The organism is Paenibacillus sp. V4I3, assembly GCF_030817215.1.
Classification (GTDB): Bacteria; Bacillota; Bacilli; order Paenibacillales; family NBRC-103111; genus Paenibacillus_E.
Window position 1 is genome coordinate 1577843 of the sequence record NZ_JAUSZA010000001.1, and the last position, 57671, is coordinate 1635513.

Sequence of the window (57671 nt, forward strand, 5' to 3'; positions counted from 1 at the left end):
AAGTTCGGCGAGGAAAACGTCCATCACAAGCTAGTGGATGGTGTGATTCCGCAAAAAATCGACGCTGATAAATTCCGGAAGGAAGTTGGCTACGCTGCTGAGTATGCGATTGTAACTGATTTCAGCCTGAAAGCCGAGTGGTTCCCGACCATGGCTGCTCAGGATGCGCTCTCCCAGGAGTATGCCAAATTGAAGACACAGTCGCTAGGTGTGGCACTCAAAAACAAATATCGCAGAGACATAGCCTTTAGCCCGGATATTCCGGAAGTAAGCCAACTGATCGCCACGTTCCATCCGATTGCTACGCAAATCGAGGTGAAAGCCGTAACTGGAGGCGGTGCATTAACCCCAGAGGCTGCAATGGATGAGGCGCGTAAAGAGTGGAAACGTCTTGGTGGAGATAATGTGGAGAAGCTTGCACAAGAGTGGTATGAGAAGAATAAAGAGTTCTTGAAATAATCAGTGCACGCCAATTGGGAGGGATTGTTCCAGCATGAGCGTAAATGAGACTATTCTTGATCATAAAGCACATTTGATAAAGGCAATCAAAGCCAAAGAAAGCGAGTATGATTCTCAGATCAGTATGCTTCGTCGGCCTTTTCATAGCCCGGGGTATCATACTACGTTAACGGCGAAGGATCACCCGACGACTCATCCGACTTATCAATCGCTGCTCTATGCGGTTGGCTTGCTAAATACGGAAATGAAGGAATATGAACAGAGGGCCTATGATATCATTAGCCGCCTGTTATCTTTGCAGGATCGGAATCCGCTAAGTGATACCTATGGGATATGGCCTTGGTTTTATGAAGAGCCGCTTACACAGATGGCTCCTCCTGATTGGAACTGGGCGGACTTTTGCGGCAAGGAGCTGCTGCTTACAGTACTTCGTCACGGTCATAAGCTGCCTGAAGCGCTGAAAGATCAGATCGGAGAATCGGTAAGCTTTGCATGCGACGCGATCATCAAACGGAATGTAGGGCCGCACTATACGAATATTGCGATTATGGGGGCATTTGTGACCTTGATCGCCGGTGAGCTGTATGAACGGAAGGATTATGCTGATTATGGGCTGGAAAGGCTAGAGAAGCTGCAGCAATATACAGCAAGTCTAGGGACCTTCCAAGAATTCAACAGTCCTACTTATTCTGTCATTGCCATTGTGGAGCTGTCGAAAATCCGCGAGTATTCCCTCAATTCTCGTGCGAAAGACATAACCGCCGAATTGTTAGACATGGTCTGGCGAATGGTGGTGGAGCATTATCATCCGGTCTCCCAGCAATGGGCTGGTCCGCACAGCCGCAGCTACAGTACCTTACTGACGAATAAGGCCAAATCCTTCCTGCAAGTCGCTACCGATAACAAGCTGGTTTTCTTTGCCTCTGACGATTTGGATTATGATGCAGAGTGGTTTGGCAGCGGAATCAAATGTCCGAAACAATACATTGAGCAGTTTACCCGAGTAGAGGTACGTGATCTTAGGCAGCCTTATTATCGCAATGAAGAGACCGGATTCGTGAAGTGGGCGGAGACTTACATAACACCACAGTATGCGATCGGAGTGTTTAGGAAAGAGATCATGTGGAATCAAACAAGAGGAATGGTTGCATATTTCGATAATAACGGGCAGCCGACCTATCTGCAAATGCGCTGTTTACATGATGGGTACGATTATTGCTCGGCTGTTCTAAGTGTTGCAGCGAGCCGAAACCAACTGCTGTTAGGCGTAAACTTTCTGACGAACGGCGGGGATACACATCCGATTTTGGATCGTATCCAAGGTCGTATAAAGGCAACTGATTTCCGGATTCGAATGGAATTTGGCGGTTGCTTGAAGCGTATGAGCATTGAGCAGGAAGGCGCTGTGGCGCAAGTGCAGATTAATGGACTGCCACTGCACTTCGAAAGCTTATATGCTGCCTTTGAGGGTACTGGAGAGAACCAACTGCGCTGCGGCGACAAAAGCGTATCCTCCGTTAACTGGGAATGGAGCAAACAGGGAGACACTTATGGACTAGATCTGGTTATTTACACAGGTGAGCGGCAAACAATAGACTTCCAAGCTATGGACAAAGCTGCGTTAATATTCTCGTTAGCTATAGGTGACTCGGTGAAGGAATTGCCTTTGATTGTCATTGAAGAAGAAGCGGAGCAAGTGACAGCAAGGCAGGCTGACAATCGTGCGGACGGCTCGCAGCAACAGCTGTCGATTTCCTTGAAGCCGAATGACAAGCATCCGAACTAAGGAAGCAAAAAAAGGAGCTCGCCAATTAAATGGCGGTCTCCTTCCTTTTTTCAATCATTTCTGAGAGCAGCATTAGCACTAGCCCCTGTCCATAAAGCGTTGGATAACATGGAATTGTATTATAAGCTTCAATCGTCGGCATAACAGGTGTTCCGCCCGACACGCCGGTTACTTCCCCGCTAGGCAGAACTTTTGATAGAATAGATTCAGCTGCGCGATAGGCTGCCTCTTTGCTGGAAGGGTCCAGCAAACCGCGTTTTACGGCTAGTAGAATACCGCATGCGATACCGGCGCTGCCTGAAGTCTCCGGATAGTAATCAGGTTGATCCATGACGGTGGCCCATAGACCATCTGCTTGTTGATATCGGATGAGCCCTTGCATCATAGCACGGTAGCGCTCTAAAGTTTCTTCGGGTACCTGGGCGAGGCCCTCGAGTTCTTGCAGGATCATTGGCGTTGCGACTGCGATCCATGCGTTAGCTCTCGTCCAGCGCGCAGCGGACATATGATCCTGCGCTATGCAATTCCAACCGTGGAACAGCACTCCTGATCTATCGTCCTGAAGCAGTCTCAAGTGGAGGTCAAGCTGGTTGACAGCTTCCTGAGCATAGGCAGCTTCACCGGTAAGGCGGGCAAGACGCGCTAGGAATAGTACAGCCATGAAGATCGTATCCGCCCATACCTGCTCAGGGAAGCTGGCATTTTCGGTGACGGTATGCTCAAACGCGCCTTCTCTTGTACGGGGAGCTTCAGTTAGCATCCACTTCCCGATGCGTTCAGCAGTTTCCAGAAAGACGGGGTCCTTCGTGTTACTATAAAGTGCAGGGAATATGGCGAAGGGTGCCATGGAGTTGATTACCATCAGTTTCTCAGATTTATGCATGTTTTGGCGTGCCCATCTAGTCAGATGATTCAAGATCTCCGCTTTTTTCGTGCTTTCATAATAGGCTAGTACCGATATGACGCCGACGCCGGGCACCCAGTCCCAATGGTGAATATCCAAGCCCCAATTTCCCGAATGATCAGATAGCATGTAACCATAAATTTGGCTCGCGGTTTGTTCTAGATGAGCAGATGTAAGTGTAGTTGGCATTGTGGTATTCCTCCTTGAAAGAGTAGTGGCATACGTTCACTATACTATGCAGGATGACCGTGAGGCTTGGCGTATGCTCTTATTGACTTGGGGTATTGTCTACGAAATAGAACAGAAGGAAGTGAAAAGCTGTGAGCGGGGTGAAATCGGAAAACTTAGAACGGGTGGAGCAGCCTGATGCCATTGGAGCGGCAATCGACGAGTGGACGAATCTGACACTCTCTGCCTTTCCCGTTCATTGTTTGTATCGAACGACGAGCTTGTACCAGCGCAGCTTCCATTCGCACAGCGGATTCGAATTGTATTTATGTATACAAGGCAGCGGTAAATACATTGCTGGTGAACGGATTTATGAGTTGGGACCGGGAAGCTTCACGGTCGTGAGGCCCATGGCCATGCATAGATCCCGCCCGGATATGGAGGTTCCTTTTCAGCGATATGTCCTTGCGGTGGAGAAAAGCTATATGGATGGGCTATACGATCAAGATGGGCAAATAGCCGCTTGGATCGAACAGTGGCTTCCGGGGATAGGCAGCGATTCCCTTCATGTTCAATTAAATGCCCGCCAATTGCTGGGCTTGCAGGAAACGCTTAGCCAACTGGAGCGGGAAATCAGGGAACAACAGCCGGGATATCCCCTTGCTGTGAAAGGGCTCCTGCTGCATATGTTCACACAGCTAGGCCGTTATCAGACGGATATAGGCATTGTTCAGCCGGGAACGGGAGAACGGAAGAAGGTCGTCGAAAACATACTGAGCTATATGATGGAGAATTACCAAGAATCCTTGCGTATAGAGGATTTGTGCGGACAGTTTCACCTTTCGCGATCGTATCTTTGTAGAATTTTCAAACAGGATACAGGGGTCTCCGTCAATGAGTTTCTAATTGCCTATCGCATCAACAAAGCGAAGGAGTACTTACAGGGGAGCGATCTGCCCATTACGGAGGTTGCAGCTTCTGTAGGGTTTCAGGATATTTCTCACTTTTGCCATACGTTCAAGCGGTTGACGGAGTTGACACCAAGCGGTTATCGGAACCTGTACCATTCCATTTAATTCGTACATCAACAGGCATGCTGGGCAAGAGAGTTCTCTTGTCTCAGCATGCTTTTTCATTCTAAGAAGTGACCTACAGACGGATCAAGTTACATCTTTTAAGACGTTTTTATAGGATCCGTTGAATTGCACTCATACAGCGTTGGATCGAAAGAAATGCGACGTCCGACAAAAACTGTCTATTGCGATTTTAACTGCATTTGATAAGGTTAGTTCATCATTCCCCTTCAGGGCAACTGTGTTAATGGTACAATAGGAACAAAACAATGCGACCGAGCGGAGGTCCACCATGAGAACCAGCATATCCGGAAAAGCCATGATGATATATGGTATCGTATTCCTCTTCATCATCGCCCTGACCTTCTGGTTGTCCTATACAGGCACTGTGGGCAGGCTGCAGAAGGACTTGCAGGATGCTAATCTTGCACTATTGAAACAGGTTGATTCCAAGATCGAGGCTGCCTTTCGCCAGACGGAGAAGGATCTGCTCTCCATGGCTGAAGGGTTGGAATTTGTTTATTTTATGAATAACAGCTACAGTGATGACGGTCATAGATATAGCATTTACTATACATTGACAAACAGGTTGAGGGAATTTATTTCAAATAATCCAAATTATTCATCCGTCTTTGCGTATTCACATATCAGTGGAGACTTAATGACAGAGGAAACCTATTTAAAGCAAGCTTCGTCAGAGTTCAATTGGTTGGCCCAGTACCTAGATATGCCTGAATATTTTAAGTGGCTATCGACTCAGAAGGTGTGGGATGGCCATGAGACCCAAGATGTGATTACCTTGGTCCGCAGCTATCCTAGTCTCAGCAGTCCAGGCTTCAGGAAGGGTCTAATGGCTATTAGCATCAAAGAGGCTCAGTTGTTTCAGATGATTAAAGCGATCTACGAGGATGGCCACGCTGGTCAATTTTTCATTCTGGATGCGGAAGGAAATGTCGTCACACATGACGATAAGAACCAGCTTTACCGCAATATGAAGTCGCTGCCATATATACAGACGATATTAAGGGATCCGAACAGCGGATCCCTCAACGTGAAGCTGGACGGGATTCAGGAGTCTGTCTTTTACCGGACGAGCGGATACACAGGCTGGAAATTTGTCAGCATAATGCCGGAGTCCACCGTATTTGAGCCGATCAAGGTCACTCGCAACCTGCTGCTCACTTTTGCCGTCGTGATGTTCTTTTTGGCATTGGCTGCATTATTTTATGTGAACCGCTGGACCTTTAAGCCGCTTGATCGTTTGGCAGGTAAGCTGTCCGGCGTGAACAAGCGTAGAGGGCAGGGCGCAGAGAGTATAGGACTCAGAAACCTGGAGCATATATTCGATGAAATGGTTACGGACCGCGAGCAATTGGAGCAGCATGTCAGGGATTCTAAGCCTATGCTCAAGTGGAAGATCATGATGGATGTATTGAATGGCAACCGTTCCGATTTCCATGCGATGTATCACCATTTGGAATTTTTGGGGATTCACATGTATTCGGAGCGCTTTATCGTTTGTACGGCAGAGATTGGCAAGGAAGATGAACAGCTTGCTCCGCGGGACGAAACGTTGTACACCTATATGTTCTGCAATGTCGCGGAGGAGCTGATTCGAACCGAGCATGCAGGCTTGGCCATCGATCTGGGGGGCGGCCGGGCTGCTGTTCTTCTCAGCTTCGCAGAAGGCGATGCGGAGCAAAATCATTTGAGAACATTAGTCATTCTTGAACTGATACTTGATATCATGAACAGGCAGTTTGGCTTAACGGTAACGGTCGGAGTCGGCAAATGCCGCATGGAGATGAAGGACATACCAAGCTCCTTCGATGAATCGCAGAAGGCGCTTCATTATAAGATGATCTTCGGCAAGCATTCTGTCATATCAGTAGACGACTTGCAGCCGCCGGACCGACAGGACTATTATAAGCTCAGCCGGATGATCGATCCGGTGATGGAAGCCATGAGGCAAACAGATCGCGTCAAGATGCTCACGTACTTATCGGATACATTCCGTGAAGCGGTTGAGAGCAATCTTCCTCCGGAGCTGATTAGGCAGCTGTGCTACGACCTTATGATGAAATCCTTGCAAACCGTCAAAGCCATTGGGATTGAGCCGGAAATATCGATGGGTCCCCTAAGCAGCTTTTATGACCGGATCGGAAAATGTGAGAACTGGAAGGATGCGGAGCGGCTAGTCGGAGAGACTCTCGAGGGCTTGGCTTCACAAATTGAGGAAAAGCGCAATCAACGTGGGAAAAATGAGACGATCGAGCGAATGCTGGACTATATCCGAGAGCATTATCAGGAGTATGATCTGTCCTTAGACCGGTTGGCCGAAATGTTTCATCTCACTCCGCCTTACATCAGCAGACTGTTTAAGGATCATACGGAAAGCAATTTTATCGATTACATGATCGAAATTCGCATTAAAGCGGCAATGGAGCTTTTGAAAGATAAGTCCATTAAAGTTAATGACGTTTCGGGAGCGGTCGGATACGCAAATACGAGAAGCTTCCTGCGCACCTTCAAAAAATATACAGGCTTAACGCCAACGGAGTATCGGGAACACATGTCGAAGCCTATTCCGTCGTAAGTCGCAAATAACGGGTATCACCTGCCGTCTGGCTGAGATACCCGTTTGCTTATGCGCGTTTAGAACGTCTTAGCACAACAATTAATGCTAGGATGAGAAAGATAAGTGGTAATGCCGCGGCGCTCATACCTTGACCTGATCGGACATGAGTTAGCATAGCGCCAGCCATTATAATTACAATACTGCCAGCGGAGTAGAACGCGATGAGCGGCTTCCAGAAGCCGATAATTAGCCCGATACCAGCCAATAATTCAATAGTTCCAACGACATACATGGCATTTAGACCATACCCATAGGTTACTGTAAAAGCTCCCACCTGCATAGGATTTGCGGATAATTTCATAAAGCCAAACATTAAAAAGGATAATGCCAGCAAGCCTTGGATGATGCGAGTCGTCCATTTCATTGTAATAGTTCCTCTCTAAGTAACTACTATTATTTTATCATGTACCTGTTAAAAAGAGACTGAAAGATAGCTGAGCGAGCCAACTTCATAGCTGCGATGAATCACTTGAACGGGGCGTTCCGGGTCGCCGCTGCCCATTGTAATAAAGAGCGGAATGAAATGCTCTGGTCTTGGCACAGCCATACGAGCATTCGGGGCTAAAGCAGCGTAGTCGAACAGCGCCTCCAGGTTCTGCGTTTGTATGTTCTGGATGAGCCATTCGTCGAAATCAACTGCCCAAGCGTCTGGCTCTTTGGCATCCCAATTGAGAGCTCGCAAGTTATGCACAGTAGCACCGCTTCCGATAATCAGAATATCCTCCTGATCGAGGCCGCGCAGTGCTTCGCCAATGCGATACTGCTCCGCAGGCGGCAAGTAAGGGTTGACGGACACTTGAATGACGGGACATTCTGGTGTTGGAAACATTCGCAATAGCGGAACCCAAGAGCCGTGGTCAAGCCCGCGCTGTGAATCCAAATTCACAGGGATGCCTTTCGACGTGAAACGGCCAGCGATCATTTGAGCCAGCTCCACATCCCCTTTGGCAGGATATTTGATTTGAAACAGTTCATCCGGGAAGCCGCGAAAATCGTAGATGGTGTCATATACGTCATTGGTGGACGAAATGGTGAGTACCTCTGTTTCCCAATGAGCCGTAAAAATGACAATAGCTTTCGGAGAAAGTTTCTTGCCATAGTCGAGAAGGAATTGCGTGCAAGCTGTATCTTGAATAGCCATCATGGGGGATCCGTGTCCTACAAATATGGGTGAAATCACGATAAAAACACTCCTCTATAAATTACTTTTCTTTTTTTATTACTTAAATTCACTTAGTTACTTTATGTAACTGATACTACGTTAAAATGTTAGTTTCGTCAAGTAACTAAATTACTTTTTGTAACCTTGTATATCCGTGTCAACTTACTCTATAATAAATAAACATATAGAGGTGATAAATATGGAACGCAACCTATTGTGTCCTCGTTTCGAAAAAGCTGTAGAAATCCTCAGCAAGCGCTGGACATCGCTTATCGTTTTTCAATTACTATCAGGCCCGCAGCGGTTCATAAATATCGATCAGGCACTTCCAAATTTGAGCGGCAAGGTGTTGTCGGAGCGACTGAAGGAGCTTGAGCATGAAGGTATCGTTAAGAGGGTAGTATTCCCAGAAAGTCCCGTCCGTATCGAATATTCACTTTCGGACAAGGGACTGGCATTGGCGCCGATTTTCGGTGAGATTGCGATATGGTCACAAGAGTGGCTGCCTGTTCAGGAGTAGCTAGTGTAAGTAAAAAAGGTCATCTAACCTGTGGAAATCTGCAGGGTAGATGATCTTTCTGTTGAAGAAAAAAGCCGGCAGTTCAATGAACCGACGGCTAGTCGTATTTTGTTATTCATGTTTCGTGGGATCGACCAATTCCAAAGCGGATAAAGCATTTCCGCCTTCCTCATCGTCCGATTCAACGAACCGTTTGAGCACATTTAACTTGTTTTCCCAATAGCGTTCATAATAGGAAAGCCAACGCTTCAACTCCATAAGCGGTTCCGCCTCCAGCCTGTATCGGGTCTCGCGGCCGACTTTGCGTTCTTTCACCAGCCCGGCATCAGCCAAAATGCGAAGATGCTTGGATACCGCGGTGCGGCTCATCGGGAAATGGCCGGAGATAACCGTAACGGGCATCTCTTGTTCACCGAGCAGCTTCAACACCTGACGGCGGGTCGGATCGGCGATCGCTTGAAAGACGTCATGCTTCTGCGAGGGGGCAGCCATCTTATGCCTCGACGTAAGCAGCGAGCGCCTTCGCCAGGCCTCCCCAGCCCATTGACATCGTCTCGCGAACAACCGTGTGAGGTTGACCGAATTCCGTAACTTTATCCGCATCCCAGCCGGAGTGGATGAGAGTGAATTCCGTTTTGCCTTCTAAATCAGTCAATTCGAAAGTCAGCGACCAATCCTTGCCCCATTCGAAAGTCATACGGTTCGGCGGGTCGAGCTCGGTTACTTTACAAGGGGATTTGCCAAAGGGTCCTGCTTCCAAGTGAAATTCATAGCCAATCTCTGGCTTGAAATCATTGGGCATGAGCCAAGCTGCGATGCCATCAGATGTCGCTACGGCATTCCAAACCTTTTGAATCGGTGCGTTAAAAACAAGTGTTTGTTTGATATCCGGCAATGTGCCTTGAGTCTGGTTTTCCATAAATAAGAAGCCTCCAATGATTCATTTTTTAGGATTTGGTTTTTACTTTACTCTTATGTCGCAAACGCAGGGCCGACCATTTATCGTCCACCGCAACATTGCTTACAAGACGATAGTCTGTTTTCTCATTCATTAACTTCCAGAGAATGTCTCGGTTAATGTCGGTTTTCACCTTCGAGCTTTGCTTCGGATAGGTTATCCAGAACACAGCCTCATCGTTCAAATAGGCAATCGCTTTAGGCGCCCATTCAGCCACCTCGGCGGCATTGTTTACAAAAAGCTGAACGAAATCATAGGTCCCATTCGGCTCCTCATTATCCTCAATGCCAAGCTTGTAGCCTTCAGGTGCCTGAAGAACGAGAGCTCGTCCTTGCTTGTAGCGCAGCTTCTTCAACAATTCGTCCTGCATCGTAAGTCATTCCTTCCTGTATGTCCTTTTCGTATTGTGTCCAAAAGATTAGGTTTTCCAAAGGCATTACAATACGAAACCAAATGGTTACACAAAGGATTATACGAAACCTTTTGGTTTCATGTCAAGGGGGGTTGTTGGGTAACAATTCTGCCGTGAAGTTTCTGTTCTCTTTTTCAACAATTCTGAAATCATGGTATAGTTATGAAAAACATAGAGTGGAACAAAGGAGAACGAGATGATACGTTTTGCTGTTATTGGAACCAACTGGATTACGGAAGAATTCATTCATGCTGCCCGCGAGACGGGGGAGTTCGACTTAACTGCCGTATACTCGCGTACGGAGGAGAAAGCTGCGGAATTCGCTCAGAAATTCGAGGTTTCTCATATCTATACAAGCCTAGAAACGTTTGCGCAAAGTAAGGAATTCGATGCAGTTTATATTGCGAGTCCGAACTCGCTTCATGCTGAATACGCGATACTCTGTATGAATCATGGCAAGCATGTTATCTGCGAAAAGCCCGCGGCATCCAATACCGCCGAGCTCTCAGCGATGATTCAAGCTGCACAAACGAATAAAGTGGTGTTCATGGAAGCTCTCAAGTCCACGCTGCTTCCTAATTTCAAGGCGATACAAGACAATTTACATAAGTTGGGGAAAATTCGCCGTTATTTTGCGAGCTATTGCCAATATTCCTCGAGGTATGATGCTTATAAGCAGGGAACCGTACTGAATGCGTTCAATCCCATTTTTTCTAATGGCTCGATTATGGATCTAGGCGTCTATTGTATTTATCCGTTGGCGGTGCTTTTTGGTACTCCTGAACGTGTACAAGCAAGCGGAGTACTGCTGGAGTCTGGTGTAGATGGCGAGGGCAGCCTGCTGCTGAGTTACAAGGACATGGATGCGGTTATTATGCACTCCAAAATTTCGAGCTCCTATCTACCAGCAGAAATTCAGGGTGAGCATGCGACAATGGTCATCGATAAAATCAACACGCCAGAAAAAGTTGAAATCCGTTACCGAGATGGTTCTGTGGAAAACCTGACGCGGGAGCAAGCTGTAAGAACGATGCGTTATGAAGCGGAAGAATTTATTCGGCTTATCAAAAGCGGAACATTGGAGTCAAAGACAAACTCACATGCGAATTCCAGCATTGCCATGGCCATTATGGATGAGGCTAGAAAGCAGATGGGGCTTGTTTTTCCCGCTGACCGTAAAGCGGGTCAGTCCGAATAGGTAAGGGCTTTGAACTTTGCTTGCAAATGAATCAAAGCGTGCCGTCACATCATTCCGCCAAGAAAAATATCGGTTCGCCGTCCTTTTGGGCAAGAGTGGCTATCAAGGTTGAGTAAGTTCGATACTGGCAAGTGAAGTGGTACTTTCTATATCTAAAAAAGGTTGTCTCATAAGTAGCTAAGCTACAATGGGACAACCCTTTTTCGTTCTAATCCAGAGACCCGGAAGGGCGGCCACTGCCTGTGATGTTGGGCCTGCTTGCCGCTGTTAATGTACGTGCGGAACGCTTTCGAATCAAATGATACATAATGCCCGCGAGGAGCCAAACGCCACCCATCCATAGGGCATCTTTGTCGAGCAGAGACAGTAGATAGCCAATGAACCCGGCTCCGATCAACGGAAGAATGAGATAGAGGAACGTTTGCTTTGGCGACCGCTGCTTGTCTTTGATGTATTTTTGAGCAATAACTGAGATGTTTACAAAGAAGAAGGCCGTTAATGCCCCGAAATTTACGAATTTCACAGCATTGTCTAGCGATATAACAAGAGCGAGCAAAGAGACGACGCTGACGATCACGATGTTGGTGACGGGTGTGTTGAACTTAGGGTGAAGGGAACCGAACACCCGTTTAGGGAGAACCGAATCACGCCCCATCACAAAGAGGAGACGAGAAACGCTAGTTACTGATGATAAGCCTTGGGTGAAAATGGCGAGTATAAGCACGGTGATGAACACAGAGCTAAGTGCTGCTCCGCCGACGAGCTTAACGATCTCGAAACCAGCCGAATCTATGTTGACGAAGGTTAGCTGTGGATAAACCAATTGTGTCAGGAAAGACGGCACCAAGTATAGAATGCTGGCTGCAATGATGATAATCATGATGGCCCGAGGGATCGTTTTCTCGGAGTTTTTGGTTTCTTCCGACATAGTCGTGACCGTGTCAAAGCCAAGAAATGAGAAGCAGATCATCGATGCTCCCGCAAGAATGGTGGAGAACGGTACTTCGGTTTGCAGGAATGGCTGCAGCGGATGAACGTCTCCGGTGATATTCCGGAAAAGGAAAAGACAGAAGACCGCGATAAAAAGGATCTGAATCCAGACGAACAGCTTGCTGATATTTGCAGAAAACTTAATGCCAATAATATTTACGATGCCGAGGACGATATTGAGTCCAATGATCCAGACATACGCTGGAATGGACGGGAATTGTGCGTGAAGATAGATGCCGAAGGTAAGGCAGGCAATAATGGGGGAGAAGAAATAGTCAAGGAGCAGTGCCCAGCCGACCAGGAAACCTAAGTAGGGATGGATGCTTTTCTTCGTATAGGTGTAAGCGGAGCCTGAAGTGGGAAAAGATTTGGACATAACACCATAGCTGTACGCGGTGAAAAAGATGGCAACGAAAGCAAGCAGATAAGCTTGCGTCAGCATGCCATGTGCATTCTCATAAGCAATGCCATAGATGGAGAAATAAATCATAGGCGTCATCCATGCCAGTCCCATGTAAACGACTTGGGATAGATTTAAAGATTTGCGCAGTGTGACTTCTGATTTCATGATGTTGACACTCCCTTATCCTTGTTTTCCGGTGATCATACGGAGCGTATATGCAAAAAAGCCAAGGAGATATCTATGAAACAGATATCCTCCCGGGCTTTTATCCCTCCGTGAACACAGGGTTAGCTGTGCGTTTTCTCTTGGTCCAGACTGAGCTGCTTGCACTCACGGAACCCTAGAAAACCATTTATGTGATGAATCATTACTTACCTATTAGCGGAAATGACGATTTACTTAATCATGTTAGATATCAGCCTGATGTGTAAGTTAATATAACACAAAGGTAAGCTCGTGAGAAGTGTTTTAGATAAAATAAGGATTTAATCTAGAAGTTATTGACACATATCATTAACGATGTTATGTTTAGTAACACAAAAGAATACGTTTGTTTACTAGGGTTCCGCCGGTTATGACCGGGCTGGTCCGAGAGTAAACCGCTCTTGTATAAGGGCGCCACGGAAGGATAAAAACCTGGGAGATATCACCAAGACATTTGAGTCTTGTGGATGTCTCCCTTTTTGTTTAACGACATAGCAAAGGAGATTGGTAGCATGGATAACATTTGGAGCAAGACGATAGGACCAGGCGGCAAATGGTCGGGAGCGATTGGTAGAGGGAAGTTGATTCGTTTTACGGCGCTGGAGGCCGGCGCGAATGTGTCTATACAAGTGTTCCACGCGAAGGATCTTACGGAGCGCTACAATATGCCGGATACGCTGAAAGCCCAACATACAGCTCATTTGACGCGTGGAAACATACTGATGAGTGACAATGGCCGAGCGTTAGTGAGCATCGTGGAGGACAGTATTGGTTGGCATGATCCGCTTAGCGGATACACAAGTCGTACGGCTACCGATGCCAAGTACGGAACGACGAATTTCCAAGAGCAGCGGAATGAGTGGCTGAGGAGCGGTCAAGAAAACTTTGCGGTAGAGCTGGTGCGTAATGGCCTTAGCATGCGCGATATGATGCCGGTTGTGAATTTATTTTCCAAAGTGTTTTGTGATGACAATGGGGATATGCATTTTAGTGCTGCTCATTGTCCTGCGGGAGCCACGGTTACGCTGCGTACGGAATTAGATTGCTTGCTCGTCTTATCGAACACACCAAACCCGCTTGACCCAAGATCAACGTATCCATCAGTGCCTGTCAAAATTGAGGTGCTAGCTGCTGCTCCATTGGGTGAAGATGATTATTGCTTGAATTATCGCCCGGAAAATCGCCGAGCTTTTGAAAATACATGGGAATATCACACGCTGTTAGGAGGAATTTAAATGGCTGTTTTTAATCGAGTGGAAAGCCCTCGCCTAGTCGAGGATGCCATCTATAGCGAAGTTATTCAAGCGGGAGACGGTTGGATGCGCGTTTTGAAGCCAGGGCAAGTGCTGCGCATTGTCGATCTGGAAGGGAATCAGGCGGCTGACACGCTGTTTTATGATGCTGAGAATCCGGAAGATCATTATAGCGCAGTGGCGACGATTGCAGGTCAAAGCAATATTTATCTCAGCACAGGCTCTGTCCTCCGGGCGGAATCCGGTAAGGAATTGCTCCAAATCGTAGCCGACACCTGCGGGCGCCATGATACGGTCGGGGGTTCGTGCTCAGCTCAAAGCAACACGGTGCGCTACTCGCACGATAAGCTGTCCATGCATAACTGTCGGGATACGTTTATGCTCCAGCTTGCTCAGCACGAAAGTGGAGCGTATACGAAGCGGGATTTGGCACCCAACATTAACTTCTTTATGAATGTACCCGTAACACCAGATGGTGGATTGAAGTTCGATGATGGTGTCTCCGCTCCTGGCTGTTATGTGGAAGTTCAATCGATAGGCAACTCGATGGTGCTTATCAGCAACTGTCCGCAGCTTAATAATCCTTGTAATGCCTATAATCCGACACCGATACAGGTTCTTATTTGGGAGAAGTAAGTTCCTTTGTTTAAGAGGAGATAGATGGTCTACGAAATTCGAAGGGGTGTGGATACGATGTTTACAAAAGTACTGATTGCTAATCGTGGCGCTATCGCTGTACGCATTGAGCGTACTTTACGCAAGCTCGGGGTTGCGTCCGTTGCTGTATATACGGGGGCAGATCAAGATAGTTTACATGTGGATGGGGCAGATGAAGCTGTTCTGATCGGTGAAGGACCGGCGAAGGAAAGTTATTTGAATACAGAGTTGATTTTGAAAACAGCGCTTGAAACCGGTGTGCAGGCGATTCATCCCGGTTACGGCTTTCTGAGCGAAAATGCAGATTTCGCACGTGCTTGCCGAGAGAATGGCATTGTGTTTATCGGCCCTACACCTGAGCAAATGGAAATGTTCGGACTCAAGCATTCTGCGCGGGAAATCGCTGAAAGAGCCGGCGTGCCGATGCTGCCAGGAACCCCGCTGATTACAGAGCTGAATGAGGCATTAGTTGAAGCTGCACGTATTGGTTACCCTGTTATTCTCAAAAGCACAGCAGGTGGCGGCGGCATTGGGATGCGTGTCTGCGCAGATGAGGCAACGCTAAGAGCTGCTTATGATGGCGTCCGCCATTTGGCAGAGACGAATTTCAAAAACGGCGGCATGTTTCTTGAAAAATATATAGCGAGAGCGCGTCACGTTGAGGTGCAAATTTTCGGTAATGACTTCGGTGAAGTCGTTACGCTGGGGGAGCGCGATTGTTCCATTCAACGTCGTAACCAGAAGGTCATTGAAGAAAGCCCGGCTCCGAATCTGTCGGATGAAGTGCGTGAGGCGATGTTCGCCTCGGCGAAGCGTCTTGCTGCTGAAGTGGGCTATCGCAGTGCGGGGACGGTCGAATATCTTTACGATCCGGAAACGTGTGAGTTTTACTTCCTTGAGGTCAACACCAGACTACAGGTTGAGCATGGTGTGACGGAGGAAGTGCTGGGTATTGACCTCGTTGAGTGGATGTTGCTTGAAGCGGCGAATGAACTGAAGGATATTCAATCACTTATCCGTAAGTCGGTAGGGCACAGCATTCAAGCTCGCATCTATGCGGAGGACTGCCTCCAGCAGTTCCGTCCGAGTGCAGGACAGCTGGATCGTGCTGTTTTTTCGGATAAAGCAAGAAATGAGACGTGGGTTCGGGACGGGTTGACAGTGACGACGCTTTACGATCCGATGCTGGCTAAAATCATTGTCCACGGTATAGACCGTTTGGACGCCATTCGTAAGCTAATCGAAGCGTTGGCGGAAACGCGCATGTACGGAATTACAACGAATCTGCAGTATTTGCAGGCTCTTCTGCAAGAGAAAGATTGCGTAGACGGGAACGTCTTCACGCAATTGCTGAATACGTTTGAGCCTGTGGAACTGGCTCTGGAAGTGGTTGATGGCGGGATCCAAACCACCGTTCAGGACTTCCCCGGTCGCATCCGCCACTGGGATGTGGGCGTACCTCCTTGCGGACCGATGGATCCGCTATCGTTCCGTATCGGTAACAAGCTGCTTGGCAACGATGACTCTGCCAGCGGATTGGAAATGACGCTGCGCGGAGGTTCTTATAAGTTCCGCAGCGACATGTGGTTCTGCGTCACTGGCGCAGATATGCAAGCTGAGTTGGACGGAACGGCTATTGTAATGTATAAGCCGGTGTTTGCGGCTCGTGGTCAAGTGTTGAGCTTCGGCGAGGCAAAGGAAGGTATGCGTACTTATCTTCTTATCGGTGGCGGATTGGATATACCGAAAATTCTTGGCAGCTCCTCCACGTTTACGCTTGGCGGCTTTGGTGGTCATGGCGGTCGAGCGCTGCGTACGGGTGATGTACTGGGTGTGAATGAAGGCGGAAGTCCGGTTCAAGAGGAGGTAGAGCTTGCTTTGGAGCATCGTCCTGTGATGACGCGAGTGTGGACGATCGGTGTGATCCCTGGACCTCATTGTACAGGTGAGTTTTTGCACGCAAAATACTTGGATCAATTGACGGAAACGAGCTGGGAAGTTCATTTTAACTCCTCAAGGACGGGTGTTCGTTTGAAAGGACCTGCTCCGCTATGGACGCGTGAAGATGGCGGGGAAGCGGGGCTTCATCCATCTAATATTCACGATAATGCATATGCGGTCGGCACGCTTGATTTGACAGGGGATATGCCTATTCTTCTTGGACCTGATGGCCCGAGCCTTGGCGGTTTCGTATGTCCGGTGACGACGGCTTCGGCTGAGTTTTGGAAGCTGGGCCAGCTTCATCCGGGTGATACAATTCGCTTCCACTTGCTCACACTTCCAGAAGCAGAGGCATTGCGCGATCTGCAGGAAAGTAATTTGCGCGCGATTGGTGAGGGGGATTTCGGACGGCTGGTGCTTGTGCAGCTACCTGTTGTTAATGAAGAGATTACGCCGGAATATCCGCGTCTTTTCCATGAAGCAGCTAATCGCAGATTTCCAATTACGATCCGCTGCTGCGGCGATCAGAATTTACTTGTTGAGTATGGTGAGCTTGAACTGGATTTGCTGCTGCGATTCCAAGTGCAGGCTTTGATGCAAGCCATTGTGAAAAGCGGCTCAATTCCGGTGCTGGATTTAACGCCAGGGATTCGTTCTTTGCAAATTCATATCGACCCTTCCCAAATCACGGTAAGTGAAGCGTGTATGAAAATTGTTGAGATTGATGCAGCGCTGCCTCCATTGGAAGAGTTCCGCGTACCATCTCGAATTGTTCGATTACCGCTATCTTGGGATGACCCGGCGACGCAGCTGGCGATTCAGCGATATCAACAAGGGGTGCGTCCAGATGCGCCTTGGTGTCCGAGTAACCTGGAATTCATTCAACGCATGAATGGATTAGATACAATTGATGATGTTAAAAAGATTGTTTATGACGCTAATTATTTGGTGCTCGGATTAGGTGACGTGTATTTGGGGGCTCCTGTAGCCACGCCTGTCGACCCGCGTCATCGCCTAGTCACAACGAAATATAATCCAGCACGAACATGGACACCGGAAAATGCCGTTGGTATCGGCGGAGCTTACATGTGTGTGTATGGGATGGAAGGTCCAGGCGGTTATCAATTCGTAGGGCGTACTATTCAAATGTGGAATCGCCTGCGCTCAACGGAAAGCTTCAAGGCGGGTAAACCGTGGTTGTTAAGGTTCTTTGATCAAATCCAATTCTACGAGGTCAGCGCTGAGGAATTGCTTCAACTGCGTGAAGACTTCCCGAGAGGCAGATATGAAGCGGATATTCAAGAAACGACATTTGATTTAGGTGAATATTTGCAATTCCTAAGCTCCATCGAAGAGAGTACGGAAACTTTCCGTAAGCAGCAGCAAATTGCTTTTAAAGAAGAGCGGGAGAGCTGGAAGGCGAAGGGATTGGCTGAGTACGTATCCGAACAGGAGACTGTCAATGAAGGGCCAGAGGATGAGCTGCCGGCAGGGACTGTTGCTGTTCGCGGTATTATGCCGGGAAGTGTATGGAAGCTTCTTGTTTCTCAGGGTGAACAGGTGAAGAAGGGCGATCAACTGGCGATTCTCGAAAGTATGAAAATGGAATTCCCGCAACATGCGCCTTGTGATGGATATGTTTCAATGATTCAAGTGAAGCCTGGAGATCAAGTTCATGCAGGTCAGTTGATTCTCGGTATTGCACAATCTGCTTAAGGAGAGAGGTGTCTGTTGATGACTGAGGCTAATAATGTGGAAAAGATCGAACGGAATGAGAAGAGCGGAAAGAATGGAAAGACTGAGAAGAATGAGAATGGAAAGAACGAGAAAAATGAGAATACTGGAAAAAAGATGGTTGAAGTGCCAAAAGAGTTAAGTATCTCATGGCTACGGGATAAGTATGAGATTCAAGAATTGACTCCGCATGAAGTAATAGCGGCCATTGTGCAGCGCTCTTCTGATGATGTGGGTATGAATATCTGGATTACACCGCCAACGATGGATGTCATTCAGCCTTATTTGGAAAGATTAAAATCGGTTTCTATGGCTGATTCGCCGCTGTGGGGGATTCCATTTGCGATCAAGGATAACATTGATCTGGCAGGTGTGCCGACGACAGCTGGCTGCGCGGAGTATGCGTATACGCCGACGGAACACTCGGGCGTCGTGGAAAGATTGATTGCCGCAGGAGCGATTCCGGTCGGCAAGACGAACTTGGACCAATTCGCGACAGGGCTGGTCGGCGCGAGAAGTCCTTACGGTGACGCGCATAACGCGCTTCGCCCGGAACTGATCAGCGGCGGCTCGAGCTCCGGCTCAGCCGTCTCGGTAGCTCGTGGCCAAGCGGCGTTCTCGCTTGGCACGGACACGGCAGGCTCGGGCCGCGTACCTGCTGCTTTGAATCGACTGGTTGGCTATAAGCCGAGTCTCGGCGCCTGGCCAACCAAAGGGGTAGTGCCTGCCTGTGCGAGTTTAGACTGTGTAACCGTCTTCGCGCACAGCTTGAATGACGCGCTCGCCGTAGACGGCGTAGTGCGCGGGCTTCACGCGGATGACCCTTGGTCACGAAGTGTAACAAGGGAAGCGGCTAAGCTTCCGGCTAAGTTCTTTTTGCCGGATGGTCCTTTAGGATTCTACGGACCTTATGCTTCTGAGTACAGCGCTGCGTGGGACACTGCTGTTGAGAAATTGAAGGGATTAAGTGTTAATTTGAACATCCCCGTTGAATATATCGATGTTACGTTATTCGCTGAAGCGGCGGCGATTCTATATGAGGGCCCATGGGTGGCCGAACGTTGGGCGGCCTTGGGCAACTTTATTGAAGCCAATCCGGGCATTGCGTATCCCGTTACGGAAAAGATCCTCCGCTCGGGCTCCGCTGCAGAGTACGATGCTGCATCCGTGTTCCATGCGATGCATAAGCTTCAGCAGTTCAAGCTGGAAGCTCGCAAACTGCTGAAGGATGCCGTGCTTGTCATGCCTACCTGCGGGGGGACTTGGACGCGCGAGCAAGTCCTAGCTGACCCGATTAGCACGAATCGGGATATGGGGCGCTACACGAATCATTGCAATCTGCTTGATTTGTGCGGGGTTGCTGTGCCGGCGGGTGATGCGGCACCACAGACGCCTTTTGGCATCACGTTCTTCGCGCTCGCTGAAGAGGAGAGCTTGATCTGCGGCGCAGCCGAGCTGTTCGTGGCGGGTGCTGTTGACGCTGAGCTGGAATCGGCTGCTGGGGCGAGTGCGCCGCGTCTGGCAGGCTCGGCGGCGGATGAGGTTGTCGTGGCAGCGGTGCCGACGACGCTGGTCGCGGTCTGTGGCTTACACATGCGCGGCTACCCGCTGGAGAAGCAAATGCTAGGCTGTGGAGCGCGGTTCATCCGGGAGGATGAGACCGCAGCGAAATACAGCCTGGTGAAGCTGCCAACCACGCCGGCGAAGCCGGGGCTTGTGAAGCAGCAGCAGGGCGGCGCAGCCATCCTGCTGGAGGTTTGGGAAATGCCGCTGGAGGCATTCGGCGGCTTTGCGGCTGCGATCCCAGCTCCGCTGGGGATCGGGAAGGTTGAGCTCCGGGACGGCACGGAAGTCCCGGGCTTCGTTTGCGAAGCTTACGCGGCCGCAGGCGCGGAAGATGTAACAGCTTTGCGCACATGGCGCAAAGTGGTGCCTTTATAAGAGGCGGGACGCGCCTGCCTGCTAATATGTTTTTGGCCCAACCCGGAGAGGCGCGAGCCTACGAACCATACCGAAAAAGAGAAGACCGGATAAAGCAATCGCTTATCCGGTCTTCTTTTCGCTATAACGACCCTATAAGACCGTTAATTCAGTTATTTTCCATCCCATTCTTTATGCAAGACCGCTCTACTGTTTATCGCATGTTGTATGAACCGCGTTCATAAATATAGAAAGGAGTTAAGCGTTCGAAGGGAGATGCAATGATAACTAACGTTTTGTTTTTCTCTCATACGGGGGTCGATGACGCCGTTGCTCTTATGTACGCTAGCTTTACGAAAACAATCAACATTATCGGAATTGTTTGCAGCTACGGCGGACCTATCTCGCTGTTTCCGTTAAATGTAACCCATAAGGCTATTGTGACGCAAAATATGAGTGATTCAATCAACCGGGTAGGTAAGGTGCCCCTTTTCAAACCAATTTTTGATGTATATTACGACTTTTATAAGACATCTATGCCTCAACTGCGAGGTGCCCCGACGCATGACTTACTTCCCATGATGGCTCTTGTTAACCAACATATGTTCCAGTGGATGAATCGACTGGTTCATGTTGTTACCAAAGAAGGAATCGCGAGGGGGCAAAGCATTGCCGATTTTCGACCAAACACTACCGTTGAGCTAAATACTATTAGGATCGCGGTAGATTTGGACTACCGGCAGTTTTATTGGAATTTTATGATTAATATGATAGATAAAAAAGGATAATCGATAGCTCCATAAGAGCCTGATTATCCTTTTTCTTTTTCTAATGAAGCCTATAGATATATTTCTTATGCTCTCTGCAACGGCTCAACTGAAGATTCAGCAGTAGCCATGCTTCCTGCGCTTGATCTTCTAAAAGATAAGATTGTAATAAACATTGCAATCCCAACGCCGATCGCTCCGATCCAAGTAACGGACGCCAGAGATATCTGTCCAACTACAACGCCGCCAACGCCTGCACCGGCAGCCATGGCAAGCTGCATAACCGAGCTGTTAAGGCTAAGCATAATACCTGAAGATTCAGGAGCTAATGTAACTAGATTATATTGCTGCGTAGGTCCGGACGACCAAGCGGCAAAGGACCACAAAATAAGCAATGGAAATACAACGCTTGGTGAGTGCGCGGCTAAAGTTAACAAAATAAGCGTGATTACATGTAACAGTATACCCGAAGTTAGTGTTCGCTTAACTCCCCAGCGATCCGTGCTGTAGCCTCCGAGTTTGGAGCCGATAAGGCTAGCTATACCGAATGCAAACAAGGCGGTACTCAGCGTTTTCTCACCCATACCGGTAATCGTTAAAAGATAAGGTGAAATGTACGTATAGGCAATTGAGTAACCGCCCAGCCAAAAGAAACTAACTGACAAAGTCATAGCCATTTTTGGGTTTTTCAAAAGTGCCAATTGTTTACGCAGCGGTATAGCCGCCTCTCCTTGTAGGGAAGGAATGGTTAGGGCGATAATGACCATCGCTACCAGGCCTAGGGCGCCGATTCCGCCAAACACCATTTTCCAATCGTATGAAGCAGCAATCATTCGACCCAGTGGGACCCCGACGATCAAGGAGGCAGTGAACCCCATGATGACAGTTGCGATCGCACTGGCCTGTTTTCCTTGAGGGGCGATCATAGCCGCGATACTCAATGAGGTAACAACGACGACCCCGGCTCCGAGAGCCATCAAGACTCGAGCGCTGACGAACATTCCGAATCCCGGCATGACAAAGGCCAACCCATTAGCGATGACGAACAAACCAAGCGCATAGAGGAGCAGTTTACGCCGGTCCCAGCCTGAGGTGAAGGCCATGATGATTGGAGTGCCTATTGCGTAGACGAGAGAGAAAACAGTAATCAGTTGGCCTGCAGCCACTAATGAAATATCCATCGAGCTCGATATTTTATCCAGTATTCCCGCTATAATGAACTCTGATGTTCCGACTAAAAAACTAAGGAGTGCTAAGATGTGAATTTTCCATGTTTTTGACATGTTGATAACCTCTTTCGTTTATATTTTTATATTTCTAGATCCATTGAAATATTGTTTAAAAAAATATCTGCAGCAGATATAAGGGGTATTTTTATATTTCTAAATATGTAGAAATATAAAACAAAAAAACTAATCAAGTAAATAAGGCACAAATTTTTTAGCGTTTTCCCAATTTACGGTGAAGTATACGAACGTTCCTTTTTTTTGAGAGTCAAGCAGCCCACAGTCTGTTAATTGTTTCAAATGATGAGACAGTGTGGATAAGGCTACCGATTCCAAACGGTTTTCAAGTTCTGCGGGGCATAAATTACTTTCTTTGATCAGGATCTCAAAAATTTTGTAACGAGTGGGTTCGCCTAACGCTTTATGAACTTTCACCGCTTGCTTGGCTTCCATACTGACATCAACCATCGTAGTTTGCTCCTTTCTGTTGTTTCTATATTCATCGAAATAAGAATAGCATGCCTCTGTGTAAAAGTAAATACCTGCGCGTGTTGCCTTGCAACCCTACGTTGTGAGCTTTGACCACTGTATGCGCTACATGGGGAAAAGGCTGAGAAGCCGCTTTAAGATAGCTCGGAAAGCGAAACGGGTGATGCAGCCAGACAAAGTAAGGCTGAGAAGTCATTTTCCGAGCTAAAAGTTGTTGTAAGTAAGCGGCTTGTGTGTGAAAGCGCGGAAAACGAGCTTTCAATTTGTGTAAACTGAAATAGGCTCGAAAACCGAGCCTAAAGTAAGCGGAACCCGCTATGTAGCCGGAAAAAGTAGGCTGAGAAGCCGGTTTCCAACACTACTTAGCCATCAAAAACTCATTCGTATATAAATCCTTAACCGGGATGTCATCCTTAATCATGCCGGCTTCTTTCATCTGGCTTACGAGTGTTTTCCAGCGATCTTCGGACATGTAGCCAACGCCGTGAGTTTTGGCATCGCCGCCGAAGATAAAATCTTTCGCAACGGCTTGTGCATCTTTCAAGTGATCCACGTCGTAATCCTTGTTTACTCCGTTAAGCGCATTGTTCACTTCATCGGCATGAGCATAATAGTAGTCCCAGCCCTCAGTTGTTGCTTTTAAGTATCTTTTGATCAAGTCCGGATTCTTTTTGATGAAGTCATCGGTTGTGATGACGACGTTGCCGTAGGGGTTGTAGCCAAGGTCGGCATTGAGGAACCAAGCGACGTCGACACCTTGTTTTTTCAGGACGTAAGGTTCATTGGTTGCAAAGCCTTGTGTGATGGAGTCTTTATCTGCGCTAAAGCCAGCGAGGGAGCCGGTGTAATTTTGGACTTGGACTTTATCGAGTTTATATTTGTAGCTGATGTATTGCCAGAAGGGGAAGCCTACAGCTGTGTAGACTTTGCGTCCATTTAAATCTTCTATTTTCTTAATACCGGAATCTTTGTGATAGATGAGGTTCTGTGGATTGGTCTGCAAGTTTGCATAGATCACTTTAACCGGGATGCCTTCTTTGCGCGCTAGTACGACTTCGTCGGCGTTAGCCATCGCAAATTGTACCTTACCTGAAGCGACTAGCTGAATGTTGGATACTTGTGGTCCGCCTTGCTGTAGGGTGACGTCTAGACCCGCTTTCTCATAGAAATGGGCGACTTGCGCGGCGTAGTGTCCGCCCATTTCCGGTTGCGCAAACCAGCTCATCGCTTGGGTGACTTTATCCGTTTGATTATTGGCCTTGGTGCTCTCTGTAGGGGGAGTTCCGCCTGTGGTTGATGTTGATGTTGAAGTTGTGGTCGTTGAAGTTGATCCAGCTGTCGTACTTGTTGTTGCCGTATTGCTCGTTCCACAAGCTGTGAGAAGGATGACCATGCCGATGGCGGTTGAACTGACCTTTATTGTCCCCAGTAATTTCATTGAAATCTCCCCATTCTCTCTCGGTTATTTTCACTCTTAAAGTCACCTTTAAATCTCCCAAGCACTCTGCAGCTGTCTCCCGGCAACTGGGACGCCTCGCACGCAGACGATCTCACGTGGTGGAGCGGTAGCTATCGCATGCTCAGCATTTATCGCATCTAGCAATATGAAATCTGCAGTGTCTCCTATCTGGAAAGCAGCTGCTGTGGAACCTAAGTAAGGATAAACGGAACGCAGCCGCTCATCGTCATTCCAGCGGTTCATGTCCGCCATTCTTCGGCCTCTCGCAAGCTGGTCGGTAAAGCCGAAGGGTGTCCAAGCATCCAAACCGGTATGATCAGAGCCGACGTAGACTCTCACGCCTTGCGAGGTTAACTGCGCTACGCGGGGCATCGCTGAGTCAATGGGAACGCTTGTGACAATAGCGATGTCCAATGTGCCTAGCCGTTCTGCAATAGCCAAGGATTCAGCTCCTGACACCTGGCCTAAGCAATAGGCGTGGCTGACCGTTACTTTGCCGTTTTTACCACTCTGCTCGGTGTAGTTCATAACGCGCTCTAAGGTGAACAGACCAAGATGCCCGGGATCGTGCAAATGAATATCGACCTCCGCGTCATGGGCCACACTTAGATCGAATATGGCACTCAAGCAGGCTTCTATATCCCGGTCAACGCCTGCGGGGTCAACGCCCCCAACGATAGATGCTCCTTCTTGGAGTGCTTGCTTGATAAGGCTAACCGACTGTGAACGGATTAATCCTTGCTGGGGGAAAGCGACGATTTCGATGTCCAGCGTGCTTTTGAACTCCTCCTGAAGCCCTCGAACCATCTCTAAATGCGTCAGCCCAATCTCGGGATCGATGTCGACGTGGACGCGAAGCCGTGTAGTTCCGAAGGCCAACATTTGCTGTAAAATCGCTCGTGCCCGCTCCTTCTGCCCGCTTTTCATAGGCGCTAGCAGATCCTTTTCCATTTGAAACTGTTTAAATAACGAATCAACCTTTCCTCGTGAAACCCACTCTCGATCCGGGAAAGCTTTGTCCAAATGCACGTGATAATCTTTAAAAGTAGGCAGCATCAGCATCCCTTGTGCGTCCCAAGTAATCTTCTCCTGATCACTCGCTCCAGGTACGATTTGGGCAATGATGCCTTGGTTCAAATAGATGTCGTGCAGGCCTCCGTTAACATGAACGTTACTTAACCACTGTCCCATGATTACTGCTCCTTTCATCCTAGCTCCAACCCTGCTAGTGCTTGCTAGTTTGCAAATAGTTTCGGAAAAGAAAGGCCAACTTTAAGCGCAGGACGTCACTCATTTTTTTGAAATCCATCTGTAGGATGTCAGCAATTTTCTCAAGTCGATAAGAGACTGTATTTCGATGTATGAATAAAAGTCGACTCGTTTCATTAATGGAACCGTCATATTCGAGGTACACCTCGAGCGTTAAAGCCAGCTCCTGATCAATATGCTTGTTATTGCCGTAGATGGGCTCAAGGACGTAATTGTAGTAGCTGCGCATCGCTTCCTCCGAAAGGTGCTGGAACAAAGAGAACAGCTCGATGGATTCATGATGCAGAACGGTTTGGTTCATGCGCAGCCTGTGGGCCACGCGACTAGTCTCCAGACATTCCTTATAGGCGTCGTAAACCAGGTCCGGATGAGCCTTGGCTCGACTAACCCAGCAATTCAAGCCTGAAGCGGAAGTTCTTGTTGTCAAACCAGATAGGCAGGATGTAAGGGCGGCGATAAATTCTTTCTTATGGAACAATTGCTCCTCGGGTAAGGAAAAGATCGAAAGCAATCCTTCGGCGATATAGAGGTGCTCAGACTCATAATGCTGCATCGTGGGGTGATAAATGAGCTCCTGACGCACTTCATTCAACAACCTTTTGGCAGTTGGATGCTCGGGTGCGACCGTTGTGAACACACACTGATAAGTGCTGGAAAGCACACTGAGGTGATAGGTCTTGCAGCTTTTCATAAAATCATGAAAGGAAAGCTCTCTCCCGAAAAAGTCTGTAAACACCTGACTAAGCGCATGCTGTCGAGAGGGATCTTTGCCCTTTTGAATATCCAAACCAAGATGAAACGTTAATATTTCGGCCGCTTGGTGAAATAAGGCTTCCTCTTCTTTGAGTGTGAGCGGAGAATTCAGATACACTTTGAAAAAGCCAGTGCATCCTTGAGGGTCCATCAAAGGAATGCGAAAGCACCGCGTATCTCCGAAGCCTTCCCATTGCACGCTTTTGTGCCATGGCCACTGATGCAGCAGTATTTCTTCCGCCCACGAGGTGTTATGAAATAGGACATTTCCGCTGTGTCCGAACACGGCAATGGGCTGCCCTAGAATACCCGAGATCATATGAAAAATATCCGATGATTCTTTATGTCGCAGTGCAAACTGCATGAGCTGCTTTTGTTTTTCTAGGACGTTTTGCAGTTTTTTGGTCGTTTTGGTGTGTTCAGCGTTGAAGAGAGCATCCATCTGGTCGGAAAAGGTGAATTCATACGGCAGCTCAAGAATGGGGATATCTAATCGATTCGCTTCATCGAACAATTCCTGTGGAATTTGAGACCAGTAGCGGCCTACCTTAATGCCGAGGCCAGCACCGCCGCGTTCGTCTAACATGCGTAATAGCGTTAAAGCCACTTCCAGGTGATCTTTCATGGCGAAGGCGGTGGTAAAAAGCATCTCACCAGACTTAACCCAATCGCCGGCATCGGGAGCATCCATCACATTGACGGATCTTAAAATGCGGGACACGCCTTTCTGTCCAGCGACCAGCTTCGCACGAGATAACGGGTAAATCGTTAGCGCTTCTTCGACGGTCAGATGCATCAGGAACCCACCTTTCTTTCATCAAAAGCCGCAATTTCATGGTAAAAGGTTGTTTGTTTCATGGTAGAAGCGACGAGTTTACCTTTCTTCCATACGTACAGCCTCGGGGCGCGTTCGTAGACAACACTCCGTAGGTCAAAGGCATCACATAAGACAAGATCTGCGTATGCGCCAACTTGTAACCCGTAATGATCGATCTGAAGGGCTTGTGCGGCTCGAGTTGTTGCCATTTCGACGATCGTGACCACATCCTGTTTGGAACCCATATAGGCGGTTTGGGCGAGAAGTAGTCCAGTATCCATGGGGTCCGCGGTGCCAAAGGGGGTGAAAGGATTTTGAATATTATTGCTTCCAAAGATCACATTAGCGCCTTGCTCTAACAGTAAGGAGACAGGAGTTAAACCGCGGCGAGGGCGATGGTCATCACCACGACCATTTAAGTAGAGATCCGTTGCTGGCAAACACATGACGTGAATGCCCGCATCTGCAATTGACTTGCAAATTTCTTTGGCTTGCTCGTAAGGGAGGGATCCTAGAGATGTGAGATGTCCAACGCTGACGCGCCCCTGCATATCGTACTCGTGCGTCATTCGAATGATCGTGAGAATCGCCAGTATTTGCGGGTCATCGGAGAAATCCACATGCAAATCTAGAGGCTTGTTGAAGGTATGGGCTAAGTTGAAAACAGTGCTTAGATGCTCTTCGAGATTCGGATCTTGATAGGTAATGCCGCCAACCACATCCGCTCCAAGCTGTAAGGCTGTTTTCAACAGTTCTTCTGTACCTGGCTGCTTAATGATGCCTTCTTGAGGAAAGGCGACAATCTGTAAGGTAAGTGCGTCGTGGTAACGTTCTTTCAGCTCCAACATGACTTCGAGGCCGATGAGATTAACGATAGGGTCAATTTCCACATGACAACGCATGTGCGTAACGCCGTGAGCTATAGCTTGTTGAATCACTTGTGTAGAGCGAATCTCGATATCTTCTTTCGTGAACGTGCGTTTCATCTCCAAGGTCGATGCCATGGCTTGCTGTATCGTGAGGGCCTCTTCTTTCATTTGATTCAAAAGAAAAGCTTTATCCAGATGGATATGCGGTTCTATGAATCCAGGGAGTAGAACGCGTCCATGGGCTTCTATAATATTTCCTCCGCTGTAGGAGTCAGGTTGATGCTCACTCAGGAAAACAATTCTTCCCGCTTTAATGCCTACATCCATGAATGTGCTGAAGTGAGGATTAGAGAAACGTTGGATGATCAAATCTGGCTCCATGCCACTTCACCTCGTGATTATGTTAATTAATCTAACGTTAAATTGATTTGTTAAGTGAATTATAGGTCCGTCATGTAAATTGAGTCAATTTAATGTCAGGATAATTGTGTATTTTAATAAAATAGATCCTGAAATTGTGATTTTGTAAATTTGGTGTATGAATAACTCACATCTCCTCCCTCTTTTTACGACTTCATGCTGATTACTTTATAGTTATCCACAAAGTTACCCACAATATCAACATGTCCACAGAGCAGGCTGTGTACAATAAATCAGACATTCTATACACATATCCACAGGACAACTTATCCACAATCATGAAGGGTTCTAACATTCAGGAGAACTCCTTTAGATGGATTCCAATGGGGGGATTCTGGATATTCTTTTGTGTGGTCTTCTCTTATATGGCAAAAAAGTGTATGGTATCTTAGGCTCAAGGTAACATTAACCATATCGTTGAAAGTTGTGGAGGTATTATGAAGAAAATTTTGAGCATTTATTTAACGGATCTTAGGAACTTGTGGAAAGTGCCCACAGGTCTTTTTCTTATGATTGCACTAGCTATTTTACCGTCTGTGTATGCCTGGATTAATCTAGAGGCGATGTGGGATCCCTATGCCAATACGTCTGGTATCAAAATTGCGGTAACAAGCAAAGACGAAGGGGCAGTTGTCGCAGATAAAGTCATTAATATTGGTAATGAAGTTGTGGATAATTTGAAAAATAATCATTCTCTGGGTTGGACGTTTGTGAACGAGCAGGACGCTCTGGACGGTGTTGAACAAGGGGATTATTATGCAAGTTTGATCATTCCGGCCGATTTTTCGCGAAAAATAACAAGTATTGTGGATGGATCGATGGAAAAGCCAGAGATTTTATACACGGTAAATGAGAAAATCAATGCGGTTGCGCCTAAAATTACGAGCAAAGGCGTTTCCAACGTGACTGCGCAAATCAGTGAAAATTTTATTAAAACGGTGAGCACGTCTATTTTGACGCGAATGAAAGAGCTCGGTATCGATTTGGAGAAAGAGTTACCTACAATTCGGAATATGGAGTCAAGGATCTTTGAGCTGGAAAAGCGCTTGCCGGAAATTACGGCTATGGGAGACAAAGCGCTTGAGATCGAGCAGAAGCTGCCCGAAATCAAGGAAAAGGGGCAAAAAATCGTCGAACTAGAGAAACGGATTCCCGAAATGGATCGGGCTGGAGATACGATTCTAAAGATTGAAGAGCGTTGGCCAAAGATTGAAGCAGCTGCGCAAGAGGTATTGGTCATTCAGCAAAAACTGCCGGAGATCCAGCGGGCCGCTGATCGTATCGCAGAACTGGACCAGAACTTCGGCAAGGTCGAAGAGGCTCTAAACACAGCGATTGATAAATCAAGCAAGGCGGACGAAATTGTTACCGCGGCGTTAAACACCCTGCCTAAAGTAGAGGCCATTGCTGCGCAAGGTGGTCCGTTTGCAACCCAATTGGCCAACTTTTTACAAAATAATGATGCGGCGTTCCAAGCGCTTATCCCTGTCGTGAAGCAGAATTTGATATTACTTCAACAGACAGCCGATGCGGTAACTCAGCTTACTGGCTTGCTCCAGGATGCTAATCTTGACCCGCAGAAAGCTTTGGCTGCTGTAGGGCTGCTCACGGATCGCCTTACTGCGGGCGTGGCGGTCATCGACCGAACAGTCGACCTGCTTACGCGTTTGAACACCTACTTACCGAATGGCCCGCTTACCGATTCCATCGACCGTTTGAACAGTGTCAAATCCAAGTTCAATAACCAACTTCAAACGTTAAGTAAGATCCAATCGGCCATTCAACGCGGGGAGAAACCAGCGAAAGAACTTGTGGATAATTTGAATGCATTGTCCAAAGAGGCGAGCAGTGCATTAAGTAATATCTTGTCGCGCTACGACTCAGAAATTGTCCCGAACATCACCAAGGCACTAGGTCAACTGAAGTCTATCGCCCAAAACTCAGCTGCTGTGCTGCAGACACTGCAGTCCCAACTGCCGAACATCAAAGAGATCTTAGTGGATGCGCAGAGCGGCATTCATTTCGCGCAAGCTCAGCTCGATATGCTGCAAAAGGAACTGCCGAATATCCGTACGAAGGTACAAGAAGCGTCAACGACCCTTCAGACCAAAATGAACGAGTTCACCAATGCGATCAATGAAGCCGCTCCGTTCGTCCGTAATGATCTTCCCAAAGCCCGGCAAAAGCTGCATGAGGCAGCGGACTTTGTGCGCAATGATTTGCCGGCGGCTGAGGATGAAATCCGTAAATTATCTGATCTGTACCAGACGAAATTTCCGGAGGTTGAGAGTGCCGTTCATCTAGCGGCCAACCTTGTGCGCAACGATTTGCCAGCATTTGAGGCGGCTGTCCGCAGAGCAGCAGATCAAATCCGTAAGGTGGAAGGCGGGGGCAGTATCGAAGAAATTCTCCGACTGCTGCAAAATGATATTCAGAAGCAAAGCGATTTCCTCGCGAATCCTGTGCTGATTAAAGAGGATAGGCGTTTTCCTATTCCGAACTACGGGTCGGCGATGTCGCCCTTTTATACAACGCTATCCCTGTGGGTAGGCGCAATGATGCTTGTTTCGATGATGAGAGTGGATGTGGATAACCCGGACGGCCTGCTGAAGCCTCGCCATATCTACTTTGGACGTATGCTCATCTTCCTGACAGTTGGATGTCTCCAAGCCATCATCGTTACACTCGGTGATATGTACCTCCTGGGCACATATGTTGTGGATAAGTTCTGGTTCATTCTGTTTGCCATTCTTATCAGTAACGTGTTCATAACCATCACGTACACATTGGTCTCCGTATTCGGGAACATAGGCAAAGGCATTGCGATTATCTTCCTTGTGCTTCAGTTTTCCAGCTCCGGCGGCACTTTTCCGGTTAGCACAGCTTCGTCTTTTTTTCAAAAGCTTAACCCGCTCGTGCCGTTCACTTATGCGGTAGGTATCATGCGCGAGGCGGTTGGAGGCATGCTGCTCTCCGTGGTGCTTAAGGATGTGTTCTTCCTCTGCGTGTTCATTGCGATTTGCTACGTCATTGCTCTAGCACTGAAAAAGCCGCTCAGCGGCTATACCCAGAAGGTTGCGGAGAAGGCGAAGCAGACGAAGCTGATTTCTTAAAGAAAGTTAGGTAGCTTGAACTAAGCTAAGGGGAGGGGGAGTTTTTGCTGAAAACATTATTACTGGCGGGGGCAATCTTACATGCCACCTGTCCAAAAATAGAGGTGTTTGACATTGATTTAGGTAAGGTTACGAAGACCACTTCCTCATCTAAACAAATACAAGAGGAAGTTCTGGTCTGGCTAAAATCGATCAATGGCATAGACGACAAAGTGAAATTTGAACCTCCTCCACATGGCATGGTGATCAAAATGCCATTATCTCCACCTTGATGCTGATCCTAGCCCGTTTATAAAACGTATTTCTAGCGATCTGACAGAAATAAATAAGCATATACTTACTTCACTAGCCTTTTAGACTTGTGCCTTAGTCACAGGTCTTTTCTGTGTATTTTTCCTTTATGCAAAAAATAGAACTTAGACTTTGGTCTAGGTTTTTTCGCGACCTTTGGCTAACGAAAGACAGTACCTTAGTGCGTTAAGAAGTCATTGGATCTCTTTTATAATGAAGATAACGTAAAGGAGAGCGAGGAATTGATGTGAAAAAAACTTCGTGGTGGTCGTTTATAATGGCATGCAGCGGCTTGCTATTGATCCCCCTAGTGGGACTCATCTACATTCATCTGAATCAGGCGGACGGGGTGGCTTACAGCTTAGTTACTGATTTGGATCGGCAAATTCCGTTTATGAAGAGCTTCGTAATACCTTACCTGTCTTGGTATGGATTTCTGTTGGTTGGGTTCTTATATTTGGCTTATAAGGATCGCAGCATGTACTATAAAACACTTTTTCAGTTCATAATGGGTCTGCTCCTGTGTTATGGGGTATATGCTATATATCAGACAACTGTTCCTCGGCCGGAGCTAACCGGAAGCGATTGGCTGCTGCAGATGGTACAGTGGGTGTATCGCACAGATCAACCGTTTAACTGTTTTCCGAGTACGCATGTGTTAACTTCGTATTTAATGATGAAAGCCTACTTAAGATCAACAACTATACCTTGGCCCTATAAAATAGCCGTTACGAGCATGTCATTGCTCATTATTGTATCGACGCTGCTCGTAAAACAGCATGTTCTTCTGGATATTGTGGGCGCAGTACTGGTTTCTGAGGGGGTCGTGTACGTCGTGGAACGTTTTAGAATTGGTTTGCTGAAAGATTCGGTGGCTGTGAATACGCAGCAGCGAAAGTTCGAAGGGGGACTTAGAAGATGAAACGTAGGGACAAACTATTAATCCTGACAGGCAGCCTAGGGGACGGGCATAATAAAGCAGCGCAAGCGATTCTGGAGGCTGCATGGTTTTATAAACCGGATGTGGACGTGAAAGTGGTTGATTTCCTAGAGTGGACGCATCCTTACCTGCATTCGGTGGGCAAATACTGCTATATGCAGTGGGTGAAAAGTCTGCCTTCGGTTTACGGGTATTTGTACCGCAAGACGCGAGAGGATAATACATTGTCCCATATGTTTAAAAAGATGAAGTCGTTCAGCACCGATAGGATGCTGGAACTGCTGCAAGAAGAGGAGCCGACGGAAGTGGTCTGCACCTTTCCAGGGGCGGCAGCGGCGATGTCGTACTTAAAATGTAACGGTCTGACCACGGTGCCTACTGTGACAGTGATGACCGATTATACGGATCACAGTTACTGGGTGCATCCCGGTACGGATCGTTATCTGGTTGGTGCCGAACATGTGAAGCAATCGCTTCTTCGTTACCGGATTCCGGAGCAGCGTATTATGGTGACGGGGATTCCGATTCGAAGGCCTTTCACGCAAACGTATGATCGTAATGAACTCCGTGATAAGCATGGTTTGCACCGTGATATGCCTACCGTACTAGTGATGGGCGGCGGGCATGGTTTGATCGGCAAGCAGTTCAAGTCTGTGCTGCAATCAGACGATTTGGCGGTGCCGGTGCAGTTTGTATTCGTTTGCGGGCGCAATGAGAAGCTGAAGCAGCAGCTAGAGGAGGAGCTGGGCGGCGAGAAAACGCGTCATCGCGTGATGGTAACAGGATTCGTGGATCATGTCCATGAGCTGATGGCTTTATCCGATCTGATCGTGACGAAGCCGGGAGGACTTACCGTATCCGAGGCGCTCGCACTCGAGCTACCGATGATGCTGTACAAGCCGATACCTGGTCAAGAGCAGGATAATGCGGCATTTCTTGTTGGCCTTGGAGCGGCGATTGAAGTGAAGAATGCGGTGGAGCTGAAAAGACAATTGCTTGAGGTTATCGCCAACCAGTCTTTGCTGGTGAGACTTAAAAAGAATGCCAAGCTTAGTCAGCATAACCAAGATGCTCTTCACACGCTGAATGCGATATTGGATACTCACCATCATTTCATCCCTGCACTAGATGGCCTGCAGCTAGCCTATGCAAATGTGTGATACGTTAGGCTATCAACAATCGATGTAAAGTTTGCTTTGGTTTGGGAGCCCCTTTGTCCCTCTTTTTCCCCTTCGAAAAGCACCGTACTTTGGCTCGAAATGTACAGGTGCTTTTTTGTTGTCAAGTTTGTTGTCAATGTGGGGTTATCGCAGATTTTTCATATTATAAATTTGTGAATTGAGGGTTTACTTGACGTGTTGTTGTTGTCAACATGAGTGGAAACCCCGTGAAAACGGGCTGCCACTGACAACTGCCGCTACGTGCGCTTCGCGCCGCATCATGGCCAGGCATCATGGCGAGAATCACGGCCGGCACAACGGTCAGTACCGCAGCCAGCACTATGGTCGGCACCGCGGCCCGCACCATGGCCTGCCCCCGCGGCTTCTCGCATTTCGCACCCGAAGGGGCTCATTAACTACATGATCTTACTTATCCTCATGCATCGTAACCACGATGTCTTGCTCATAATTTCCAAATTGCTTGCCGAACAAAGTAATGCCGCCGCAGTTTGTGGAGTCTTCTAAGGATGCAATTCGAAAATGGATGTCTTTTGCGAAAGAAATATCTAAGTCTTGGATGGTGATATCGGAAATCTTCGTTCCGTCCAAGAATGAGCCTTGCGGATTGATGGTGATGATTTTCAAAAGACCATGCTGAGTGAAACCATTTCCCCACCAATCCGGGGATAGCACGCCTCTTTGCTTTCCAAAATCACCAGGGCTCGTCCACTGACCTAGGGGAGTTTCGTTGATAAAGAAAGAAATATCGGATGGCCAATTCTCGTTAAATCCCGGGGCCTCGGAACAGATTTCAAAAGAAATTTCCATGGAGCGAAGCTTCTGATTGCTGTGAAAAAAGTTAGGTATTCTATACTCGACATAACCACTCCCGAACCAGAGGATACCGGCGTGCACATGTTGGGGATCAGCAAAATATCTGGGGTCATCAATGACGCCAATGATTTGCGTAGGCGAAGCAAGACCGCACGTAGGCCTCACCTCGAAGGATGAGTATTGGCCAACCGGAATTGAAATCGTATTCGTCGGATGTTCATACGGTTTCTTTGCTTTGAACTGAAGCGTCGCAAGCTCGAGCTGCAGATAACATACTTTCTGTGTCCCGCGAACACCTGTCATACTTTCGGACGTAACAATTCCGGCATGCTCTAGCTTCTGTATATGCTTAGTCACAATAGCAGATGAAATCTCCAACCGCTGTGATAATTGTTTAATATTCAAAGGTTCTTCACCCAGCAGCTCAATGATTTTCACTCGGGTCTCCGAGGAGAAACATTCCAGGAAGAACATATTTTTGGTCGAAACCTCAATTTGCATAGTGGAACCTCATTCTATTGTTTTTATTCATTGTATAACTTGTAGGTTAATTAAACAATGTTAAAACTGTGTATAAACTGCGAGTTTTGCTCAACTCCGATGTCCGACTAATGGTCGCTCAATTTATGAATATCTAACTAGTTGCTACTCAATTAGTACATATCAAACCAATAAGAATCCTCAACACGCCGAGATGTTGTATTTTGTGCAACAACTCCTAGGCGCTTTCTTTGGACAAATTGGCTTTTTGTTGTACCGCGTACAACATTATGGTGCGAATCGCTCAAAAATAGGCGTTTTAAGCTCAAATTGTTGTACGAAATACAACAATAGCAGGCCAAAGCAGCGTGAGGTAGATGTATTGTTGCACAATATACAACTTGGACTGAGTGAACTCGGGGATTTTCAATGCATGTCTGATTAGTGGTTGCAGAGATCAAATAGTGCCTATGAAAAATACTTGGTGAGTCTGTGCATTCTTGCTAAGCGCTAAGAGCGGTCCATATCTTTGATATGGCTTTGGTAGCCGTCACACTCAATTCCAAAATAACCGATTGGGGTAAGGAATGCAAAATCGAGGAACTGTGACTTACGATTCCAATCGTAAATCTCATATTCCGGATGTAGGTTGTCGAAGTTTCCGAATAGCGGCCACCATACCTGTTGGAGCAGCAACTTTTCTGCATAGTTGTGCCCCCTTAGTAAACGGCCCTTTCTCTCACCAGTTCTGCGTGCATGATGGTTTTCTATGAACGACTGATGTGCTTGTTCAAATGGCATTTGGGTACGCCTCCTTATAAAAGAATAAAAAAACGCCCTTGCGCCACAGGGCTCAAGGACGTTCTTCGTCTATTTGACATTATAACATTTTCCAGTAGACAGAGGAATTCAAAAAAATATTTCTATCCAAGCACTTTACAAGAATCACGCTCGATGAGTTCTCCATAAATGGAAATCTTCGCAGGGCTTCCGCCGAAATCGATTTTGCGAATGAGAAAATCCACGGCTTCATTGCCGAGCTGTTCCCGCTGCACTTGGATCGTCGTTAAGCGAGGAGCGATCATTTGAGCCGCTTCAATGTCGCCAAACCCAACAACGGAGATATCCTCCGGCACCTTGTAGCCTTTGGAAATAAGGATTTGAATGAAGGAAATCGCAATACGATCATCCGCACAAAACCAAGCTGTCGGCATAGAAGGCATCGCATCGAGATGATCTGCTAACTCAATGGGGGTGGAATTTAGCGCCTCCAGTGGTGAAGGATTAACGATATTGTGATTCATATCGATTGCCAGCCCTGCATCAGACATGGCATTTTGGTACCCGGACCAACGTTCCCTGAAGCTCTTCGTCCTACTAATCGCACCGATAAAACCAATCTGCTGATGACCTTTGTCAATGAGATGAGTGACGATTTTGTAAGCCTCTTCGGCATTCGCCGTTACAACAGCGTCAAACTGTAAGCTATCGTAATAATGATCCACCGTAACGAGGGGAATTCCCAAGTCAAAAAGCTTTCGTACATAGTTAAGATGAAGGACGCCAACGAGGAGTATGCCGTGAAATTCAATTTCATGATAAAGCTCCGGCAGGATGAGTTGATCCTCCATCTCTTGTGTAACACTGCAAATAATGGCGTTGTAGCCATTTTCTTTGGCTCTTTTTTCTATGGACCAGAACACCTCGTAGTAGAAGATTTTATCATTACGAATGTTTTCAGGGATTAAGACGAGCAGGTTGCCGCGTTTCTTTTTTGTTTTTGTATCTGTCCGATAGTTCAACTGATTAGCTGCTTCGAAAATACGAAAGCGCAATTCTTCGCTGACGCCAGCTTTATTATTAAGAGCCAGGGAGACGGCATTCTTGGAAATGCCTAGCTTATCGGCTATGTCTTGCATGGAGGTTTTCGAATTCATTTTATGTACGGCCCCTTGAGAAGTATGTAGATCCTATTTTGTATTCTATAATTATAGGAGTATTTTGTAAAGCAAAGTCAATTCATAAATCACTTTACAAAATAGATATTGTCAATGTTGTTCTTTGGATCATTAGCCTCTATAAATGAATTTCTCAAGTACATCTAGCTTTACAGATGAAAGCGGTCCTGAATTATCGAAATAGAGAATCGAAGAGGGATCAATTAGCCATTTGATTTCTCTGCGAACGAGCGACTGGCTAAAATGCTTCCAGTTGTCCAGCTTCCAAACATCTAAAGCGGAGCCTCTAGTCTGTATACGTTCTTGGTAGGCTTTCTCGCTTGGTAAATAGACAAAAACAGCCCTAACGCACACATCGTTGATCGTAGTGCCGACGTTTGAAAGTTCCTTTTCCAGCCAAAGCGGATCTGCTAGTTCTTTGGTGAAAGGTCCGACTACAATGGCATCCAAGCCTAGTTCAAGATTCTCAAGTGCTGCGTCCATCGTTATGCGGTATCCCAAATCGCGACAGTATGTCTTATATGTGGGGGAATCCCGGTCGTTCGGGTCTTGTCCGGCAAGGGTCATGATCGCTTCTGCCGCGGGTCGGAGCAGCGTATCCATGTCCAAAAAAGCTCCGCCGTGCTTGCGTGCCCATGCTTTGGCGAGTGTCGTTTTCCCTGCACCGGCAGGACCTATGAAAAATATGAGTTTTCGCATGACTAACCTCCGAATAAGGTTTCCTTTTAAGGGGATTTGTACGAATATTGTAACATATGGGGTGCAAATCACATGAAATTCAGCAAACGTTCAGCTAATATTAAGGTTCTATTAAGGTTTAAGCCATAATTAGTTCACACTTATCAAGTAAAATACTTAGCACAGGGGGCTAAAAACCATACTGGAAGGAAAGATAGAGATGAAAAACAATAATAAACCACTTGTCGGAAGTGGAAATAAAACAGCAGCCCTTTCTTTGTCAGCGTCTGGAACCCAAAATAAACAAGTTCATATTTTGAACAAATCGATTCCACAAATGACTATCAATTCTGATAGTATTTCGGCAAAAACGGCAAATGATTGGCCTACACAAGGTTGGAAAACATCTACGCCAGAGGCGCAAGGGATGAACTCGGCTGGACTAGCCAAGATGCTCGAAGTTTTTCGCGACCAGCAGGTACATAGTGTAGCGGTAATTCGTAACGGGCATTTGGTTGCTGAAGCTTATAATGAGAGTACCCAAGCTGATTTGCCGCAAGATGTGAAGTCCGTGACCAAAAGCGTGACGTCAGCATTGATCGGTATTGCCTTGTCTGAGCGTAAGCTGATAAGTCTGGATCAGAGGCTTGCTGCTTTTTTTCCTGAGCTAGAAAGTGATCCACTGAAGTCTAAGATCATGTTAAAGCATTTGCTTACTATGACCTCAGGGCTAGCGTGGAACAATGAAAATGAACAATCCTCAACTGAAATGATGTACTCATCGGACTGGGTGCAAAACGTTCTGGAACGTCCGGCTAAGAACCAGCCTGGTGCAATGTTTAATTACAGCAATGGTGATGCGCATCTTCTGTCTGCTGTACTGCAAAAGGTCACAGGCGAGTCCATGTTTGACTATGCCAAATCCCGCTTGTTCGAGCCGCTTGGTATAACAGATGTAAACTGGAATCATGATCCTGGGGGCTGCACGATTGGGGCTTGGGCTATGGCTTTAACGTTAAGAAACATGGCCAAGATTGGCTATCTGTATCTGAAGGAAGGCCAGTGGGAAGACAAGACCATTATTCCGAAGTCATGGATCCGGGAGTCGGTGACTAAGCGTATATTCCTCAATTACAGTAATGGTACACAAGGTGGGTACGGCTATTATTGGTGGTCCAAGCCTTTGGCTCAGGGGCTAGTCAGAGGAAGCAAAAAGCAACATGAAGTGTTCTATGCATCTGGTTCAGGCGGAAGACGCATATTTGTCGTCCCTGATCTGCAATTAGTCGTTGCAGCTACAGCGCATTCGGCGGATGTGGACATGCCGGAACAACTACTAAACCATGTGGTTCAATCTATTAGATCGGATAAGCCGATTCAAGAGAATTCGGAAGCTTTTGCTGGACTGGATCAGGCTATTGAGGCTTTTAAGATGGGATTAGAGTAGACTTAAAAAGTTTATAGAAATAATGAAGGAGCTGCCGTGGCAGCTCCTTTTTTTTGCAAATTATGTGAGTGGAAGTTCGTAAAAGTGCAGGGATATATTGGAATTAATTGAATTAATAATTAGGGAAGCAAATGATCCAGGAGGATTATTTAAGTGGAGAGTAACAAAAATCCATTCGCTGTAGATTCATACATTGTTCTTGATATCCCTGAAGACATAGCACAGAAAGTAATGAATATTCGAAAACATAATAAGGATCAATTTAGACTGTCATTACCTGTAGAAATAACAATTACTGGTTCAAGTGGAATTGGTGTTATAGACCATAATGAAGATCCGGAAAAAGTATTTAATATTGTAGGGGAAATAACGGCCAGTATTCCACCTATAAGAGCCACATTTGGTAATGTTATACGATTTCCGTATACAGATATATTTGTGTTAACACTTAAAGATGAGGGACCTTTCAAGAAGTTTCAAAAACGATTAGCTGATTCTGGTATTAGGTTTAAGGAGAATCCTTTTCCATATAAGCCCCATTGTACATTAAGAGGTAGGTCACCTGTGACAGAAGAAGAGGCAGAACAACTATATAAAGTCTCTATTACAGAAGCGTTTTATCTGAATACATTCTCTATATATTCATTAGGAACTGATAATGAAAAGGTGAATTTGGAAAGACTACAATTCGGTAAACTTCTAGGAAAAAAAAGTAAATTATTTTGAGAGTAAATCAATGAGGGCATTGAAAGATCAGAGACAACAATATTGGAGTTGATCATTTTGTCAGTGAATGTAACGCACAAAATATATACAATGTGTATGATACAAGATGGAACTAGAGTTTTATTAATGAATAGACCAGACAAACTAGGGTTTCCAGGATACATAGCACCGGGAGGTAAGGTTGATTTTCCAGAGAGTATAGTTAATGGGGCAATTCGGGAAGTAAGAGAAGAGACCGGCTTAATTATTAAAGACATTATTTATAAAGGTCTGGATGAGTTTTGCGAGCCTAATAAAGGGCTAAGGTACATGGTATTTAATTATTTGGCCACTTCATTTGAGGGAGATATACTCAAGAATCCTCCAGAAGGGGAGCTATTGTGGGTAGAAATCGAAGAAGCATTAAAGTTACCTATGCAAGATTGGTTTAAGCGAAGATTTCCTTTGTTCTTTGAACAGGGAACGTTTGAATTGAGTTTTGTATGGGATGAGAAAAGCAATGAAACATTAGAAGAGACTATTAAGAGCTATGCTGTAGGTGAATTCAAAGAAGTTGGATCCATCAACTAACATGCGGCGCAAACGCGCCTTAAACTAGTAAGGGTTCGGGAATACAACAAGGTTATCCGAAAGAACCGATTAAAAATCTTTTAAATGATAATTCCTTTTTCCGATAAAGTTTTGCGCAAAACATCTGTCATTATGTTATAGCCGAGCACATTTGGATGAAGGGAGTCGTCAGACAATTCCGATCGCAACGTTTTGCCGTCCGGACCCACGAGATTGGCATGATAGTCAACATAGATAACTCCTTCATAATCTGCCATATGTTTTAGAGCTCGGTTTGAGAATGCAAGTAGTTCATTACGAACACCCGTGCTGTTGTTGGGACAACGAATCAACGGTTCGAAGGGGAAGCAAGGAATATCTCTGCCAGTAGGCAGGTTCGAACCGACAATTGGTATTATGCCGCTGCTTTTGGACAATCGAACCATCGACGTGATATCGCTTAGAATCTCATGATTGATTTGTTCGGGTGTTCTTCGTTCGCGCATGTCTACAGCATCAAGTCTCCATGTATTATTCGTTCCCCCTAGAATATGGACATATTGGGGCCTTAATTGAATAACATCGGCAGGAAAACGTCGAAGCATAATCGGTGTGATGTCTCCCGAAATCCCGCGGTTGACAATGAAATTTCTGGATGAACCGAAATAGACTTGTAAATCCCAAAATTGTGTGATGGATTCACCGATGAAAACAAAATTAACTGCGATATGATGAAACAGGATTTGCTCGTTAAAGCCGTCATAAGCGGCACGCAAACGGTCAGCGGCTGCATTGAATGAAAAGTTGCCTGGCCTGATGAGTGGTACTCTTTGTCTAGCGGACAAAAAATCCCCTACTTTCCGAATAATCGTTTCAAATTATGTGTATAAGAAATTCTTGTATAAAAGAACAGGAATGAAATAGGTTAAAATAAAATATTTGATTTTTGTAAGATTAAGTCATTCAAGAAGCACTTGAGTTTATAAAGCAATATGACTTATATTTTGAAGATAATTTTAAATGATATGAGGTGCAATTATGTTTGACGAATTCACAAAGAAACGATTAGAAAATATTTTACAGGAATATATTGGAAAGAAGATACCCAAGCATTTAAACAATCAGATTCGGATGGTGTATAAATTTAGAGGGAACAATGTGACACTCATCGAGGAAAGGGAACGCTTTATTGGTACTGAATGGACGCAATTTGATATTGCGCAATTCAGATTTGAATCAAATGAATGGAAGTTGATAAGGACAATACAGGAGTGTTTTGGGGATAATACTGCGAAAGCTGTTTGAAGACCTGCGAACGATAATAAAAAGCCTATTCTACGAAAGAATAGACTTTCATCTAATTTTTGTTCGTATCCTTCGCTGGAAGCTCCGTCATACCCGTATCAATCCATGGCGGAAGCGTCTTACCCTCTGCGGCCATCAGCAGATGATCGATGAGGAGGTTGCCCCACTGATGTTCATTCTCTGATATAACGGAGACCATCTGCCCGTTGATTAGAGCCTCCTTGACTTCAGGCGTCAAGCCAATAGCAAGAACACTTCGGTTTAAGCCTGTAGCTTTCCAAAATAAGATCGAAGCGGAGCTTGAGATGATATCCAGATTGACCAAAGCATCAAAGTGAGGATGCTCGTCGATCATCCCTTCCAGATCCTTTAGCGCCTGCTCGCTGTGCCCTTCGTTGTAGCGAGTCTCTAATACTTGGATCTCTGTTTGATGTTTAACATAATGGAGCAAACCTTCCAATCGACGACTGTATAAGTTCATCTTGGCTATACCGGACTCGATGAGGATCATTCCTTTGCTCTTCAGGTGCAAACTTAGCATTTCCCCCATCCGAATACCTTCCTGAAATGGATCAGCACCGATAAAGGTCAGCCGATCACTATCCGGGGCATCGGATTCAAAGCAAATGACTGGAATGCCGGCTTGAACTGCTTTATTAATGGTAGGAGTCAGCGCCTCGGGGTCAATAGGATCGATTGCGATTCCGCTTACCTTTTGTTTTATCATCGTCTCCATCATCCGGATTTGCTGTTCTAGGTTAATTTCATCCGGAGCCTTCACGATCAACTGAATGCCCTGCGGCTTTGCATCGCGTTCGGCTAGTTCTGTAATCATCTCATAGAAGGGATGCGCCATCGGATAAATGATTCCAAAGGTGCGAACGGGCGTCTGCTCCTTCGCAGTTGGTACGGGCGTCCGTTCAGGGGCAGGCGTGCTTGTTGGTGAGATGCCCAGGCATCCGGAAAGCAATATAAGCGCTAGCAACGTAAGCCGTTTAACCTTGGTCACACCACGTATCAATAGCCTCAGCCTCCTCACCTATCGGGCCAGACAAGGCTTCTCCCAAACTCCTTGATTTTCTAAATTCCTTTGTCGTCATTCCGGTAACCCGTTTAAATAGATTGGAAAAATAGTGGGCATCATTATAGCCAACCTGATAAGCGATCTCATAAGATTTCGCAGAGGTGCTTTGCAGCAGCTCCATCGCCTTGCGGATGCGGGTTTGTGTCAAATATTCGATAAAAGTTTGCCCGGTCTCCTGGCTGAACACCTTGCTGAGATGGCTTGGGCTAATCGTAACATGCTCGGCTGCATCCTGGAGGGAAATATAGTCTTTGCCATAATGGTCTTGGATATATGCCTTCACCTTTCTCAGCATTTCGCCGTATTTATCGCTCGTTCGGGAGCGCCATGCCCAGAACTGCTCCGTAAGCTTAACGAGAAAGGCGCAGGCCTCCGCCCAAGAACGAATCGTTTCAATCTGCTGCTGCAGCGGATGAACCATCTCCTCGGGTGCCTCCACATGCCGATACATGTCTTTGGCAGCTCGGAAAACCTCCAGCGTCAAGTCGTTCAAAATATAATAGCCAATGGGGGAGGCATGCCAGTCGAGGTCCAACAGCCCGGAGGCATATTCGTTTACAAAGCTCTTAAGCTGTGCGGGAGTGCCGATTTTCAGGAAATCGACGAAGCACCCCCGGTCGAGGAAAACGGAAGGGTCCAGTCGGCCAGCGGTGGTTTTCCACAGGTCGTGTCGATTTTGACGTGCGAGCCGCCTCCAGTGCATATCCTCCTCCGCCTCCAGAAAGGACAGATGTACGCCCTGCAGCCGTTCTTGAACACTGCCGATGCCAATCGTAATCGTCCCCACTGTTCCAGTAGAAGCTTCAGCGGTCAAACGCTGAAGCTCCTTCAATGGCTGCAGCTCCTGCTGCAGCTGTTCAAGCGAGTCCCCTTTCATAATCCAAACCGTCTCCGTACGGCTTCGCTTGCACATGAGTATATCGGATCTTTCCTGAAGAATTCGGTAATCCCTAAGTAACACCTCATCTGAGGGCTGCTTCTCGAGGTCACGGTTATCAGAGATCGCAACGACGTAGTAACGCGCAACAAGGGGCAGGGATAAGGAAGCGCTGAGATGGATGGCTTCCGTGGTAGAGAGGAAGCCGCTGCTTAGATCATTCAGCAGCTTATCCCGGGAGACATGCTTGGTTTCGGCTTCACGCTGCTGCAGCTTATCGATTCGCGTCTTCTCCTCACGCTCCTTATCGATCTTCGCGCTGACTTTCTTGAGCAGCTGGATAATATCCGATGCGCTGACTGGCTTGAGGCAATATTCCTCTACACCCATGTGAAGGGCCGTTCTTGCATATTCAAACTCTCCATGACCGCTCAAGATAATAATCTTCATGTCCGGGTACTGTTTCCGCACAATATCGCTCAGTTCTAGCCCATTCATAAACGGCATCATAATATCCGTAATTAATATATCCGGACACAGCTCCTCGATAATCGGCAGTGCGACTTCTCCATCGGAGGCATCCCCACAGTAGACAAAGCCTTCCTTCTCCCAATCAATACAGTCCCGAATCGTTTCTCTGATCAAAATCTCATCGTCGACCAGCATTATTTTCTTCATTGGTCCTCACCCCAGCTGCATTGGTATTCGAATCATGACCGTAGTGCCTTCCCGTTCCCTGCTGTTCACCTGCACACCATACGCTTCTCCGTAGTATAAACGAAGCCGCTGATGCACGTTATGAAGCCCAAAGCCGCCGGATACTTCCTTGCCCGTTTCCTCTGGGGGATCAGGCTGAGATAAAGCAAACCTAAGCTCCTCCAGCCGAGTCTCCGACATCCCGATGCCGTTATCCTCAACGACAATGAGGATATCCCGGTCCTCATCCATAACCCCCCGTACTTGAACCATCCCTTTACCGCGCTTGTTTTTGATACCGTGGTAAATCGCATTTTCGATAATCGGCTGCAGCGTCATCTTCAGAATCGGGTAGCTATACAGCTCGGAAGCTATGCAAATGTCATATTCTAGAATGTCTCTGTACCGCATTTGCTGAATGACCATATAGCTTTGTACGTGCTCCAGCTCTTTTTTGATGGTGATCCAGTCTTTTCCCTTGCTTAAGCTTATGCGGAACAGGCTGGACAAGGACTGAACCAATGTAATCACTTGATCCTTCTTGCCGGACTCAGCCATCCATATAATTGACTCCAACGTGTTGTATAGAAAATGTGGATTGATTTGGGCCTGCAGGGCGCGGAGCTCAGCCTTCTTTATTTCCTGCTGTTCTTGAATGCTCTGCTCCAGCAGCCTCCGAATTTTACCTAACATAATATTAAAGCTGTTCCCAAGGTCTGCGATTTCATCGTTGCCGGAAGGGACGACCTTGGCTTCAAGAAAGCCGGAGGCGGCCAGCTGCATTTTGTTTTTCAGCACATGTACCGGTCTAGTAAGCCGGGTAGAAACGAAAAAATGAAGGGAAATCGCAAAAATAATACTTAGTACCACACTAATGATAATTAATTGGCGTATGGCATTGGCTTCCTCAACGATTTCCTGTAAGGGTACGATCCCCACGATACCCCACCCAGTGGCTTTGGAATGGGAAGCAAAGACGAACTTGGGCTTCCCCTCCGATTTATCGATAAAATGGGTTTCCGGTCCTTTAAGTATGGAGGATAGTTCATCTGAAACTGGCAGCATTGCCTGGTTAGTCAGTGCCGAAGGCATAAAAATGGGTGTACCCGTTTCGTCCACGACATAGAAGAACCCGGTTTTGCCGATGGTGACGTTGTCGCAAAACCGTTTGACGATGCTGTCGTCCAAATCAATGATGATAAAACCGATGACCTCATGGGTAATGCGCTGCTTTACTGTAGTCATGATGGAGATGACATTCTTATCCTTGTACTGAAACCCATCCAATCGATCCATGGAGGAGGATTTTGAAGAGGGGATGTTAAGAACCGCATTCGGGTGGTTCACCAAATAGGCGAGATTCTCATTGCGCAGCGGATTTCGATCCAGCTGAAATACGCCCTTTCGTTCGCTAATTCCACGTCCATACAGGTTGATCATCGTTATGTTCAGCACACTATCGTATTGATACGTTTGGCGATAGGAACTCATCGTCCGCAGAATGTCCTTAGCATCCTCATAGGAATCACTTTGGGGAGAAAAGAAAATGGAGCACTCTAGGGTTTTTATCGAGCTCCAACAGCTTTCCTGTATCCCTAAATAGGATGTCGAGATCTAGGGCTAGCTGATCTGCAACCAGCATAGTTGACGCTTTACTATTCTTAAACACGGTGTTGAATGACTTCTGATGAGAGATAAGCCCTACGGAGATTAAAGGAATACAAGTCAAAATAACAAACATGGTCAACAGTTTCGCGCGCAAACTGGAGGATAGCCATCGGAGCAACGCCATAGGCATTCGTGACCTTTCTACTAATATAGTGCAGCGTTTCTTGTATTCAAATTATGAGGTATAAAATATGAAAACGCAATCATTAGACAAGAAACTACACTTCTTAACAAAGAAAACAAAGGAATTAGGGCTTGGCTCTCAAACAGCCTGAAAAACACATAAAAATTTATAAAGACGAGATATGAAACTCCGTATACCCTCGATCTGTAAGCGTCTTATAATCAGGGCACACCAACGATAATGGTGAGTCAAAGGGAGGAATGAATATGAAAGTTACTAAGAAAATGGGGCTCGTAACCGCTGCGGTGATGATGATGTTGACAGCAGCGTGCGGAAGTACAACCGGAACGACAACAACAGGGGCTAAGCCAGCAGCGACAGAGAACACGGCCAAGACCACCCCGGCTCCGGCTCCGGCAGACAAAAAGATTACGCTCGGCTTTGCCCAGGTTGGTGCGGAGAGCGGCTGGAGATCAGCGAACACCAAGTCGGTTCAGGATTCGGCGAAGGAAGCCGGCTTTGATCTTAAGTTCTCCGATGCACAGCAAAAGCAGGAGAATCAAATCAAGGCCATCCGCACGTATATTCAGCAAAAGGTTGATGTGATCTCGTTCTCCCCTGTGGTTGAATCCGGTTGGGATACCGTGCTTAAGGAAGCGAAGGATGCCGGCATTCCCGTCATTCTTACAGACCGTGCGGTTGATTCGAAGGACACCTCCTTATATGTCTCCTTTATAGGCTCTGACTTCGTAGAAGAAGGCCGCCGTGCAGGCAAGTGGTTGGTGGATCAATCCAAGGATAAGAAGGAAACTGTGAATATCGTTGAGCTTCAAGGGACGACAGGCTCTGCACCTGCGAATGACCGGAAGTCCGGCTTTGAAGAGGTGATCAAGTCTAATCCGAATCTTAAGGTTATTGCTTCCCAGACCGGTGATTTCACCCGTGCGAAAGGGAAGGAAGTTATGCAGGCATTCCTGAAGGCAAACAAAAAAATCGACGTTTTGTATGCGCATAATGATGATATGGCCCTTGGAGCGATTCAGGCCATTGAAGCAGCAGGCTTAAAGCCAGGCAAGGACATTATCATTATCTCCATCGACGGCGTGAAGGACGGCTTTGTTGCAGCAAGCGAAGGCAAAATTAACTTTATCGTGGAATGTAACCCGCTGCTCGGACCACAGCTGATGCAGGCTGTACGCGATGTGCTCGGCAGCAAGCAAATTCCCAAGCGAATTGTAACCAAGGAAGGCGTATTCACCTCTGAGGATGCGAAACGTGAGCTGGCTAACCGACAATATTAATTAACAAAAAAAGGATCAAAGCCGTTCCGATCGAGTTATCTGTGTGGAGCGGCTTTTATTCTTGAAGGGAGAGGGTTTGTCAGATGAAGGAGCACGGACCCGTATTACAAATGACAGGAATTCATAAACAATTTCCTGGAGTTAAAGCGTTGTCGGACGTAAACTTCCGGATGTTTCCCGGCGAGGTTCATGCGCTGATGGGGGAGAATGGTGCCGGTAAGTCCACATTGATTAAGGTGCTTACAGGCGTCTATTCGATTGATCAAGGTTTAGTGGAGATGGAGGCTAAGCAGATCCAAATCATGAGTCCGCAGGATGCCCAGAACGCGGGAATCAGTACGGTATACCAGGAAGTGAATCTTTGTCCGAATCTTTCGGTCGCCGAAAATATCTTTATTGGACGCGAGCCGTTGCGCTTTGGCCGCATTTTATGGAAGGAAATGAACCGCAATGCGATAGCCCTGCTAAAGGACAGACTAAATCTGCAAATTGATGTCACGCAGCCGCTGCAGTCTTACTCGGTTGCCGTTCAGCAGTTGATCGCGATTGCAAGAGCGTTAAGTATTTCGGCGAAAGTGCTTATCCTGGATGAACCAACATCCAGCTTGGATCGAGGTGAGGTACAGCAGCTATTCTCAGTGATGAGGAAGCTAAAAAGCGAGGGGCTTTCTATCTTGTTTGTTACCCATTTCTTAGAGCAGGTATATGAAATTTCAGATCGAATAACCATTCTCCGTAATGGAGAGTTTATCGGGGAATATATGGCCAAGGACCTTACTCGAATAGATTTGGTATCAAAAATGATTGGTAAGGAGCTTCATATGCTGGAGGAGTTGCCGAAGCTATCCGGCGTGGATGGGGACACAGGGGAAGTGCTGCTCGATGCTTCTAAATTTGGCAGAAAAGGGGCGATAGAGCCGGTAGATCTGCAGATTCGCAAGGGGGAAGTCGTTGGACTAGCGGGATTGCTCGGCTCCGGAAGAACAGAGCTGGCCCGGCTCTTGTTCGCGGCAGACCGTGCGGATGAGGGAGTCCTCCAATTCGAGGGTAACCGTGTGTCCATCCAGACGCCGCGGCAGGCGATCGATCAAGGCATTGCTTTTTGCTCCGAGAATCGAAAGACCGAAGGCATAATTGACGATCTGACCGTTAGGGAAAATATCATTTTGGCGCTTCAGGCGTCCCAAGGCTGGTTTAAAGCGATCTCTCGGAAGCGTCAGGATGAAATTGCGGATGCGTATATGAAAATACTCAATATCAACCCGCCGAACCCGGAGCATCTGATCAAAAATTTAAGCGGCGGAAACCAGCAAAAGGTGCTTCTGGCCCGCTGGCTGCTGACTCAGCCGAAGCTGCTTATTCTAGATGAACCGACTAGAGGCATAGATATCGGGGCCAAGGCGGAAATTCAGAAGCTGGTGCTCTCCTTATCGGAGAAAGGCATGTCCGTGCTGTTTATATCTTCTGAGCTCGAAGAAGTACTGCGGGTAAGCGATCGAATCGCTGTGCTTCGGGATCGCCGCAAGGTCAAAGAAATGTCTGGCGATGAGATGAGTCAAAAAAATGTTATGCAGGCTATAGCAGGGGGGTAAGTGAGATGGTAAGGCATCATTTGTTTTGGCCGCTTACCGTGTTAGGCGTGCTGTTATTGTTTAACCTGCTTTATTCGCCGGACTTCTTCTCAATTAAGTTGAGAGAAGGGCACTTATACGGCAGCCTTATCGATATTTTAAACTTCGGGTCACCCTTAATCTTGGTGGCGATTGGGATGACTTTGGTCATTGCGACCAAGGGCATTGACTTATCTGTAGGGTCAGTTGTCGCCATTGCTGGAGCGATCTCCTGCCTTCTTATTAGTAAAGGCAGCGCACAGGACTCTCTTTCCCTCGTATTCATAGCGGTTGGTGTTTCCTTGGCGTTATCGATTGTACTGGGGACTTGGAATGGCTTCTTGGTCGCTGGTGTGGGCATTCAGCCGATTATTGCAACTTTGATTCTCATGGTGGCGGGGCGCGGGCTGGCTCAGTTGATCACTGGTGGACAGATCATCACGGTGTCCAGCGCTTCGTACAAATATATTGGTGCAGGCTCGCTAGCTACGCTGCCGTTTTCAATCTTTATCGTTGCTATCGTGGTGATCATAGCTGCTGTATTGACGAGAAAGACGGCGCTTGGCCTATTCATCGAGTCGGTTGGCTGCAAACCGACAGCCAGTCATCTGGCTGGCATCAGGTCCAAGACCGTTTTGCTCGCGGTATATATGTTCTGCGGATTATGTGCGGGCATTGCCGGCTTAATTCTCAGCTCTAACGTGTCGAGTGCAGATGGAAATAACGCGGGACTGTGGTACGAGCTGGATGCCATCCTTGCCGTCGTGATCGGAGGTACTTCTCTGAATGGCGGACGGTTTTACTTAATGGGGACGCTCATTGGGGCACTCATTATTCAAACTTTAACGACCACCATTTATATGATCGGCGTACCGCCTGAAATTACATTGGTGGTGAAGGCATTCGTTGTATTAGCTGTGTGCCTGATCCAATCGGAGCAATTCCGCAAAACGCTGATGCAGCGCTGGAAAACCCGCCATTATTCGGCGGAGCGGGAGGTAAAGCAGCATGTTTAAGAGACAATATATTCCGATTCTGGTGACCATCTCCTTATTCGCGCTCATGTTCGCTGCGGGGTCCTTTCGATATACCGGATTCTTCTCCCTGCAGGTCATACTGAATCTTTTGATCGATAATGCCTTTCTGCTAATCGTGGCTGTGGGGATGACCTTAGTCATTGTGTCCGGAGGCATTGACTTATCCGTCGGTTCGATAATCGCATTAACAACGATGGTGTCCGCAAGTCTTGTACAGGCAGGCTGGCCGCCGGCGCTAGTGATCCCACTGGTGCTGCTTATGGGGAGCTTGTTCGGATGGGCAATGGGAGCCATCATTCATTATTTTAAAATTCAGCCGTTCATTGTTACATTAGCCGGCATGTTCCTGGCTCGTGGACTATGCTATCTGATCAGCATCAATACCATTACGATCGATAACGGCTTCTACACCACAATGGCTCAAACCAAGGTCAGTTTACCAGGTGGAAATCACGTATCCATTAGTGTCATCATTGCGCTATTGGTATTGTTCGCCGGCTTCTTCATTGCACACTACACTCGCTTGGGACGCAATACGTACGCTTTGGGCGGCAGCGAGCAATCTTCCCTGCTGATGGGACTGCCGGTGGGCCGTGTCAAAATGCTGGTGTACACCTTCAGCGGCTTTTGCTCCGCCCTTTCGGGCGTCGTGTTTACCTTCTATATGCTGTCAGGCTACGGGCTGCATGCGATGGGTTTGGAGCTGGATGCGATCGCTGCGGTGGTGATCGGCGGAACACTGCTGACCGGCGGCGTTGGTTACATCGCAGGCACCTTCTTCGGCGTCATGATCCAAGGTCTCATTCAAACGATTATTAGCTACGAAGGAACACTGAGCTCCTGGTGGACCAAGATCGTCATTGGCCTGCTGCTCTTCTTGTTTATCCTGCTGCAACGCTTGCTGAGTGAACGTCGTTGGGTACAACGGAGAGGGTAAAATTAGAGCAACACATGGCACGTTTTTTGATACAATAGGTATTAATAGAGCTTTCAACGGTTCTGGCAAGCATGCTTGAAAAGGTCGGTGAATTCGTGGGGAAGCTGGCGAAACTTGTCACTGCAGGGGCGATGGTCTTATTTATAATGCTTTCGGGCTGCGAGACAGGGCAGGAAAATACTGAACGTTCAGCGATGATTTCATCCAACGAGCCGACACTTCAGGCTGCAGGGAATGAGATCGTGCCCGCAAGAAGCATTGTAGTGGGCTTCTCACAGCTCGGTTCGGAAAGCGATTGGCGCAGAGCGAATACGCGCTCTATCCAAGAAGCGGCGAAGGAAACGGGTATTCAGCTCATTCTCGAAAATGCGGAGCAATCCCAAGAGAAGCAATTCGAAGCGATACGGGCCTTTGTGAAGCAAAAGGTTGACGTCATTGCCATTGCCCCGGTCGTAGAGAAGGGCTGGGAGCCCATTTTACGAGAAGTGAAGCAAGTTGGAATACCGGTGATTATCACAGACCGTTTAGTTGAGGTGTCGGACCCATCGTTATACGTCAGCTATATCGGTTCAGACTTTTACGAGGAAGGACGTATGGCGGGAAAGTATGTCATGGATAAGCTGCTGCGTGCGGAAGGGCCCATCGGTATCGTAGAACTGAAGGGTACAGAAGGTTCTACCCCCTCGCTCTCAAGAGGGAAAGGCTTCCATGATGTCATTAAGCAAAACCCTAATCTTCAGGTGGTGGAGAGTGAGTACGCAAACTTTACGGTAGAGCAGGGCAATAAGGTCATGCGAGAATTGCTGGAACGGAGAAGCAAGGAAATTCGTGTGCTCTTTGCGCATAATGATGACATGGCGCTTGGAGCAATTGAAGCGATAGAAGCGTATGGATTAAAGCCTGGCAAGGACATTGTGATCGTCTCGGTAGACGGCACCCGGAAGGCCTTCGAACGGATGGTAGCTGGTAACATCAACAGCGTAGTAGAATGTAATCCCTTGCTGGGACCCTACCTGATGCAAGCCGTGAAGGAGATGCTCGACGGTCGAACGTTACCAAAGCGGATCGTCACACCGGAGCGAATTTTCACAGAGGTTACGGCTCATAATGAACTGAATAACCGTATGTATTGATATAACCAGGTGAGGTGTCCGCTGTAGCCCTGGAATCGTCTTCTGCCACTGAGCATTTAAATAAACCAATAAAAATGGTTACAACTTACCCCTCAATCACCTTTGAGGGGCTTTTTTTTGTTCCCGAGGCAAGATGTAGTAATATAGGAAGAACAGCAAGAAGAAGGGGAGTTTATTCGTGGGTATAAGAAGTTTTACGGATTATAATTTGAGTGAAGATATCGTACGGGCGCTTCAAAGCTTAGGATACGAGCAGCCAACAGATGTGCAGAATGAAGTGATTCCTATCGCGCTGCAGGAGAAGGATCTCACGGTTAAGTCAAGAACAGGAAGCGGGAAGACGGCGGCGTTCGGTATACCGATTTGTGAATTGGTGGAGTGGGAAGAGAACAGACCGCAGGCGCTGATTTTGACACCGACGAGAGAACTGGCCGACCAAGTAAAGCAGGATATCACGAATATCGGGAGATTCAAGCGGATTAAAGCGGTGGCTCTGTATGGGAAGCAGCCTTTTGCCAAGCAGAAGATTGAGCTGCACCAGAAGTGCCATGTTGTTGTTGGGACGCCTGGCCGCGTGCTGGATCATATTCAGAAAGGGACGCTGGACCTGGAGCGGCTGAAATATCTAGTCATCGATGAAGCGGATGAGATGCTGCGGATGGGCTTCATTGAGCAGGTGGGGGCGATTATTGATGAGCTTCCGACGGATCGCATGACGATGTTATTTTCGGCAACACTTCCAAATGACGTGGAACAATTATGCCATCGATACATGCGTAACCCCATTGATATTGAGATTCAAACGCCGGAGGCATCTAAGGTTCAGATTGAGCATTCCATTATAACGGTTCGAGAAAATGATAAGTTTAACGTGCTTAAGGATGTCTTCGTGGTGGAGAATCCCGATAATTGCATCATTTTCTGCCGGACACAAGAGCATGTCGACTACTTATATAGACAGTTGGAGCAGTTGGACTATCCGTGCGATAAAATCCACGGGGGCATGATACAGGACGATCGGTTCCTAGTCATGAATGCTTTCAAAAGAGGGGAATTCCGTTTCTTAATTGCTACGGATGTCGCGGCGCGAGGGATTGACGTGGAGGATATCACACATGTCATTAACTACGATCTTCCGCTTGAAAAAGAAAGCTATGTCCACCGAATCGGAAGAACGGGACGTGCGGGGAAGACGGGCAAGGCGATTACATTTGTTACGCCAAATGAGGACAAGTTTCTAGCTGATATTGAGGGCTATCTGGGGTTCGAAATACCGAGAAAAGACGCTCCCACGGCGGAGGAGGTTGCTACTGGACAACCTGCTTTTGATCAGAAAATGCAGGCCACGCCGGTCATTAAGAGGGATAAAAGTGACCAACTGAACAAGGGAATCATGAAGCTCTATTTTAACGGCGGGAAAAAGAAAAAGATTCGGGCTGTAGACTTTGTGGGAACCTTGGCCAAAATTGAAGGTATCACGGCTGACGATATCGGTATCATTACGATTCAGGACAATGTTTCGTATGTGGATATTTTGAATGGTAAAGGCCCGTTGGTGCTCAAAATCATGAAGAATACGACGATTAAAGGCAAGCTGCTCAAGGTGCATGAAGCGAATAAGTAAGAACAAGGATCCGGTTAGCCTCTGTGGCTCATCGGATTTTTTGCTGTTTGAGGGAGAAGGGGGCGGATTAGGAGGCCAGCCTGATAGTCTTTTTTCGGCTTATAGGAGCGAAAGTTGTACAGAGTACAACAATTTCAGAGGTTTCTTCTCATCCTAGCAGGAGATGTTGTATGTTGTACAACAATTTAGCCTCATTTCCTTCAAAAGAGCTGTTTTTGAGGGAAATGTTGTATTTTCTGCAACAATCGCAGGGAAAACGTGGATTAGCCAGCTTATTGTTGTACAAAATACAACTTTGAGCTACAGGTTAAAATTTTACCCAAAGGGGTCAATTAATTGACTTACCGATCCTACTCCACCAAGGTAGACTAGAGAAAACACGACATGGGGTGAATTTCATGGCTACCAAAATACATTCACAAGCAGACACCATTCCATCCGTACAAGTGAAGCGGAAGCGGTCCATGCAGCAGGTGCGCGAGGATCTGGTCGGATACGCATTCGTCAGTCCCATGGTACTTGGATTATTTATCTTTACATTATTTCCAATCGTAGCGTCCTTTTTCCTCAGTTTTACGGATTGGAACTTTGTTGCCAGATTTTCTAAAGTGAAATTTCTCGGCTTAGATAACTTTGTTAAGCTTGTGCATGACAGCGTATTTCTTCTATCACTCAAAAATAACCTGATTCTTATGATTGTAGTGCCGTTAACCTTGATCTCTTCGCTGGTTCTGGCGGTTATCATCGATAAGAAAATTCATTTTAAAGACCTCTTTAAAGTTGTTTATTTCATTCCTTACATCTCAAGTGTTGTTGCTGTAGCTATTGTGTTTCAGGTATTGTTCCACCCAACCTATGGACCGATTAATCAAATATTAATCGACTGGGGGATGGCGAACCCGCCCAAATGGCTAGCTGATCCGGATTTTGCTTTATATTGTGTAATGGGACTTATGATCTGGGTGAGTATCGGATATAACATGATTATATTTATGGCCGGTCTGCAGTCGATTCCGAACGATCTTTATGAGGCAGCGGACATTGACGGTGCATCGAAGTTGAAGCAATTTTTCAGCATAACCGTGCCGCTCTTATCACCAACCACATTCTTCTTACTCGTAACAGGCATTATAGGGACATTCAAAGCGTTCGACGTTATTTCCGTTCTAACAGGCGGCGGTCCTGCGAATTCAACCAGTGTAGTCGTATATCGTTTGTATGAAACAGCTTTCGTTAATCTACAATCCGGTTATGCCTCCGCAATGGCTATTGTGCTGCTGGTGTTTGTCCTCCTGATTACACTCGTTCAGTGGTTTGGGCAACGTAGATGGGTCAATTACTAGAGAAGAAGGAGGAGTAACCGATGGACAAGTTTAAAAATGTTAAAAAAACACTGCTAACTATACTCATGTTTATTATAGGCATATTGTTCATGTCTCCCTTCTTATGGATGATATCCGCATCTATGAAGCCGGAAGCAGATGTGTTTATATATCCCATTCAGTGGATCCCGAAGCATTGGAATTTGATTGAAAATTATAAGACGGTGTGGTCGACGAAGTTCTCCCTTTATTACTGGAATTCTATCAAGGTTTCCGTCTTAACTACGGCGCTTTCCGTCCTGCTTTCCGCCATGGCAGCCTATGCCTTCTCGAAGATCAAGTTTCGCGGCCGTCATGTACTCTTTATTCTCGTCCTGGCGATCTATATGATTCCCAGTCAAGCGATTCTCGTTCCACAGTTTCTATTGTTCCGCTGGATGGGCTTGTTCGACAGTCACTTTGGCTTGATTTTGCTAGGCTCCTTCAGTGTTCTCGGTACTTTCATGCTTCGTCAGTTCTATATGGGCATTCATGAGGAGTTTATCGAGTCAGCGCGAATGGATGGTGCAGGTCATGTCCGAATTTTCTTCTCTATCTGTACACCGCTTGTACGTCCGGCGATCGCCACTTATGCGATTCTGCGTTTTATCTGGACTTGGAACGATTACCAGAACCCGCTCATTTTCTTAAGAACGAAAGATTTATTCACACTGCCTCTCGGCATCCGATCCTTTGCTGATTTAAATGGAGAGTTCTACTCACTCATCATGGCCGCTTCTGTATCGGCAATCGTACCTTTACTTATCATTTTTATCATTGGTCAAAAACAAGTTATCGAGGGAATCTCGATGGGTGGCGTTAAAGGTTAAGGGTAAAAGGTCAAAAAATGAGTGCATGAGGTTAAAATAGTGCCTCGTGTGCTCCATACAAGTTTGTTACGATCGATCATGTAAAGGTTTTCAAAATAACGAATACAACTTGGAGGGGTTCCTATGAAAAAGAGTTTATTAGTACTAAGCGGTGTCCTAGCGATCAGTACTGCACTTGCAGGCTGTGGCAAAGGAGATACACCAGCAGCGGATAATGGTAAGGATGCAGCAGCAACGGCGAAAGCTCCGGTTACAATTAAAGTACAAGGATGGTACACCGAAGTTCAAGGGAATTGGAACGCGACAGTTGAAGCTTATAATAAAACACACCCGAACGTAAAAGTCGTATATGAAAACATGTCTGAAAAGGGTGATTCCCAAGAAGGCATGAAAAAGTTAGACCTATTAGCAGCTTCCGGTGAGCAAATGGACGTTGTTTTGTATTCCAGTGCACCTGAATTCGCTCAACGCGTAGGAGCAGGTATCTTGGAACCGCTTGATGAATATTTGAAGAAAGATAACATTGTTGTCAAAGATGAATATAAGCTTGACCCGATCGTAAACGGCAAATATTATGCACTGCCAGGTAAAATGGCTGAATGGTTCGTTCTATTGAACAAGGATAAGTTGGATGAAGCGAAGCTGCCAGTACCAACCGAGTGGACTTGGAATGATTATGCAGAGTATGCTAAGAAATTGACGAAGGGTGAAGGGGCAGCAAAGTCATACGGCTCCTACTTCCATACGTGGAAAGAATACGCGGAATTAGCACTAAACAACGACATGGATAACGCTTACCTTGTGAAACCGGATGGTACACAGAACATCGATAATCCGAAGGTTCGTTTCTCCCTAGACTTACGTAACAAAATGGAAAACATAGATAAAACATCCGTTCCTTTCTTTGAAGTTGTCTCGCAGAAAATGGCTTACCGCGATGTATTTTATAGCGGAAAAACAGCAATGTTAGCAACGGGTAACTGGATGGTAGGAGAACTATCACAAAATGCGAAGTTTAAAACCGTTTTTGCTCCATATCCGAAGTACGACGCGAAAGATGAAAACGGACTAACGATTGGTGGCGCAGACTTCGTTGGTGTTGCAGCTAATTCCAAGAATAAGCAAGCGGCATATGACTTTGTGAAATGGTATACGACGGAAGGAATCCAAACACAGGGTCTGTTCTTCTCAAGTTGGAAGAAAGCCGATATTGCCAAGAATGTAGACGCGATTCTGAAAAGCGGTAAACCTGAACAAGCCGCTCTGATCGATAAGGATTCATTGCTGGCTACGTTGAAAGTGAATAAAGCAACGAAGCTTTTAATTCCTCCGACATATGCGCTGCAACAAGAGAAAGAATTCTTAACACAAGTTGAGCTTTTCTTAACAGGCAAGCAGGATCTGGAGAAAACGATTCAGATGGCAAAAACGAAAATTGAAGATATCCGTAAGAGCAATG

At 46.8% G+C, this 57671-nt stretch carries 48 protein-coding genes, 1 pseudogene and 2 riboswitches (2 of these 51 running past the window's edge); of the genes and pseudogenes, 28 read left to right on the top strand and 21 right to left on the bottom strand.

All coding sequences use genetic code 11. The features are described 5' to 3' along the window. Both QFZ77_RS07540 and QFZ77_RS07545 read left to right on the top strand, forming a co-directional pair. Positions 1-459, top strand: partial view of an extracellular solute-binding protein gene (locus tag QFZ77_RS07540; RefSeq protein WP_307449318.1) — the end only. The gene continues 1140 nt to the left of window position 1, outside the view; the window shows 459 of its 1599 coding nt (coding positions 1141-1599); its start codon lies beyond the left edge, outside the window; it ends in the stop codon at positions 457-459. Positions 460-493: 34 nt separating this feature from the next. Further along, positions 494-2245, top strand: coding sequence for a hypothetical protein (locus QFZ77_RS07545; protein ID WP_307438123.1), 1752 nt, complete (start codon positions 494-496; stop codon positions 2243-2245). Positions 2246-2270: 25 nt separating this feature from the next. Here the strand turns inward: QFZ77_RS07545 and QFZ77_RS07550 are convergent, their stop codons facing one another. After that, positions 2271-3338 (bottom strand): glycoside hydrolase family 88/105 protein, encoded by a 1068-nt coding sequence (locus tag QFZ77_RS07550; protein WP_307438126.1) that lies wholly within the window; start codon positions 3336-3338, stop codon positions 2271-2273. Positions 3339-3469: 131 nt separating this feature from the next. On the opposite strand from QFZ77_RS07550, the gene QFZ77_RS07555 reads away from it, so the two are divergent. Both QFZ77_RS07555 and QFZ77_RS07560 read left to right on the top strand, forming a co-directional pair. Continuing rightward, the gene (locus QFZ77_RS07555) at positions 3470-4393 is read left to right on the top strand and encodes an AraC family transcriptional regulator (RefSeq protein WP_307438127.1); all 924 of its coding nucleotides are present in this window, start codon (positions 3470-3472) and stop codon (positions 4391-4393) included. A gap of 289 nt (positions 4394-4682) precedes the next feature. Continuing rightward, entirely contained in the window at positions 4683-6986 is a 2304-nt protein-coding gene (locus QFZ77_RS07560; protein ID WP_307438130.1) for a helix-turn-helix domain-containing protein, read from the top strand. A gap of 49 nt (positions 6987-7035) precedes the next feature. Here QFZ77_RS07560 and QFZ77_RS07565 read toward each other — a convergent pair whose 3' ends face one another. Together QFZ77_RS07565 and QFZ77_RS07570 are read right to left on the bottom strand one after the other, a co-directional pair. Beyond that, a complete protein-coding gene (locus QFZ77_RS07565; RefSeq protein WP_307438133.1) occupies positions 7036-7392 on the bottom strand; it encodes a DoxX family protein in 357 nt (118 codons plus the stop codon). A 48-nt stretch (positions 7393-7440) separates the two neighbouring features. Further along, positions 7441-8208 (bottom strand): DODA-type extradiol aromatic ring-opening family dioxygenase, encoded by a 768-nt coding sequence (locus QFZ77_RS07570; RefSeq protein ID WP_307438136.1) that lies wholly within the window; start codon positions 8206-8208, stop codon positions 7441-7443. A 181-nt stretch (positions 8209-8389) separates the two neighbouring features. Here QFZ77_RS07570 and catR point away from each other — a divergent pair, with 181 nt between their 5' ends. After that, positions 8390-8710, top strand: a complete 321-nt coding sequence (gene catR / locus QFZ77_RS07575) for a catDE operon transcriptional regulator CatR (protein ID WP_307438138.1) — start codon at positions 8390-8392, stop codon at positions 8708-8710. Between the two features lie 111 nt (positions 8711-8821). On the opposite strand, the gene QFZ77_RS07580 is transcribed toward catR, so the two are convergent. Genes QFZ77_RS07580 through QFZ77_RS07590 form a run of 3 tightly spaced genes read right to left on the bottom strand, consistent with a single transcriptional unit; the run spans position 8822 to position 10038 of the window. Next, on the bottom strand, positions 8822-9202 hold the full coding sequence (locus QFZ77_RS07580) for an ArsR/SmtB family transcription factor (protein ID WP_307438140.1): 381 nt from the start codon (positions 9200-9202) through the stop codon (positions 8822-8824). Between the two features lies 1 nt (position 9203). Further along, the gene (locus QFZ77_RS07585) at positions 9204-9629 is read right to left on the bottom strand and encodes an SRPBCC family protein (RefSeq protein WP_307438142.1); all 426 of its coding nucleotides are present in this window, start codon (positions 9627-9629) and stop codon (positions 9204-9206) included. A 28-nt stretch (positions 9630-9657) separates the two neighbouring features. Then, on the bottom strand, positions 9658-10038 hold the full coding sequence (locus QFZ77_RS07590; RefSeq protein WP_307438144.1) for a hypothetical protein: 381 nt from the start codon (positions 10036-10038) through the stop codon (positions 9658-9660). A 238-nt stretch (positions 10039-10276) separates the two neighbouring features. Between QFZ77_RS07590 and QFZ77_RS07595 the strand changes: the two genes are divergently transcribed. Next, complete coding sequence (locus QFZ77_RS07595) at positions 10277-11278, top strand: Gfo/Idh/MocA family protein (protein WP_307438148.1); 1002 nt, start codon at positions 10277-10279, stop codon at positions 11276-11278. A 208-nt stretch (positions 11279-11486) separates the two neighbouring features. Here QFZ77_RS07595 and QFZ77_RS07600 read toward each other — a convergent pair whose 3' ends face one another. After that, complete coding sequence (locus tag QFZ77_RS07600) at positions 11487-12836, bottom strand: APC family permease (RefSeq protein WP_307438151.1); 1350 nt, start codon at positions 12834-12836, stop codon at positions 11487-11489. Between the two features lie 87 nt (positions 12837-12923). Continuing rightward, positions 12924-13026: riboswitch (guanidine-I (ykkC/yxkD leader) on the bottom strand. 191 nt (positions 13027-13217) lie between these two features. After that, positions 13218-13316, top strand: a riboswitch (guanidine-I (ykkC/yxkD leader). Between the two features lie 71 nt (positions 13317-13387). Between QFZ77_RS07600 and QFZ77_RS07605 the strand changes: the two genes are divergently transcribed. The 5 genes from QFZ77_RS07605 (at position 13388) to QFZ77_RS07625 (ending at position 21168) form a co-directional block, all read left to right on the top strand. Further along, positions 13388-14110: an urea amidolyase associated protein UAAP1 gene (locus tag QFZ77_RS07605; RefSeq protein ID WP_307438153.1), complete on the top strand. Its 723-nt coding sequence runs from the start codon at positions 13388-13390 to the stop codon at positions 14108-14110. After that, complete coding sequence (locus QFZ77_RS07610; protein WP_307438155.1) at positions 14111-14764, top strand: urea amidolyase associated protein UAAP2; 654 nt, start codon at positions 14111-14113, stop codon at positions 14762-14764. Positions 14765-14821: 57 nt separating this feature from the next. Next, entirely contained in the window at positions 14822-18442 is a 3621-nt protein-coding gene (gene uca, locus QFZ77_RS07615) for an urea carboxylase (protein ID WP_307438158.1), read from the top strand. Positions 18443-18577: 135 nt separating this feature from the next. Beyond that, complete coding sequence (gene atzF / locus QFZ77_RS07620; RefSeq protein WP_307449321.1) at positions 18578-20401, top strand: allophanate hydrolase; 1824 nt, start codon at positions 18578-18580, stop codon at positions 20399-20401. A 260-nt stretch (positions 20402-20661) separates the two neighbouring features. Continuing rightward, entirely contained in the window at positions 20662-21168 is a 507-nt protein-coding gene (locus QFZ77_RS07625; RefSeq protein ID WP_307438160.1) for a nucleoside hydrolase, read from the top strand. Between the two features lie 65 nt (positions 21169-21233). Here the strand turns inward: QFZ77_RS07625 and QFZ77_RS07630 are convergent, their stop codons facing one another. From QFZ77_RS07630 to QFZ77_RS07655, 6 genes are all read right to left on the bottom strand, one after another. After that, positions 21234-22430 (bottom strand): MFS transporter, encoded by a 1197-nt coding sequence (locus tag QFZ77_RS07630; RefSeq protein ID WP_307438163.1) that lies wholly within the window; start codon positions 22428-22430, stop codon positions 21234-21236. 129 nt (positions 22431-22559) lie between these two features. Then, a complete protein-coding gene (locus tag QFZ77_RS07635; RefSeq protein WP_307438165.1) occupies positions 22560-22841 on the bottom strand; it encodes an ArsR/SmtB family transcription factor in 282 nt (93 codons plus the stop codon). A 379-nt stretch (positions 22842-23220) separates the two neighbouring features. Beyond that, complete coding sequence (locus QFZ77_RS07640) at positions 23221-24300, bottom strand: ABC transporter substrate-binding protein (protein WP_307438167.1); 1080 nt, start codon at positions 24298-24300, stop codon at positions 23221-23223. Between the two features lie 48 nt (positions 24301-24348). After that, a complete protein-coding gene (locus QFZ77_RS07645) occupies positions 24349-25512 on the bottom strand; it encodes an amidohydrolase family protein (protein WP_307438169.1) in 1164 nt (387 codons plus the stop codon). A 34-nt stretch (positions 25513-25546) separates the two neighbouring features. Then, on the bottom strand, positions 25547-27139 hold the full coding sequence (locus QFZ77_RS07650; protein ID WP_307438170.1) for a PucR family transcriptional regulator: 1593 nt from the start codon (positions 27137-27139) through the stop codon (positions 25547-25549). Beyond that, the gene (locus QFZ77_RS07655) at positions 27139-28410 is read right to left on the bottom strand and encodes an amidohydrolase family protein (RefSeq protein ID WP_307438172.1); all 1272 of its coding nucleotides are present in this window, start codon (positions 28408-28410) and stop codon (positions 27139-27141) included. The genes QFZ77_RS07650 and QFZ77_RS07655 overlap by 1 nt, the downstream gene beginning before the upstream one ends. A gap of 476 nt (positions 28411-28886) precedes the next feature. Between QFZ77_RS07655 and QFZ77_RS07660 the strand changes: the two genes are divergently transcribed. From QFZ77_RS07660 to QFZ77_RS07675, 4 genes are all read left to right on the top strand, one after another. Further along, positions 28887-31562 carry a YhgE/Pip domain-containing protein gene (locus QFZ77_RS07660; protein WP_307438174.1) on the top strand — a complete coding sequence of 892 codons (2676 nt, stop codon included), beginning with the start codon at positions 28887-28889 and terminating at the stop codon, positions 31560-31562. Positions 31563-31606: 44 nt separating this feature from the next. After that, positions 31607-31834 carry a hypothetical protein gene (locus QFZ77_RS07665; RefSeq protein ID WP_307438177.1) on the top strand — a complete coding sequence of 76 codons (228 nt, stop codon included), beginning with the start codon at positions 31607-31609 and terminating at the stop codon, positions 31832-31834. Between the two features lie 266 nt (positions 31835-32100). After that, on the top strand, positions 32101-32775 hold the full coding sequence (locus tag QFZ77_RS07670; RefSeq protein ID WP_307438178.1) for a phosphatase PAP2 family protein: 675 nt from the start codon (positions 32101-32103) through the stop codon (positions 32773-32775). Next, positions 32772-33953: an MGDG synthase family glycosyltransferase gene (locus QFZ77_RS07675; RefSeq protein ID WP_307438180.1), complete on the top strand. Its 1182-nt coding sequence runs from the start codon at positions 32772-32774 to the stop codon at positions 33951-33953. Before QFZ77_RS07670 ends, QFZ77_RS07675 begins: the two co-directional genes overlap by 4 nt. Before the next feature lie 426 nt (positions 33954-34379). Here the strand turns inward: QFZ77_RS07675 and QFZ77_RS07680 are convergent, their stop codons facing one another. The 4 genes and pseudogenes from QFZ77_RS07680 to QFZ77_RS07695 all read right to left on the bottom strand — a co-directional run bounded on the left by QFZ77_RS07680 (position 34380) and on the right by QFZ77_RS07695 (position 37924). Beyond that, positions 34380-35288, bottom strand: a complete 909-nt coding sequence (locus QFZ77_RS07680; RefSeq protein WP_307438182.1) for an ArsR/SmtB family transcription factor — start codon at positions 35286-35288, stop codon at positions 34380-34382. A gap of 495 nt (positions 35289-35783) precedes the next feature. After that, a pseudogene (locus QFZ77_RS07685) lies at positions 35784-36068 on the bottom strand (hypothetical protein); the annotation flags it as partial. 122 nt (positions 36069-36190) lie between these two features. After that, entirely contained in the window at positions 36191-37204 is a 1014-nt protein-coding gene (locus QFZ77_RS07690) for a LacI family DNA-binding transcriptional regulator (RefSeq protein WP_307438184.1), read from the bottom strand. Positions 37205-37336: 132 nt separating this feature from the next. Further along, positions 37337-37924 carry a P-loop nucleotide/nucleoside kinase family protein gene (locus QFZ77_RS07695; protein ID WP_307438186.1) on the bottom strand — a complete coding sequence of 196 codons (588 nt, stop codon included), beginning with the start codon at positions 37922-37924 and terminating at the stop codon, positions 37337-37339. A 199-nt stretch (positions 37925-38123) separates the two neighbouring features. Between QFZ77_RS07695 and QFZ77_RS07700 the strand changes: the two genes are divergently transcribed. The 3 genes from QFZ77_RS07700 to QFZ77_RS07710 all read left to right on the top strand — a co-directional run bounded on the left by QFZ77_RS07700 (position 38124) and on the right by QFZ77_RS07710 (position 40646). Beyond that, complete coding sequence (locus QFZ77_RS07700; RefSeq protein ID WP_307438188.1) at positions 38124-39350, top strand: serine hydrolase domain-containing protein; 1227 nt, start codon at positions 38124-38126, stop codon at positions 39348-39350. Positions 39351-39503: 153 nt separating this feature from the next. After that, positions 39504-40076: a 2'-5' RNA ligase family protein gene (locus tag QFZ77_RS07705; protein ID WP_307438189.1), complete on the top strand. Its 573-nt coding sequence runs from the start codon at positions 39504-39506 to the stop codon at positions 40074-40076. 90 nt (positions 40077-40166) lie between these two features. After that, complete coding sequence (locus QFZ77_RS07710; RefSeq protein WP_373462727.1) at positions 40167-40646, top strand: 8-oxo-dGTP diphosphatase; 480 nt, start codon at positions 40167-40169, stop codon at positions 40644-40646. Between the two features lie 80 nt (positions 40647-40726). Here QFZ77_RS07710 and QFZ77_RS07715 read toward each other — a convergent pair whose 3' ends face one another. After that, positions 40727-41470 carry a GDSL-type esterase/lipase family protein gene (locus tag QFZ77_RS07715; RefSeq protein WP_307438191.1) on the bottom strand — a complete coding sequence of 248 codons (744 nt, stop codon included), beginning with the start codon at positions 41468-41470 and terminating at the stop codon, positions 40727-40729. A gap of 193 nt (positions 41471-41663) precedes the next feature. Here QFZ77_RS07715 and QFZ77_RS07720 point away from each other — a divergent pair, with 193 nt between their 5' ends. Continuing rightward, entirely contained in the window at positions 41664-41930 is a 267-nt protein-coding gene (locus QFZ77_RS07720) for a DUF3024 domain-containing protein (RefSeq protein WP_307438193.1), read from the top strand. Between the two features lie 52 nt (positions 41931-41982). On the opposite strand, the gene QFZ77_RS07725 is transcribed toward QFZ77_RS07720, so the two are convergent. From QFZ77_RS07725 to QFZ77_RS07735, 3 genes are read right to left on the bottom strand one after another with little or no spacing between them, the layout of a single operon-like run. After that, entirely contained in the window at positions 41983-42951 is a 969-nt protein-coding gene (locus QFZ77_RS07725; protein WP_307438195.1) for a sugar ABC transporter substrate-binding protein, read from the bottom strand. Further along, positions 42926-44569, bottom strand: coding sequence for a response regulator (locus QFZ77_RS07730; RefSeq protein ID WP_307438196.1), 1644 nt, complete (start codon positions 44567-44569; stop codon positions 42926-42928). The genes QFZ77_RS07725 and QFZ77_RS07730 overlap by 26 nt, the downstream gene beginning before the upstream one ends. A 6-nt stretch (positions 44570-44575) precedes the next feature. Further along, positions 44576-46078 carry a sensor histidine kinase gene (locus QFZ77_RS07735; protein WP_307438198.1) on the bottom strand — a complete coding sequence of 501 codons (1503 nt, stop codon included), beginning with the start codon at positions 46076-46078 and terminating at the stop codon, positions 44576-44578. A 567-nt stretch (positions 46079-46645) separates the two neighbouring features. On the opposite strand from QFZ77_RS07735, the gene QFZ77_RS07740 reads away from it, so the two are divergent. From QFZ77_RS07740 to QFZ77_RS07780, 9 genes are all read left to right on the top strand, one after another. Next, positions 46646-47680 (top strand): ABC transporter substrate-binding protein, encoded by a 1035-nt coding sequence (locus tag QFZ77_RS07740; RefSeq protein ID WP_307438202.1) that lies wholly within the window; start codon positions 46646-46648, stop codon positions 47678-47680. A gap of 83 nt (positions 47681-47763) precedes the next feature. Beyond that, positions 47764-49272, top strand: a complete 1509-nt coding sequence (locus QFZ77_RS07745) for a sugar ABC transporter ATP-binding protein (protein ID WP_307438204.1) — start codon at positions 47764-47766, stop codon at positions 49270-49272. A 5-nt stretch (positions 49273-49277) separates the two neighbouring features. Continuing rightward, complete coding sequence (locus QFZ77_RS07750; protein ID WP_307438206.1) at positions 49278-50306, top strand: ABC transporter permease; 1029 nt, start codon at positions 49278-49280, stop codon at positions 50304-50306. After that, entirely contained in the window at positions 50299-51264 is a 966-nt protein-coding gene (gene yjfF, locus QFZ77_RS07755) for a galactofuranose ABC transporter, permease protein YjfF (RefSeq protein ID WP_307438208.1), read from the top strand. The genes QFZ77_RS07750 and yjfF overlap by 8 nt, the downstream gene beginning before the upstream one ends. A 71-nt stretch (positions 51265-51335) precedes the next feature. After that, positions 51336-52397 (top strand): ABC transporter substrate-binding protein, encoded by a 1062-nt coding sequence (locus QFZ77_RS07760; RefSeq protein ID WP_307438210.1) that lies wholly within the window; start codon positions 51336-51338, stop codon positions 52395-52397. Between the two features lie 178 nt (positions 52398-52575). Then, a complete protein-coding gene (locus QFZ77_RS07765; RefSeq protein ID WP_307438212.1) occupies positions 52576-54021 on the top strand; it encodes a DEAD/DEAH box helicase in 1446 nt (481 codons plus the stop codon). 398 nt (positions 54022-54419) lie between these two features. Next, positions 54420-55364: a carbohydrate ABC transporter permease gene (locus QFZ77_RS07770; RefSeq protein ID WP_307438214.1), complete on the top strand. Its 945-nt coding sequence runs from the start codon at positions 54420-54422 to the stop codon at positions 55362-55364. Between the two features lie 20 nt (positions 55365-55384). Beyond that, on the top strand, positions 55385-56212 hold the full coding sequence (locus QFZ77_RS07775) for a carbohydrate ABC transporter permease (RefSeq protein WP_307438216.1): 828 nt from the start codon (positions 55385-55387) through the stop codon (positions 56210-56212). A gap of 123 nt (positions 56213-56335) precedes the next feature. After that, positions 56336-57671, top strand: partial view of an ABC transporter substrate-binding protein gene (locus QFZ77_RS07780; protein ID WP_307438218.1) — the 5' portion only. Its footprint extends 8 nt past the window's final position; the window shows 1336 of its 1344 coding nt (coding positions 1-1336); its start codon is at positions 56336-56338; its stop codon lies beyond the right edge, outside the window.

Coding starts and splice junctions, on each gene's coding strand:
- QFZ77_RS07545 (WP_307438123.1), top strand. CDS start 494: ATGAGCGTAAATGAGACTATTCTTGATCATAAAGCACATTTGATAAAG.
- QFZ77_RS07550 (WP_307438126.1), bottom strand. CDS start 3,338: ATGCCAACTACACTTACATCTGCTCATCTAGAACAAACCGCGAGCCAA.
- QFZ77_RS07560 (WP_307438130.1), top strand. CDS start 4,683: ATGAGAACCAGCATATCCGGAAAAGCCATGATGATATATGGTATCGTA.
- QFZ77_RS07565 (WP_307438133.1), bottom strand. CDS start 7,392: ATGAAATGGACGACTCGCATCATCCAAGGCTTGCTGGCATTATCCTTT.
- catR (WP_307438138.1), top strand. CDS start 8,390: ATGGAACGCAACCTATTGTGTCCTCGTTTCGAAAAAGCTGTAGAAATC.
- QFZ77_RS07580 (WP_307438140.1), bottom strand. CDS start 9,202: ATGGCTGCCCCCTCGCAGAAGCATGACGTCTTTCAAGCGATCGCCGAT.
- QFZ77_RS07585 (WP_307438142.1), bottom strand. CDS start 9,629: ATGGAAAACCAGACTCAAGGCACATTGCCGGATATCAAACAAACACTT.
- QFZ77_RS07590 (WP_307438144.1), bottom strand. CDS start 10,038: ATGCAGGACGAATTGTTGAAGAAGCTGCGCTACAAGCAAGGACGAGCT.
- QFZ77_RS07595 (WP_307438148.1), top strand. CDS start 10,277: ATGATACGTTTTGCTGTTATTGGAACCAACTGGATTACGGAAGAATTC.
- QFZ77_RS07600 (WP_307438151.1), bottom strand. CDS start 12,836: ATGAAATCAGAAGTCACACTGCGCAAATCTTTAAATCTATCCCAAGTC.
- QFZ77_RS07605 (WP_307438153.1), top strand. CDS start 13,388: ATGGATAACATTTGGAGCAAGACGATAGGACCAGGCGGCAAATGGTCG.
- QFZ77_RS07610 (WP_307438155.1), top strand. CDS start 14,111: ATGGCTGTTTTTAATCGAGTGGAAAGCCCTCGCCTAGTCGAGGATGCC.
- uca (WP_307438158.1), top strand. CDS start 14,822: ATGTTTACAAAAGTACTGATTGCTAATCGTGGCGCTATCGCTGTACGC.
- atzF (WP_307449321.1), top strand. CDS start 18,578: ATGGTTGAAGTGCCAAAAGAGTTAAGTATCTCATGGCTACGGGATAAG.
- QFZ77_RS07625 (WP_307438160.1), top strand. CDS start 20,662: ATGATAACTAACGTTTTGTTTTTCTCTCATACGGGGGTCGATGACGCC.
- QFZ77_RS07630 (WP_307438163.1), bottom strand. CDS start 22,430: ATGTCAAAAACATGGAAAATTCACATCTTAGCACTCCTTAGTTTTTTA.
- QFZ77_RS07635 (WP_307438165.1), bottom strand. CDS start 22,841: ATGGTTGATGTCAGTATGGAAGCCAAGCAAGCGGTGAAAGTTCATAAA.
- QFZ77_RS07640 (WP_307438167.1), bottom strand. CDS start 24,300: ATGAAATTACTGGGGACAATAAAGGTCAGTTCAACCGCCATCGGCATG.
- QFZ77_RS07645 (WP_307438169.1), bottom strand. CDS start 25,512: ATGGGACAGTGGTTAAGTAACGTTCATGTTAACGGAGGCCTGCACGAC.
- QFZ77_RS07650 (WP_307438170.1), bottom strand. CDS start 27,139: ATGCATCTGACCGTCGAAGAAGCGCTAACGATTTACCCGTTATCTCGT.
- QFZ77_RS07655 (WP_307438172.1), bottom strand. CDS start 28,410: ATGGAGCCAGATTTGATCATCCAACGTTTCTCTAATCCTCACTTCAGC.
- QFZ77_RS07660 (WP_307438174.1), top strand. CDS start 28,887: ATGAAGAAAATTTTGAGCATTTATTTAACGGATCTTAGGAACTTGTGG.
- QFZ77_RS07675 (WP_307438180.1), top strand. CDS start 32,772: ATGAAACGTAGGGACAAACTATTAATCCTGACAGGCAGCCTAGGGGAC.
- QFZ77_RS07680 (WP_307438182.1), bottom strand. CDS start 35,288: ATGCAAATTGAGGTTTCGACCAAAAATATGTTCTTCCTGGAATGTTTC.
- QFZ77_RS07690 (WP_307438184.1), bottom strand. CDS start 37,204: ATGAATTCGAAAACCTCCATGCAAGACATAGCCGATAAGCTAGGCATT.
- QFZ77_RS07695 (WP_307438186.1), bottom strand. CDS start 37,924: ATGCGAAAACTCATATTTTTCATAGGTCCTGCCGGTGCAGGGAAAACG.
- QFZ77_RS07700 (WP_307438188.1), top strand. CDS start 38,124: ATGAAAAACAATAATAAACCACTTGTCGGAAGTGGAAATAAAACAGCA.
- QFZ77_RS07710 (WP_373462727.1), top strand. CDS start 40,167: ATGTGTATGATACAAGATGGAACTAGAGTTTTATTAATGAATAGACCA.
- QFZ77_RS07720 (WP_307438193.1), top strand. CDS start 41,664: ATGTTTGACGAATTCACAAAGAAACGATTAGAAAATATTTTACAGGAA.
- QFZ77_RS07730 (WP_307438196.1), bottom strand. CDS start 44,569: ATGAAGAAAATAATGCTGGTCGACGATGAGATTTTGATCAGAGAAACG.
- QFZ77_RS07735 (WP_307438198.1), bottom strand. CDS start 46,078: ATGAGTTCCTATCGCCAAACGTATCAATACGATAGTGTGCTGAACATA.
- QFZ77_RS07740 (WP_307438202.1), top strand. CDS start 46,646: ATGAAAGTTACTAAGAAAATGGGGCTCGTAACCGCTGCGGTGATGATG.
- QFZ77_RS07745 (WP_307438204.1), top strand. CDS start 47,764: ATGAAGGAGCACGGACCCGTATTACAAATGACAGGAATTCATAAACAA.
- QFZ77_RS07750 (WP_307438206.1), top strand. CDS start 49,278: ATGGTAAGGCATCATTTGTTTTGGCCGCTTACCGTGTTAGGCGTGCTG.
- yjfF (WP_307438208.1), top strand. CDS start 50,299: ATGTTTAAGAGACAATATATTCCGATTCTGGTGACCATCTCCTTATTC.
- QFZ77_RS07760 (WP_307438210.1), top strand. CDS start 51,336: ATGCTTGAAAAGGTCGGTGAATTCGTGGGGAAGCTGGCGAAACTTGTC.
- QFZ77_RS07770 (WP_307438214.1), top strand. CDS start 54,420: ATGGCTACCAAAATACATTCACAAGCAGACACCATTCCATCCGTACAA.
- QFZ77_RS07775 (WP_307438216.1), top strand. CDS start 55,385: ATGGACAAGTTTAAAAATGTTAAAAAAACACTGCTAACTATACTCATG.